Genomic DNA, 57,671 nt, shown 5'->3' with positions numbered 1-57,671 from the left:
TATTAAAGAATGTAAAACTAAAAATATAAATATTGTTGATTATTTTGATAGAGAAGAGCTAAAAATACTGAATGCAATTCCAACTACTGAAGGCGCTATTGCTATTGCTATTAATAACTTACCTATAACTATACATAATTCTAATACGCTAATATTAGGTTACGGTAGAATAGGTAAAATATTATCTAAAATCCTATATAGTTTTGGAGCCAATACAAATGTAGTTACACGTAATAAATCTGATATAGCTTGGATTAATGCAAATGGTTACAATGCTATAGATATTAAAAACTTAAATGAAAATCTATCAAATATAGATATTATATTTAATACTATTCCTAATACTATATTAAAAGAAAATCAATTAATTAAATTAAATAAAAATACTTTAATCATTGATATTGCATCCTATCCAGGTGGTATAGATTTTGAAAAAGCTAAAGAGTTAGATTTAAATGTTAAGTGGGCTTTAGGAATACCTGGAAAAGTGGCTCCAACTACTGCAGGAAAGATTATACATGATACTATTTACAATATTATTTCTGAAATGGAGGATTTCTAAATGTTATTAAAAAATAAAAAGATAGGTTTTGCAATCACAGGATCTTTTTGTAATTTTCAATATGTATTTCCACAAATAAAAAAATTATCAGAAGAAGGAGCAGATATATACCCAATTATTTCAAATTCAGTTGATATTTATGATACAAGGTTTGGTACTTCAAAAGAATGGAAAGAAAGACTTATAAATATTACAGGTAAGGAAATTATAAAAAATATAGTGGAGGCAGAACCAGTAGGACCAAAACTAGATTTAGATTTATTAATTGTTGCACCAGCTACAGGGAATACAGCAGCAAAAATTGCTAATGCAATAACTGATACTTCTGTTACAATGGCTGTAAAAGCACATTTAAGAAATAATAAACCTGTAGTACTATCTATAGCTACAAATGATGGATTAGGAGCTAATCTTAAGAACATTGGGCTTCTAATGAATACTAAAAATATATACTTTGTTCCATTTAGTCAAGATGCCCCTCTAAAAAAACCTAAATCATTAGTATCACATTTTGATAAGATTATACCTACTATTCAAGAAGCATTAAAAGGTAATCAAATACAGCCTATTTTATTATAAAAAATTTTAAAAAAGAATCTATTAATAGATTCTTTTTTATGTTGCAAATATTTTATAAAGATTATTAATATGATAATCTTTATTTTTATTTTCAACTATAAAAGTTATTTTTTCATTATCACATATAACTTGTAACTCTTCTTTGTCTACCTTATTATTATTTAAATAATCACATATATTTCTAGTTATTTCTTCCTTATATTCTTCATTGAATAATATAGATATAAAGTTTTTATTATCTTCATTTCTTACAGCAATACCTATGACTTTTTTCATCTTATTATCATTGTAATTAGTAATAAGTGTACCTAAATTATTTGAAAAAATTGAACAAACTCTAATAGGAATATTGTATTTTTCACCTATCATAACTGCTCTAGGATGAACTACACAAGCACCATTAGATGCTAGTTTATACATATTGTTATATGATATTTTTTCAATATATTTTGTGTTTTTTATCAGATTAGGATCTATAAAAGCTACTCCATCTACATCAGTAAATATATCAACTCTTTTAGCATTTAAATAAGCTCCTAAAGATACAGCAGTAGTATCGCTTCCACCTCTTCCTAAGGTTGCAATTTCATTGTTTTTAGTTTTACCTTGAAATCCAGCTACTACTACAACTTTATTTTTATTTAAATATTTTTCAATTTTAGTTGTATCTATATCAATAATTTTACTTTTTGTAAAATTGTTATCTGTTAATATACCTGCTTGATAACCTGTAAGCACTTCACAATCTATATTTTCAGTTTCTAGTAAATGACTAATAATTGAAGCAGATATTATTTCACCACATGACATAATTAAATCTTTTATTTTTGGATTAATATTTTTGTTTATCTTTTCTAATTGATTAATAAGTGTATCTGTAGCATATGGATCTCCTTTTCTACCAATAGCTGAAACTACTATAACTAATTTATTGTTATTACTAATACACTTTTTAACATGGGATAAGAAGCTTTTTTTGCTATATATATCCTTAAGTGAAGTTCCTCCATATTTTTGCACTATAATATTCATATAATCACTCCTAATATTTTAGAATTCTGTCTATTAGAAGTTCCGCAATTTGTATTGCATTAAGGGCTGCTCCTTTTCGTAAGTTATCTGAAACTACCCAAATGTTAAGTCCATTTTTAATAGTAAAGTCTTTTCTAATCCTTCCTACATATACATAATCTGTTTCTTCTACAGTAATTGGTATAGGATACAAATTATTTAAAGGATCATCTAAAACTTTAATTCCTTTAAACTTACTTAGTAGTTCTTTTACAGACTCTGGATCTATTTTTTTCTTAGTTTGAATATTTATAGATTCACAATGCCCTTTAATAACAGGAATACGAACTGCAGTTGCAGAAACTTCAATATTTTCATCTAATATTTTTTTTGTTTCATTAACCATTTTCATTTCCTCTTTTGTATATCCATTGTCTATAAAATCATCTATATGAGGTATAGCATTAAATGATATTTGATGTGGATATATAGAATTAGAAATATTATTCCCAGCTATATAATCCTTTACTTGGTCATTTAATTCATCAATTGCTTTTTTTCCAGAACCTGATACAGATTGATAAGTTGAAACTACTATACGCTTAATATTATAGATATCATGTATAGGTTTTAAAGCAACTAACATCTGTATTGTAGAACAATTTGGGTTTGCTATTATTCCTTTATGAAAATCTATATCATGAGGATTAATTTCAGGAATAATTAATGGTACTTCTTTATTCATCCTAAAGCAACTACTATTATCAATAACAATACATCCTTCATCAATTGCTATAGGAGCTAATTTCTCACTTATTTCCTTATCCACGCAAAAAAATGCAATATCTAGACCTTCAAATGCTCCTTTACAGGCCTCTTCTGTTACTAAATTTTCATCTTTAAACTTTATTTGAATTCCAGTTCCTTTTTCGCTTCCTAATAATTTTAATTTATTTATAGGAAAGTTTCTTTCTACAAGTAATTCCATAACCTTCTTACCTACTGCTCCTCTGGCGCCCACTATTGCTACATTAAATTTTTTCATTTTTTCCTCCTTATTTTAAATCTCAAGATATTAATATAATATTCAACTCTATGTAAAAAGGTTAAATACTATTGAAATAAGAACATATTTATAATTAATACATAAAATAAATAATATATCGATTCTTTATCAATTTAAAATACTGGACTGAAAGGAGATTTTAAATGAATTGGGGAAGATTTATTACAGCTATGGTTACACCATTTGATGAAAATTTAAATGTAAATTATGATATGGCAATATTGCTTGCTAAAAAATTAATTAAAGATGAAAATACATCATTGGTTATAACAGGTACAACAGGAGAAGCACCAACTCTTTCAGATGAAGAGAAGATTAAATTATACGAAAAAATAAAAGAGAATGTAAATGTTCCAATTATAGCAGGTGTTGGTACAAATTCTACTAAGAAAACTATTTATAATGCCAAACTAGCCAAAGATGCTGGAGTAGATGGATTATTAATTGTTACTCCATATTATAATAAACCAAATCAAGAGTCACTATATTCTCATTTTAAAAAAATATCTTCAGAAGTTGATCTACCTATAATGCTATATAATGTACCAGGTAGAACAGGTTGTAATATGTTACCTGAAACAGTAAAAAAACTATCTGAAATTGATAATATAGTTGCTTTAAAAGAGGCAAGTGGAAATATAAATCAAATATCTGAAATAATAAAAATTACTTCAGAAGATTTTAAAATTTATTCAGGAGATGATATTTCATTTCTTCCATCAATGTCTGTAGGGACATATGGAGTAGTAAGTGTTTCTTCACATATTGTTGGAGAAGAAATGAATGAGATGATAAACGCTTTTATTAACGGTGATGTTATTAAATCACAAAATATACATTTAAAACTGTTAAATATTTTCAAAAAATTATTTATAACAACAAATCCTATTCCAGTAAAAGCAGCATTAAATATGATAGGTATTAATGTAGGAGGAGTAAGATTACCATTAACTAATTTAGGAGAGCATGAAGAAATAATTATAAAACAAGAACTTGAAAATTTAAATATAATATAATTAAAACATAATAAAAAATAATGAATAAAATTTTATTCATTATTTTTTATTATGTTTTTTTCTTTTTCTGATAAATTTATTTTTTCTAATAAATCAGGTCTATTTTTATATGTTAGCTTTAAAGATTCATTTCTTCTCCACTCATCAACTTTCTTATGATTACCAGATAATAAGATATCTGGTACTTTCTTACCTTTAAATTCTCTAGGTCTAGTATATTGAGGTGCTTCTAATAACCCATTATAATGAGATTCATCTTTAAATGACTCTTCACTATTTAATACTCCAGGAATTAATCTTACAACGGAATCAATAACTGCCATTGCTGGTATCTCTCCACCAGTAAGTACATAATCCCCTATGGAAATTATATCAGTCACATAATTATCTATTATTCTATTATCTATACCTTCATAATGTCCACATAAAAAGATTAAATGTTCTTCTTTTGAAAAATCATTTGCTAAGCCTTGATTAAATACCTTTCCTTTAGGAGAAAGATATATAACTCTACTCTTATCCTCTTTAACACTTTGAATAGCTCTATATATAGGTTCTGGTTTCATTACCATACCTGGGCCTCCACCATAGGGATAATCATCTACTTTTTTGTGTTTATTTTTAGAAAAAGATCTTATATCAATATAATTTATATCTACTATATTGTTTTCTTTAGCCCTTCCAATAATACTCTCATCTAATACAGAAGTAAACATATTTGGAAATAAAGTTAATACATCTATTTTCATTCCAATAACCCCTCTATAGGATTTATAATAATCTTTTTATTTTCTAAATCAATTTCTTTGATAAATTCTTTTACTGCTGGTATAAGATATTCTTTATTCTTATTTTCACTTTTCACAACATATAGATCATTTGCACCAGGTGTTAAAACATCTTTTACAATACCTACTTCTAACCCTTCTAAAGTAAATACTTTTAAACCTTTTATTTGAAATATAAAATAACTATCCTCTTCTAAATCAACCAAATTTTCTTCAGAAATATATATATATTTCTCTTTAAATTTTAAAACATCATTAATATTAGAATACTCTTTTAGCTTTATTATAGGAAAGTTCTTTTTATAGCCTACTTTTTGTATATAATAAGAATCATCATCAATATATATTTCTTTTAAATCACTAAACCTTTTAGGATCATCAGTTAATGGTAAAACTTTTAATTCTCCTCTTATTCCATGAGTATTAATAATTTTTCCAACTTTTATATTTTTCATACTTCTAACCTCTCTTTCAGAAGTAAATATATTTATTTAAAAAAGAGATTAGTTAAACTAATCCCTTTATATAATCTCTACAACTACTCTTTTATTTTCTTTTATAGCAGCTGCTTTTACAACAGTTCTTATAGCTTTAGCTATTCTACCTTGTTTTCCAATTATTTTGCCCATATCATCTGGGGCTACCTTCACTTCAATAATAACTGATTGTGATCCTTCAACTTCATTTACTTCTACTGAATCTGGATCATCTACAAGTGATTTTGCAATCATTTCTACTAAATCTTTCACCTTTTCACCCCCTAAAAGCTATTATGCTTTTTTGGACTCTTCAAACTTGTCAAGAACACCATTGTTTTTGAAAAGACTATTTACAGTATCTGTTGGTCTCGCACCATTACTTAACCACTTAACTGCTTTTTCATCATCTATTTTAACTTCTTTAGGTTCTGAAATAGGATTATAATAACCAATTTCTTCAATAAATCTCCCATCTCTTGGAGAACGAGAATCAGCAACTACAATTCTATAGAAAGGTCTTTTTTTAGCTCCCATTCTTTTTAATCTTATTTTAACTGACATATATTTCACCTCCTTTAAAAGTTATATACTTTATTATTTGAAAAATGGCAAGTTCATACTTCCCCTTTTTTTCATGCTTTTTTCCATGCTAGAAAACTTCTTCATCATCTTTCTAGTTTCTTTGAATTGCTTTAACAGTCTATTTACATCTTGTATATTAGTTCCACTTCCATTTGCAATTCTTTTTCGTCTACTACCATTAATAATGGATGGGTCTGTTCTTTCATTTTTTGTCATTGACTTAATTATAGCTTCTATTTTAACTAATTCTTTATCATCTACATTTAAATTCTTCATTTGCTTCTTATTCATACCTGGAATCATTTCTAAAATTTGACTTAATGGTCCCATGTTTTTCATTTGCTCTAATTGATCTAAAAAGTCATCAAAAGTAAATTGCTGATTTCTTAATTTGCTTTCAAGTTCCATGGCTTTCTTTTGATCAATATTTGCTTGAGCCTTTTCTATAAGTGATAAAACATCTCCCATACCAAGAATTCGTGATGCCATTCTATCTGGATGAAATGGTTCTAAGTCATCTAACTTCTCACCCATACCAACAAATTTAAGAGGTTTACCAGTTACTGCTCTAATAGATAATGCTGCTCCTCCTCTTGCATCACCATCAAGTTTTGTAAGTACTACTCCATCAATATTTAACTTGTCGTTAAAGCTCTCAGCAACTGAAACTGCATCTTGTCCTGTCATTGCATCTACTACAAGTAATATTTCATTAGGATTTATATTTTCTTTTATATTTCCTAATTCATCCATTAATCCTTCATCTATGTGAAGACGTCCAGCTGTATCTATAATAACTAAATCATTTCCATTTTTATTTGCATGTTCTAATCCTGCTTTTGCTATATTTACTGGGTCTTGTTTATCTCCCATAGTAAAAACTGGGATTTTAGCTTGTTCACCAACAACTTGAAGTTGCTTTATTGCTGCAGGTCTATATATATCACAAGCTACTAATAATGGATTTTTACCTTTCTTTTTAAGTAAATTTCCTAATTTACCTGACAATGTTGTCTTACCAGCACCTTGAAGACCACAAAGCATTATTACAGTAGGAGGATTGTCAGCAAAATTTATTTTACTTTCTTTTTCTCCCATTAAATTTGTAAGTTCTTCATTTACAATTTTAATAACTTGTTGACCAGGAGTAAGACTTTCCATAACTTCATGTCCTACAGCTCTTTCTTTAACTTTGTTTACAAAATTCTTTACAACTTTAAAGTTAACATCTGCTTCGAGAAGTGCTAATTTTACTTCTCTCATTGCTGCTTTTACATCTTTTTCATTTAATTTTCCTTTTCCTTTTAATTTTCCAAGAGTTTTTTGAAGCTTTTCACCTAAACTTTCAAAAACCATTATTTCACCTCCTGAGTTACAAGTAATTGTTTAACAATACCATTTATATCTTCAAATATTTCTTTATTTTCACTATTTATGATATCTGAGTTGTTTTTTAGTTTATATAATAAATAATTTAATTCTTCTGCTTTTTTTCTATTAATCTCAAATCTTTTTACTAAACCTAATGTATCTTCATATTTATACAGTACAGACTCTGCTCTTTTTACTAAATCATATGCTCCCTGCCTACTAATTTCTAATTGTTCTCCAATTTCGGTCAATGTTAAATCATGTATATAATATAATTCAATTGCTTGAAATTGTCTAGAGCTTAAAAGTTTCCCATAAAAATCAAATAATAAACCTATCTCCACTATCTTTTCAAACATAAAATCAACCTTTTCATTAAAATAAACGAATACACCTGTAAAGTAATTAACTTGACAGATGTATTGTATAATATTTTTTTATATTTGTCAAACATTTAATCTGGAAAAATTGCATTTACAAAATTATCTCTATCAAACTCTTGTAAATCATTAATTCCTTCACCTACTCCAACAAGCTTTATAGGTACATTTAATTCAGATTGTACTGCAAAAATAACCCCACCTTTTGCAGTACCATCAAGTTTTGTAAGTGCTATCCCTGTAACATTACATGCTTCTTTAAAAACTTTTGCTTGCATAACTGCATTTTGTCCTGTTGTAGCATCAACTACAAGTAATATCTCTTTTGTGGCATCAGGATATTCTCTATTCACTATACGAACTATTTTATTTAATTCATTCATTAGATTTTTTTTGTTATGAAGCCTTCCAGCAGTATCACAAATTAAAATATCTGTCTTTCTTGCCTTAGCTGCTTGTATGCCATCAAAAATAACTGCTGCTGGATCAGATCCTTCTTTATGTGATATTAAATCAACATTAGATCTATTAGTCCATTCATTTAGTTGCTCTATTGCTGCTGCTCTAAATGTATCACCTGCTGCAATAAGAACTTTTTTTCCATTGTTCTTAAATTTATATGCTAATTTTCCAATTGTAGTAGTTTTACCTACTCCATTTACTCCTACAACTAATATTATAGAAGGTGAAGGCTCTATATTCAACTTAGAATCCCCTTCTACATCTTCTAGTCTTTCTTTTAATTCTTCTTTAAGTACATCTTTAACATCTGTAGCCTCAGTTAACTTTCTTTCTTTAACCTTATCTTTAACATTTTCTATTATGGTTTCAGTTGTTTCAAATCCAACATCTGCCATTATAAGCACTTCTTCAAGTTCCTCAAATAGTTCTTCATCAATTTTATGATAATGTTTAATTATATCATCTACTTTATCAGTTATGCCTTTTCTTGTTTTTTCTAACCCTTCTTTTAACCTACCCAAAAAACCCTTTTTCTCTTCTTGTAACTCTTCTTTTTCTTCTACTTTTTCTGATTCTTCTTTGTTTTTATTAAATAAATTATCAAACATATTTCTCCTCCTATTAACTTGCTTTTTCTTCTAATAACTCTGATAATTTCACTGATAATAATCTACTTATTCCATGTTCCTCCATAGTAACACCATATAATGAATCTACAGATTCCATAGTTCCTTTTCTATGAGTAATAACTATAAATTGAGTTTTCTCAGAAAATTCCCTTAGATATTCTGAAAACCTTATTACATTTGCATCATCTAAAGCTGCTTCTATTTCATCTAATACACAGAATGGAGTAGGTTTAAGCTTTAAAATTGCAAATAATAATGAAATAGCTGTAAGAGATTTTTCTCCTCCAGAAAGTAAATTTATATTTTGAAGTTTTTTACCTGGAGGTTGAGCAATTATTTCAATATCACTTTCTAAAATATTATCTTCGTCAACTAGATATATATCTGATTTTCCTCCTCCAAATAATTTTTCAAATATACTTTTAAAGTTTTTATTTATTACTTTAAATTTTTCTACAAATAATTCTTTCATTTTATCTTCCATATCTCTAATAACTTTTTCAAGATTTACTTTTGCTTCTTTTAAATCTTCTTTTTGAGTATTTAAAAACTCATATCTTTCAGATATTTCTTTATATTGTTCTATAGAATCCATATTTATATTACCTAATTTTTTTATCATTATCTTATAATTTTTTATCTCTTTTTGAACCTCAGTAACATTTTGTATTTCTTCTTTATATTCCAATGCCATTTGATAAGTTAATTCATATTCTTCCCATAATTTATTATTAAAGTTTTCTAAACTAGTTTCACACTTAGTCATTTTTACATCTATTTTATTAATACTTTTTTGTAAAGATGATATATTTTCATTCATTTTCTTTAGAGTTTCTTGTTCTTTGTAAAAATTATCAAGATATAATTTTTTTTGATTTTTAGACTCTACTAATATTGAATTCGACTTATTAAGCTTTTCTTTAAGCTCTATCCTTTTTTTATCTATATCATTTAATAATATTTCAGTATGTTTTATATCATCTTCCTTAGTTTTTATTTCTTTTTTTATGGTTTCATTTTTAGTTTTTAATGAATCAATCTCTAAATTTAATCTTTTCAAAGTATTAGAAATTTCTTTTTGTCTTTGTTCAAATGATGCTAATTCAATTTTAAGTTTAGTTATATCATCATTTAACTTTTTAACCTTTTCCTTTTTATCATTAAAATCTTTTAAATCAATTTCTACACCTTGTTTAGTAAAACTATTTTTAGATTCTAATTCTTTTATTATTTTTTTAGTTTCCATAATTGTATTTATAGAGTTCTGTTTTTCCAACTCTAAATTATTTAATTCTTTAGAAAATCTTTCTATTCTATATTCAATTTCATCCCTTTGTTCTTTTAAGTTTTCTTTTCTATTTTCCTTGCTATTTATATCTATCTTTAGATTATTTATATTTTCATTTAAATTATCTAATTTTTCTTCTTCTTTGTGTATCTGTTTTTTTAGATCAGAATACTTCTGAATAATTTCATTATATTTTTTCTCATTACTTTTTATATTATTTTTTAATTCCTCAATTTCTCTATCCCTACCTATTAAACTTGTAGAATTATTATTTTTGTAATCTCCTCCGGTCATTGAGCCACCAGGGTTTATTACATCTCCTTCTAACGTTACTATTTTATAGGAATTATTGCACATTCTTGATACATATATACCTACTTTTAAATTTTCTACAACTATAACTCGTCCCAATAAATATTCAAATATATTTGTATATTCTTCATCATAACTTATCAATTTGGAAGCTAAATCATATACTCCATCATGAGACAATATTTTTTTCATATCATTATTAATTTTTCTTGCTTTTATAGAATCCAGTGGTAGAAATGTTACTCTTCCTAATTTATTGTTTTTTAGATAATCAATAAATTTCTTAGCATCTTCTTTTGATTCTGTAACAACATTTTGTAATGAACCTCCTAATGCTATTTCAATTGCCTTTTCATATTTTTCTTGAGTAGTTATTAATTCTGCTACTACACCTTTTAATCCCTTTGAAAAAGATGAGTTCTTTTTGCAAGCTAATAAAATATTTTTTACGCCTTTATAATATCCATCATACCTTTCTTTTATATTATTAAGCATTTTAAGTCTTGATTTATTAGAATCAATTTTCAACTTTAAATCATTAATACGTTTTATATATTCATCCATATCTCTTTTGTTTTTTTCTTTATCTGTTAAAAGTTTATTTTTCTGATTTTCTAAATTCTTTATTTTTTTTCTGTATATTTCTAACTCTGATCCAATATTATCATTTTCTGTTATGATAGAATCCTTTTTTCTATCTAACTCTTCTTTTTCTTCCAATATACCTTTTATTCTTTTATCAATATTTTTAATAAAAGATTCTATCGTATTAATTTTACCTTTTTTCTCTGTTATATTATTTAAAATCTCTATAATATCAGTTTTCTTCTTTTCAATATTTTCCTCAGAAGATTTTATATAGGATTCATTTTGATTTAATAATCTATTTATTTCATCAGATTTTAATTTCAGAGAAGAAATATCTGTATTAATCTTTTCTTTTTCTTTTTTTAAATATAATAATTCATCTTGCTTTTCATCTGTTAATTCTATATTTTCTTCTAATTCTAAATCTAATCTTACAATATCTTTATTTAAAAATGAAATTTTTTCTTTCTTTATCTTAAAATCCGTTTCTTCTTTTTCTATATTTCTTTGAAGAGTCTGTTTCTGATTCTGAATATTTTCTATTTCATTATCTATTTCTTCAATTAGACTTTTTGCTTTTTCAAATTTTATTTCTATTTGTTTTCTATTTTCTTCATTCTCAGAATACTGATTTAATACTAATTCTTTTTGAGCTTTAAGGTGCTCTATTTCATCATTAAGCCTATTAATTTCTCTAACAAATAAATTAACCTCTAAAGATTTTAACTTTGATCTTAATTGCAAATACTCATTAGCCTTATCACTTTGATCTTTCAAAGAATCTATATTTGTTGAAAGTTCTTCTATAATATCATTTATTCTGATTAAATTATCATTGGTTTTGTCTAACTTTTTTTCTGATTCTTTCTTTCTTGACTTATACTTTACAATCCCAACTGCTTCCTCAATTAAATTTCTTCTATCTTCAGTTTTACTTGATAATATCTCTTCTATCTTACCTTGTCCTATTATAGAATAACCATCAGTTCCTACACCTGTATCCATAAATAATTCTTTAACATCTTTTAATCTACTTGATGTTTTGTTTATATAATATTCACTTTCTCCTGAACGATATACTCTTCTTGTAATACTTACGTCAGAATAATCAACTGGTATCTCGTTATTTTTGTTATCCAAAATAAGAGTTACTTCACTAAAACCTAATGCTTTCCTTTTAGATGTTCCAGAAAATATAACATCTTCCATTTTACTACCTCGTAATGACTTAGCACTTTGTTCTCCTAAGACCCATTTTATAGCATCAGATATATTGCTTTTTCCGCTACCATTAGGTCCTACAACGCCTGTTATTCCCTTTTCAAAATCAATTGTAGTTTTATCTGCAAATGATTTGAATCCTTGTAATTCTATTTTTTTTAAATACATATTATCTACCTCTTTATGAACAAATTATATTATGTTTACATAAATATTTTTTTATGAAATATTTTTCATCTAATAAATATTTTTCATATCCATCATTAATTTCTATTTTATTTACATTATTAGTTTCTATTATTTTTATATTATATTTCTTTTTTAGTTTCTTTAAATTTTCACCTTTATAACCTACAAATTGTGAAACACTTTTACTATTTAATTTTATAATTAAATTATTTGTATTAAATCTTTTTTCAATCAACATTAGTTTTATTATTTCTCCATATAATTTTGATTCAATAATTTGTCTTATTGATGGGTGTAAAGGACCAGCAACTACATCTTCTTCAAAGGATATATTTTTTGTAGGTTGAAGACCTATCCTTATTACTGGAATATCAAAATATTTAAAAAGCATTAAATAATCTTTTATATAATCTATAGTATCTTCAAGTGTAAATGGCTTATATATTTTTTTTATATATAAAGTTTCTAAATATGTTTGTCTTATTATTAAAGTAGGGTATATCCTTACAAAGTCTGGATTTAGTTCTATGAATTTTTTTACAGTATATAGTGATTTATTATATGTATCACCTACTAGTCCTACCATCATTTGTAGTCCTAGTTCAAATTCATTGGCTTTTATCATATCTACAGCTCTATAAACATCCTCGACAGTATGTCCTCTATTACTTGAATTAAGAACTTCTTTATCTAAAGATTGTACCCCTAACTCTATTATATCAACACCATAGGCTTTTAAATTTTCTATAATTTCTTTATCAATATAATCAGGTCTTGTAGATAATCTTATTTTATCTATTTTTCCCTCATCTTTATAATTTTTAGCAATATTTAAAAAAGATTGTTGTACTTTTAAATCCAATCCTGTAAAACTTCCTCCAAAAAATGCAATTTCTTTTAGTACACTATCACTTATAGTATTTAAATGTCCTTCTATAATATCAATTATTTGTTCAGAAGTTATTTCAGTATCTAATCCAGTTATTTTTCTCTGGTTACAAAAAACACAATCATGAGGGCATCCTCTATGAGGTATAAATATAGGTATTATATAATGATTTTTCATTTATTATTAACCTTTTTCAGAGCAAATTTAGCAGCATTTTGCTCAGCTTCTTTTTTGCTATTACCTTTTCCTGTTCCTAAAACCTTATTATTATTTGAAACTTCTACATAAAATTTTTTATTATGATCTGGCCCTTCCTCTTTTACCACATTGTATTTTATATTGCTATTTGAATCTTGTTGTATTATTTCCTGAAGTTCAGTCTTATAATCAAGAAGCATCTCTCCATTAACAGCATTTATTATAGTTTCAAGTAAATTATCTAATATAAATTTTTTTGAAGCTTTCATACCACCATCTAAGTATATTGCACCTATTACAGCTTCAAAAGCATCAGATAATATACTTATTCTAGTTCTTCCACCAGTAGCTTCTTCACCTTTTCCCAATAACATAAATTTTCCTAAGTTTAATTTTTTTGATCTCTCAGCTAATGAAGGTTCACATACTGTTAATGCTCTTATTTTTGTTAATTCGCCTTCAGGAAAGTTTTTATATTTATTAAAAATGTAATCACTTATAACTAAACCTAATACTGAATCACCTAAAAATTCTAATCTTTCATTATATAATATTTTTTTACTTTTAAATTCATTTGCATATGAGCTATGAGTCAATGCTTTATTTAATAATGTAATGTCACTAAACTCATAGTTTATTTTTTCTTGAAATTGCTTTAGTTTTTCTTTTCTTGTTTTTGACAAATCTTTCATGTAATCCCTCCAGTCTATTGATATACTTAAAATTATTTTAGAAAATTCTAAGATAATTTTAAGTATACCTATTATAGTTTACTATATTTCTCTAATATAATGCAAATAGAAGGTAGCATTCGCTACCTTCTATTTTTCATATTTTTTTAATAAAATTGTAGCATTATGTCCTCCAAACCCAAGTGAGTTTGATAGAGCATATTTTACTTCATAATTAATAGCTTTATTAGGAATATAATTCAAATCACATTCTTCATCTTTCTCAGTTAAATTTATAGTTGGTGGTATAATATTATTTTTTATTGCAAGTGATGATGCTATTGCTTCTATTCCACCTGCTGCACCAAGTAAGTGACCTGTCATAGATTTAGTTGAACTTATTTTTATATCATAAGCTTTATCACCAAATAAATTCTTAATTGCTAAAGTTTCAAACTTATCATTATAATGAGTTGAAGTTCCATGAGCATTAATATAATCAATTTCATCCTTATCAATATTAGCATCATTAATCGCAATTTCCATTGCCCTTCTTGCTCCGCTTCCATCTTCTAAAGGTGTTGTTATATGATTTGCATCACATGTAGAACCATACCCCACTATTTCTGCATATATATCTGCACCTCTATTTTGTGCATGTTCCAAAGTTTCTAATATTAATATAGCTGCTCCTTCTCCCATAACAAAACCATCTCTATTTTTATCAAATGGTCTACTAGCTTCTTTAGGATTATCATTATTAGTAGACAATGCTTTCATTGATGAAAATCCTGCTAAAGCTATGGGAGTAATAGATGCTTCAGTTCCACCACTTATTAAAATATCAGCATCTCCTCGTTCTAACGTCTTAAATGCATCCCCTAATGCGTTAGTAGAAGAAGCACATGCTGTTACAATAGTTTCATTAGGACCTTTCGCATCAAGAGCAATAGCTACTTGTCCTGCAGCCATATTTCCAATCATCATAGGTATAAAAAATGGACTTATTCTTTTAGGTCCTTTTTTAATTAACTTTTCATTCTGAGTTTCAAATGTTTCTATTCCACCTATTCCTGAACCTAAAATAACTCCAAATCTTTCCTTATCAATTTTATCTAAATTAATTTTAGAATCTTGAATTGCAATCTTAGATGCTGCAACAGCAAACTGAGAGTATCTATCCATTCTTTTTGCGTCCTTTTTGTCTATATAATTTACAGGATCAAAATCTTTAACTTCTGCAGCTATTTTAGTAGGGTAATCTTCAGTATCAAATTTTGTTATATAATCCACACCACTTTTACCATTAACTAATGATTCCCAAAAAGTATCTTTTCCAATACCAATAGGACTAATAACTCCAATTCCTGTTATAACTACTCTATTATTCATAATATTCCTCCCAAAAGAGTTCTAATATTAAGGCCCCGCTTTAACGGGACCTACATATTATTTGTTGTTATTTATATAATCTACTGCATCCTTTACCTTTGAAATCTTTTCAGCATCTTCATCAGGTATTTCTATATCAAACTCTTCTTCAATAGCCATAATTAACTCAACAACATCTAATGAATCTGCATCTAAATCCTCTTGAAAAGATGACTCCATTTTTATCTCGTCTTTTTCTACATCTAATTGTTCTGCAATAATATCTTTTAATTTTTCTAATACCATTAATTACACCCCCTTTCAATTATATTGATAATCCACCATCTACAACGATAGTTTGACCAGTAATATATTTTGATAAATCACTTGCTAAAAATAAAGCAGCATTTGCAACATCAGTTGCTTCTCCAAATGAATTTAAGGCTATACCTTTTAGATATTCATCTTTTATTTTTTCATTTAGTTTGTCAGTCATATCTGTTTTTATAAATCCAGGCGCTATAACATTTACCCTTATATTTTTTTTGCCTACTTCTTTTGCAATTGACTTACTAAAACCTATTATACCTGCTTTAGAAGCAGCATAATTTGATTGTCCAGCATTACCCATTATTCCAACAACTGAACTAATATTTATTATACTTCCATATTTCTGTTTTATCATTTTTCTTATGATAGACTTAGTAACGTTAAAAGTTCCTTTTAGATTAATTTCTAAACAATCATCCCACTCTTTCTCAGACATTCTCATAAGTAAATTATCTCTTGTAATACCAGCATTATTAATTAATATATCAATTTTATCAAATCTATCAAATGATTGCTTAATTAAGTTATTTGCATCATCAACATTTGAAATATCTGCTTTAATTGCAAAAGCTGTTCTACCCATTCTCTCTATTTCTTCTACTACTTCTAATGCTTTTGTTTCATTGTTAAAATAATTAATAATAACATTAGCACCATTTCTAGCTAGAGTAAGTGCTATCTCTTTACCAATACCACGAGAACCTCCTGTTATTATAACATTTTTATTATCAATTTTCATTTAAATCACTCCCTTTATTTCATACTAAATTATCTAAATCAGCCACCTTACTTATATTTTTTATATTAACTTTTATTTTTTTCTTTTTGGCTGTTTTCTTAATAAATGCTGAAAGTGATTTTGCAGGTCCAATCTCAATAAAGTTTGTCACACCATCATTTAACATCTTTTCTATTGATTGTTCCCAATAAACTGAGTTATACACCTGTTTAACTAATAAATCTTTTATATTGTTATCTCTAATATAATCAGCTGTCACATTTGATATTACATCTACCTTAGGTGATTCAACTAACACTTTCTCTAAATCTTTTTTTAACTTTTCACCTGCTGGTTTTAATAGTGAAGAATGAAAAGGTGCACTAACAGGTAATAATACTGCTTTTTTAGCTCCATATTCCTTTGCCATTTCTACAGCTTTTTCTATTATATCCTTTTCTCCTGTAATTACTATTTGCCCAGGGCAATTATAATTTGCAGCTTCTATAATGCCTTCACCCTTTAAGTCATTTATTAATTTTTCTGTATCTGAAATACTCATTCCAATTAGAGCTGCCATTTTACCTTTACCTTCAGGTACAGTTTCTTGCATATACTTTCCTCTTTTTTGTACTAACTTTACTGTATCTGAAAAATCTATAGCTCTTGCATATAAAAGTGCATTGTATTCACCTAAACTAAGTCCCGCAGTCACATCTGCTTTTAAACCTTTTTGCTCTAAAACTCTTAGTATTGCATAAGAAGTAGTTAATATTGCTGGTTGAGTTATCTCAGTAAGTGATAAATCTTCCATTGATCCATTAAAACATAATTCAATAATATCGAAATCTAATTCTTTATTTGCCATATCAAATACTTCTCTAGATACTTCAAAATTATCATAAAAATCTTTTCCCATACCTACATACTGCGAGCCTTGACCCGGAAAAACAAATGCGGTTTTCATAAATATTCACCTCTCGCTAAAATTTACATAATTTTTCTTTTACATCTTCAACTTCAGTTATTATATCCTCTATTATCTCTTTACAACTCTTTATATCTTTAATAAGACCACTACTTTGTCCTGCCATTACTGAACCTAAATCCACATCTCCATCAATAGCTGCTTTTTTAAGAGATCCTATTGTCAATTTATCAATTTCATCTTTATTTTCAATATCTTTTTCTAAATTAATTATTTTTCTTGAAAGTTTATTTTTTATTATCCTTACAGGATGTCCTGTTATTCTTCCAGTAACTATAGCATCTCTATCCTTAGAATTCACAATTTTTTCTTTGTATTGATCATGAGCAATACATTCATTAGAACATACAAATCTAGTTCCGATTTGTACACCTTCTGCTCCTAAAGATATAGCAGCCATAAATCCTCTACCATCTGCTATTCCTCCAGCTGCTATAACTGGTATATCTACATCATCTACAACTTGAGGTACTATGGCTAATGTAGTAAGTTCACCAATATGTCCTCCTGCTTCAGTCCCTTCAACAATTACAGCATCAGCACCTACTTTTTCCATCCTTTTTGCAAGTGCTACAGAGGGAACTACTGGAATAACTTTTGTTCCTACATTTTTTAATTTATCTATATACTTGCCTGGATTACCTGCTCCAGTAGTAACAACACTTATTTTCTCATCATATAACATTTCCATAATACTATCAGCATGTGGGGATAAAAGCATAACATTAACCCCAAATGGTTTATCTGTCATTTCTTTAGCTTTAAGTATTTCTTGTTTTACAACTTCTACTGGAGCAGCACCACAACCAATTACCCCAAGACCGCCAGCATTTGAGACAGCAGCTGCAAGTTCTGCAGTAGCTACCCAAGCCATCCCACCTTGTATAATCGGATATTTTACTCCTAATAATTTAACTAATCTATTTTCAAACATATAAACCTCCTAATATTTATGACGTCCATTTAAGAAGTGTAGCACCCCATGTTAATCCTCCACCAAAACCAACTAATATTACATTATCTCCATCCTTAATTGTATTGTTTCTTACAGCTTCATCTAATGCTACCGGTATAGAAGCAGATGACATATTACCATATTTATCTAAATTCATACATACCTTATCTTTATTAATTTTAAGCCTCTTTGAAGCTGATTCAATAATTCTCATATTAGCTTGATGAGGTATTAAGTGATCTATATCTGATATACTAAAACTTATATCATCCATTACTTTTTTTGAAGATTGTGCCATAGTCTTCACTGCAAATTTAAATACAGAATTGCCTTCCATTTTTATAAAATGCAATTTATTCTTTACAGTTTCTTCAGTAGACGGATTAAGTGAACCTCCTGCAGGTTGAGTTAAAAGTTCTCCTCCAGAACCATCTGCACCAATATCCATTGATAATATACCTTTACCTGAATCTACACTAGAAACAACTACTGCACCTGCACCATCTCCAAATAATACACAAGTATTTCTATCTTCCCAATCTACAATTTTACTTAAATTATCAGCACTAATTACCAATACGTTCTTGTAAAGTCCTGACTTAATAAATGCATATGCATTTGTTAAACCATAAATAAAACCAGTACATGCAGCCTCCAAATCAAATGCAGCCGCATTTTTAAGTCCTAATTGTTCTTGCACTATACAAGCTGTAGATGGAAAAGCCATATCCGGTGTAACAGTAGTTACTATTACCATATCTATATCTTGAGAATTTAGACCAGAGGAAGCTATAGCTCTTTCTGCTGCTATTTTTGCCATATAAGATGTTGATTTATCTTTTTCTAGAATTCTTCTTTCTCTTATACCAGTTCTAGTAGTTATCCATTCATCTGAAGTATCTACTATTTTTTCTAAGTCTTTATTAGTAACTATATTCTGAGGAACATAACTTCCAGTACCAATAATTCCAATGCCAAATTCTCTTTCCATTTTAATCCTCCATTTTCAATATCTCATTTTCTATAATTTCTACAACATTATTTTCAGTAAATATTTTAGCTTGTTTTATTGCATTTTTAAAAGCTTTAGAATCTGAACTTCCATGAGCTTTTATCACTCCACCTTTAACACCTAGTAATAACGCTCCACCATATTCACTATAATCTATTTGTTTTTTTAAACTTTTAAGCCCATCCTTTAATAAAAAAGCTCCTAATTTAGTTTTAATGTTTTTCATAAACTCTTTTTTTAAAGATGAGAAAATTGTAGAAGCTAATCCTTCTGTTAACTTTAGTATTGTATTTCCAACAAAACCATCACAAACTAAAACATCACAATAGCCTTTTGGTATATCCCTTACTTCAATATTTCCATAAAAATTTATATTGCTTTCAGCAAGTAATTTATAACTTTCTTTTGTTAGTTCATTACCTTTTTCTTGCTCTTCACCAATATTAACAAGACCTACAGTAGGATTTTTTCTACTTAAAACCTTATCAGCATAAATTGAACCCATTATAGCAAATTGTTCTAAATTTTTTGGTTTTGAATCTACATTTGCTCCTGCATCAATTAGTAATGACACTCCTTTTTCAGTAGGATATACAGGAGATAAAGCTGGTCTATCTATCCCTTTAATTCTTCCAACGATAAATAATCCTCCAGCAAGTAATGCACCTGTACTACCTGCAGAAACAACTGCATCTGCTTGTTTTTCCTTTACTAATTTTAATGCTTTAACCAAAGAAGAATCTTTTTTTCTTCTTATGGCCTTTACAGGTTTTTCAGTATTCTCTATAACTTCACTTGCATTTATGATGTCAATTTTATCTTTATCATAATTATATTTATCTAATTCTTTTTTTATCATATCTGAGTTGCCAACAAGAATAACTTTAACATCAAACTCATTTACTGCATCTACACTTCCCTTAACAGTCATACTAACACCTTTGTCGCCACCCATTGCATCAATTGCTATTTTCATATAAACACTCCTATTCCATAGATACTAAAATAAATTTTCCTCTAAAAACCTGCTTTTGAGATTCATATATAAATACATGAACAAAATATTTATTTGCCCTTTGTCTTACTACCTCAGCTTTGGCAATTAATTTACTACCAGATTTTACTGGTTCATTGTATTTAATATTTGCTACACCTGTAAGAGCTACTTCTGCATCTATTACAGCCATTGCTATAGACTCTGCTTGAGCAAATATATGATGTCCTCTTACAATATCAGTTTTTTCAAAAGCCATGTCTTTAGTTGTTTCAAGAATTGATATTCCAGTATTACCAAGCTCTAAATCAATAAGTTCACCTACTATTTCTTTACCTCCAATAGATCTAACTTTTGTATGATTTTTTTCAGCTACATTCTTTACTCTTTCCCTAAGCTCTGGAATCCCAAGTTCCAATCTATCAAGTCTTATGGTTTGAATGCTTACATTAAAAACTTCAGTTAACTCTTCATCAGTCCAAAAAGGATCTTCAATTAATTTTTCTTTTAATTCTTTTTGCCTCTCCTTCTTTGGTTTACGCTTTTTCAATACTATCACCTCAAGTTACGACTTGAAATTAGTACCTGTTACTAATAGTAAGTATATATTAATAAACTATTTTTTTCAAGTATTAATTTCAATTATTTTTTATTTTTAACACTTATTATTATGACTTCATCTTAGTATATTATAACAAATTTATCTGATAGCTTACAATTCTATTTATCTTTATTAAAAAGATATATAAAAAAGGTAGATACATATGTATCCACCTTTTGATTAATTTACTTCTTTAACCTCTTTATTTTTGTAATATCCACAAGCAGAGCATACTCTATGTGGTAATTTTGGCTCATGGCATTGAGGACATTCCATCAAATTAGGTCTTGTAGCCTTAGAATTTGATGCTCTTCTCATATCTCTTTTTGATTTTGATGTTTTACGCTTTGGTACTGCCATTAAAAACACCTCCTTATTTATCCATTAATCTTTTCAGTTTAGCCAACCGAGGATCAATATTGTCATCTTCACAATTACAATCACCCTTGTTTAAGTCCTTTCCACATTGAGGACATATACCTTTGCATTCATTATCACAAATAGTTTTCATAGGTAAAGATAGCAATATAGAAGATATAATAGGTTCATTTAAATTTAATATATTACCTTTTTCTAAAATTAATTCATCTTCTGATGAGTTTTCTTGATCATTTTCATATACTATTTTATAATCAAGCATAGCATCTTCATTTTTAGTAATATTTTTTAAACATCTAGCACAACTAGTTGTATATTCAAAAGAAACCTTAGCCTGTAGATATATACCGTCGTCTGTATTAAATATTCCTCCATTAACTTCTACAGGTTTATTAAATTTAATATGGTTACCCTCAGTCTTAATCTCATTAATTTCAAATGTATCATCTAATTCAATCTGATAATCGCTTCCGTTTATAAGATTAGATAGGTTAACTTTCATTTTATTCACCTCTTATTATGACCAACCCTAATTATATTAATTTATAATAACTTTGTCAAGTTATTATGTTTACAGATTTAAATGTTAAACTAAAGATTTTGTATCTCTTGCTATCATAAGTTCTTCATTTGTTGGTACAAGAAGAATTTTAACTTTACTTTCTTTTTTATTTAATTCTGTCTCTTTACCTCTAACATTATTATTAGATTTATCTATATCTATTCCTATGAATTCTAATCCTTTACAAATTTCTTGTCTAGTTTCAGATGAGTTTTCACCTAGTCCAGCAGTAAATACTAATACATCTATTCCATCCATTATAGCAGAATATGCACCTATATATTTCTTAACTCTCATATTAAACTTTTCAAGTGCTAATTGCGCTCTATGATTCCCTTCACTAGCTGCACCTTCAATGTCTCTAAAGTCACTACTTACACCTGATATTCCTAATACTCCAGACTTTTTATTTAGCATTGTATTAACTTCATCAATAGTCATATTCTCTTTTTCCATTAAATATACTATTATAGCTGGATCTATATCTCCACTTCTAGTTCCCATAGCAAGACCTTCTAGTGGAGTGAATCCCATACTAGTTTCAATTGACTTACCATTTTTTACAGCAGCAACACTTGCACCATTTCCTAAATGACAAGTAACAATTTTTAAATCTTTAATATCTTTTCCTAACATATCTGCTGCTCTATTTGCTACATATTTATGTGATGTTCCATGAAAACCATATCTTCTTATTCCATATTTTTCATACATCTCATAAGGAATAGGATAGATATAAGATGATTCAGGCATAGTTTGATGGAATGCTGTATCAAACACTGCAACCATAGGTGTATTTGGCATTAATTCCTGACAAGCTTTTATTCCCATAATATTTGGTGGATTATGTAATGGCGCAAGCTCTGAACATTCTTCAATTGCTTTTAACACATTATCATCTATTATTACAGACTCTGAGAATTTTTCTCCTCCATGAACTACTCTATGACCTACTGCATTTATTTCATCCATAGAACTTATAGCTCCATGGTCTGAATCTACTAAAGCATTTAAAACAATCTCTATTGCTTTTTTATGATCACTCATAGGCTTTTCAATTAATACTTCTTCTTTTCCTGTAGGTTTATGCTTAACTCTTGCTCCTTCAATTCCAATTCTTTCAGCTAATCCCTTAGCAAGAACTTCTTCATTTGACATATCTATTAATTGATATTTAAGTGAAGAACTACCACAATTAATTACTAATACTTTCATATTCATCCTCCTAAAAAACTTTTTATATTCTAATGTTATTATAAAACATTTAAAAAATCAACTAGATATAAATTATAATTTGTATATCAAGCTTAATAACTATTATAATATAAAATAAGACTTAATCAAATATATTTTAATGAAAAAATCAAATTATTATACCTGTATTGATTAAAATAAATATAATAAAGGAGAAAAAAATGAAAATTGTTGGTCTTGTTACTGAATATAACCCTTTTCATAATGGTCATAAATACCATCTAGAACAATCTAAATTAGAAACAAACTGTAACTATAGTGTAGCTGTGATGAGTGGGAATTTTGTCCAAAGAGGAGAGCCTGCTATATGTGATAAATGGACTCGAGCTAAGATGGCAGTAGATGCTGGTGTTGATTTAGTATTAGAGTTACCTACTTTATACTCTACTATGAGTGCTGAATATTTCTCATATGGTGCTGTTAAATTATTAGATTCTTTAAACGTTATAGATTATATATCCTTTGGAAGTGAGACAAATGATTTAGAATCTCTTATAAAAATTTCAAAAATATTAGGATCTGAACCTAAAGATTTTAAATATCACTTAAAAAAACATTTAAATAAAGGGATGTCTTTTCCTAAAGCAAGAAGTGAAGCTTTAAAAAATATCTTTAATGATTATAAAATTGATAATATAATAAATAATCCTAACAATATATTAGCAATAGAATATATAAAATCATTAATAACCTTAAATAGCACAATAAAACCTCACTCAATTAAAAGAATAATTTCAGATTATAATGAAATTACTCTAACTGGAAATATATCGAGTGCTACTGCAATAAGAAGATCTTTAATTTCTGAAGGTATTTCCGATAAGGAAACATCTTATTCTTTACCTATTCATAGTAAAAAACATATATCAAAATACTTAGCAAATTATAGTTCTTTTAATCAATTGATTAACTTTAATGATATTCTAATATATAAGTTAAGAACTATAGATAAGGATTACTTGAAAGAATTTATAGATATAGAAATTGGTCTTGAAAATAGAATAATAGAAGCTGCAAATAAATTTGATAATATAATAGATATAATAAAAAATATTAAAACTAAAAGATATACTTATACTAGAATCCAAAGAATTTTAATTCATATACTATTAGATATCAATTATAAAAAAGATCAATTTTATAATTTTCCACTTTATATTCATGTTTTAGGATCTAATAAAAAAGGTTTTGAAATACTGAAAAATATAAAATCTAATTCAAATTTACCTATAATAAATAAAGTAGCTGACTTCAAAAAAAATAATCTAAATAAAATGTTTGATTTAGATATAAAGGCATCAAATATATATTTTATAGGAGTAAACAATAAAACAAATATAAAAAATAATTTTGATTTTTATATTTCTCCTTATATTAGAACATAATTATGTATCAAATTAAATATAATTAAATAGATGTAAAATGGAGGTCGCTTATGAACTATTTATTCTATTTAATTATATTTTTTATTTTATATATTATAATTAAAAAAAAATATTTATTTAGATTTAAAAATTTATTATATCCATTTATATTTATTGTTCTTATAATATTAATAGTATTGTATCCTAAAAATTCCATAGATGCCGCATTAAGAGGAATAGATGTTTGGTTTTTTACTGTACTACCTTCTCTTCTACCTTTTTTTATAATTTCTGAAATAACTATTCAATTAGGATTTGTGAATTTTATAGGAACATTAATTAGTCCTTTAATGCGTCCCTTATTTAATATTCCAGGTGAGGGAGCTTTTGTATTTGCAATGAGTATAACTTCTGGATATCCAGTAGGAGCTAAATTAATCTCTAAATTAAGATTAGAAAATAAAATTTCTCAAATAGAAGCACAAAGACTTGCTTCTTTCGCTTCTACTTCTGGACCTCTCTTTATAATAGGAGCCGTTTCTATAGGTATGTTTAATAATGAGAGATTAGGATTTCTTTTAATATTATCTCATTATCTTGGATCTATTACATTAGGTTTAATATTTAGATTCTTTAAATATAATGTTAAGGGACACCAAATAAGTATAGATTATAAAAAGAATTTAAAACATTCTTATAATAATCTTTTAAAAGATAAAAATATTGGGAATATTATGTCTGATGCAATGCAAGATGCAATGAATACAATACTAATAATTGGTGGCTTCATTATTTTTTATTCAGTAGTTATAGAATCATTAAATTCACTTAATATTGTTTATTATATTATGAAGTCATTAGAAAATATAGGTGTTTTTATTGAAGAAAATATAATTAAGGGATTTTTATTTGGAATTATAGAAATAACTAATGGTGCTAAAATTCTTTCACAATCAATAGAAAGCAACAGCTTACATATTTATGTTCTAGTTAGTATATTAATAGGATGGAGTGGAATATCTATTCATAGTCAAGCTTTAAGTTTTTTTTCTAAAATAGATATAAATAACAAAATATATATTTTTTCTAAATTAATGCATGGTTTACTTGCTGGAGCTTTTACACTGATTCTTTATAACCCTATAATGACTAAATCAATAAGTGTTTTTAATTATTCTTATAAAATTAAAAACAGTTCAAATTACTTTAGAAATTTTTTTGACCATATATATATATCATTTAAAATAATTCTATTCATACTTTTTCTATTAACTATATCTTCACTTATATCATCTATACTTTATAATATATATAAAGCCATACTAAAAGGACCTAAATAGGTCCTTACATTTCATTTAATTCATTTCTATTTTCATCAACTGTCTTAAGCAACTCTTCTAATTGACTTTGTACAGTTTTTAATAATTCATCAGCGTATTCTCTGCCACCTAATCTTATATCTTTAGCATTACTTTGTGCCTTTTGAATAATTTCATCTGCTCTTAACTGGGCTCTTTTAGTTATTTCATCTCTTTCAACCATTTCTTCTATATGTAATCTTGCTTCTTGTATTACTGTATCTGCCTCCTTTTGTGCTTCAGCAAGTATTCTTTGTCTTTCTTCTCTAATCCATTCTGCTTGTTTTATTTCATCTGGTAATTTAGATCTTATTTCATTAAGAACGTCTAAAATTTCATGCTTGTCCACCATGATTTTACCTGATAATGGTATACTGGAACTTTCTTCTAATATCTCTTCAATTTCATTTAATAATTTTAATAAATCCATTATATATCACCTTTCAACTTTTTATTTAGATTATATTCTACTATTTCTGGAACTAATTTACTTACATCTCCATTAAATTTAGCTATTTCCTTTACTACAGAAGAACTTAAAAAAGAGTATTTACTACTTGTCATTAAAAAGAAGGTTTCTAATTCTTCATCTAACATAGTATTAGTAAGAGCCATTTGAAACTCATACTCAAAATCAGAAAGTGCTCTTAGCCCTTTTAAAATAATTGAAACATCCTTACTTTTAGCATAATCTATAAGTAATCCAGCAAAGCTATCTATTTCTACATTTTCAATATCTTTAGTTGTATTTTTTAATAACTCAACTCTCTCTTCAACATTAAACAATGAATTTTTTGAAGGGTTATTTAAAACTGTTACTATTATTTTATCAAACTTTTTACTTGCCCTTTTTATAATATCTAAATGTCCATTAGTTACTGGATCAAAACTACCTGGATATATTACTGTCATAATTATGCCTCCTGTATTTTAAAGAAAGATATGGATGTTTCTCCATAATTTCTTATATTTATATTATATTTTTCATTAAAAATATTAAGATTTAAATCTTTTTCATGTTCAGCTATTATTACTCCATCTTCAGTTAATAAATCATATTTTTCTATAAGTTTTATACTTTCAATAATTAAATTTTTTTTATATGGAGGATCTAAAAATATATAATGAAACTTAATATTTTTATCTCTAAAAAGATTAAGAGCATTATTATAATTCATTTTATAGATCTCTGATTTATTTTTAAAATTAGTTTTTTCTAGATTTTCTATTATAGTCTTATAACTATTAATTTCATTATCTATAAAAAAGCATTTTTCTGCTCCTCTACTTAAAAATTCTATACCAATTGATCCACTTCCAGCAAACAAATCTAATACAATATCATCTGAATATACATTTATTATATTAAATAATGTTTCTTTCATTTTATCTGTAGTTGGTCTAGTATTAGTTCCTTTTGGAGCTTTTAATTTATGTCCTTTAGCAGTTCCTGTTATAACTCTCAAAATCAAACCTCCAATATTACTTTATTTCTAATTTAGCTTTACTTTATTTTAGCATATAAATTAAATTGATACAAAGTAAATTTAAAATAGAATAATTTTATTGAAAAAGGTTAAAATAAATAGGTATTAAATATTATTTCCATTTCAAAATACTTTCAACTATGATTATATTTTTCATCTATCTTATCATAAATTAAAAGAAAGATTTTTTCTTTCTTTTAATTTATTTTTTTATTTTTATCAATTAAAAGAGATATCATTCAACTTTTCAGATATAAGTTTATAAACCTTATTTTTTATTTTTATATTTTTAGTTAATTCTAGTTTTGGATCTTCTTTTAATATATCTTGTGAAACTTTTTGTGCAATTTTCAAAATTTTAATATCTGTAAATATATTTGCTAATTTAAATTCTGGAATACCATGCTGTCTTACTCCAAAAAATTCACCAGGGCCCCTTAATTCTAAATCTTTTTCAGAAATTATAAAACCATTAGAAGTCTTTTCCATAATCCTCATTCTTTCTCTTGCAATTTTATTTTTACCTTTATTTATTAATATACAATATGACTTATATTCTCCTCTACCAACTCTACCTCTTAATTGATGAAGTTGAGCAAGTCCAAATCTTTCAGAATTTATTACAATCATAATATTTGCATTAGCAACATTTACCCCAACCTCGATTACGGTGGTAGATATTAATATTTGTATAATATTCTCTTTAAACTGTTTCATTATTTCATCTTTTTCTTTAGGTTTCATTTTACCATGAAGTAAACCTATTTTATATCTATCTCCATATAACATTTTTAATTCTTCATATGTTTCAGTCGCAGATTTAACATCTAAGTTTTCAGATTCTTCTACTAAGGGACATACAATATACGCTTGTCTTCCTTTAGCTATTTGCTTTTCTAAAAATTCAAATGCTCTATTTTTTTTATCATCACTTACTGAATAAGTATCAATTTTCTTTCTTCCAGGAGGCAACTCATCTATTATGGATATATCTAAATCTCCATATAATATCATTGCTAATGTTCTAGGAATTGGAGTTGCACTCATTACTAACACATCAGGAGTAATTCCTTTTTCTGTTAATTTAGCCCTTTGTCTTACACCAAATCTATGTTGTTCATCAGTAATTGCAAGACCTAATTTCTTGAAGTTAACGCTATCTTGAATTAGAGCATGGGTACCTACTAATATATCTATCTCACCATTTTCAACCATTTGTAATATCTTCTCTTTTTTCTTTTGAGTTAAACTTCCAACTAACAACTCACAATTCACATCAAAGCTATGTAGCAACTTATTAATTTCTTCATAATGTTGAGTAGCTAATATTTCAGTCGGTGCCATCATAACTGATTGATAACCAGAGGTTTTAGCTTTTAAGATAGAAAGTATTGCAATTATTGTTTTACCTGAGCCTACATCTCCTTGAACTAATCTATTCATTATTTTATCTGATTCCATATCATTTTTTATCTCTTCAAAAACTTTTAATTGTGCATTGGTCAACTTAAAAGGTAATGAATTTAAAAAATCATTGCTTTTATCTTCTTTAGTAAACACTATTCCTTTATTATTTTCATTCAATCTTGACTTAACAAAAAATAATCCTAATTGTAAAATAAGGAATTCTTCAAATACTATACGATATTTAGAAGCCTTATATTTTTCTCTATCTTCTGGAAAATGTATATTTTTAATAGCTTCTCCAATAGAAATTAAGTTTAAATTTTTTCTCATATCTAAAGTGAAGATTTCATCTATATTATCTAATTGAGTTTGTAATGATATTTTAATTAATTTTATAATTTCATTATTCCTTAACTTATTTGTTAAAGGGTATATTGGCATTATACTATTTAAATTATTACTATCACTTAAATTAGAATATATAGGATTTTGAATTTGCACATTGCCATATGATATATCTACTCTACCATTTACTTTAATCTTATCTCCTATTTTAAAAACCTTATTTATATATGGCTTATTAAAAAAAACCATATAGCAAATCCCAGTTTCATCTTTTATAGGTATTTTTGTTATAGTAATATTTTTTCTAGGTCTTAATGTAATAGAGGAACCTGAAACTGCTACTTCTAAAGTAACTTTTTCTTTATTAATTAAATCTTTAATTTTTTTGGTCTTCCTTCTATCATCATACTCACGGGGAAAATAATAAATTAAATCATTTATAGTATAAATACCTAATTTATTCAATTTTTCAGCTCTCTTTGGACCTACTCCTTTTAAATATTGTATAGAACTGTCCAAACTCATATTATCACCTCTAAACTATAAAATAAAACTTAGTAATATACAATTTTAATGTATTAAATAAATCATAATAAAAAGAGATAGAAAACTATCTCCTTTTATTCAACAGATACCAAATAATAGTATAAAGGTTGACCTCCATATATAGTTTCAATATCTACACCATTAAACTCAGTTTGAAGTTTTTCAGCTAAATTATTTGCTTTATCCTCATCTATTTCTTCACCATAGAACAGAGAAATTATATCATTATCTTCTGTTACCATTTCCTTTAACAAATCAATAGTAACTTGATCTATGTCTTTACCAACGGTTTTAATATCACCATCAGATATGCCCATTATATCATCTTTTTTTATTTCTTTATCATTTATATTTGTATCTCTTACTGCATAAGTTACTTGACCAGTTTTCACATTATTTATAATTTCTTTCATATTTTCTAAATTATCATTTAAACCTATTTCTTCATCAAATACAAGTAATGCAGAAATTCCTTGAGGAATAGTTTTAGTAGGTAATACTTCTATATTTCTTTCACTTAATTCCTTTGCTTGATTTGCAGCTAATATAATATTACTATTATTAGGTAGTATTATAATGTTTTCTCCATCCACTTTATCAATAGCAGATAATATATCTTCTGTACTTGGATTCATAGTTTGTCCACCTGTTATAACATGGTCTACATTTAAATCTTCAAATACATTTTTAATGCCTTCTCCCATTGAAATTGCTATAAAACTATATTTTTTCATTTCTTTATCTTTTCCACTTACAACTCTATTTTCATGTTGATATCGCATATTATCAATCTTAATGTCTATTAATTCACCATTTTTTAAAGCTTCTTCTAAAACTTCTCCAGGATTATTTGTATGGATGTGAACTTTAATCATTTCATCAGAACCTACAACTAACATTGAATCTCCATATTTAGATATATAGTTTCTAAATTCATTAGGTTCTATGTCTGTCTTCTTGATTATAAATTCAGTACAATATCCGAACTTTATCTCAGTATCATTATCATGAGCCTCATGAATTTGAATTTCCTTTTTTTCAAATTCTTCATTACTCAATTCTACTATTTTACCTGATATAGCTTCTAGAGCACCTTTTAATATATATATAAGTCCTTTTCCTCCCGCATCAACTACTCCTGCTTTTTTAAGAACATCTAACATCTCTGGAGTTCTTCTTAGTGCATCTTCTCCAGCTAGTATTACTTGTTCTAAAAATGATATTATGTCTTCTTCTTTTCCTATTAGTTCTTCAGCTTTTTCAGAAGATTCTCTAGCAACTGTCAAAATAGTACCTTCTATAGGTTTCATAACAGCCTTATATGCCGTTTCAGTTGCATGTTTAAATGCATTAGCTAAAATAGGTACATCTATTTTTTCTTTGCCTCTAAGCCCTTTACTAAACCCTCTGAGTAATTGTGATAATATAACCCCAGAGTTTCCACGTGCCCCCATCAAAGAACCACTTGAAGCCGCTTTTGCTATTTCATCTATTGTATTTGCATTATTATTTCTTATATGTTTTATTGCTGATTGCATGGTAAGCGACATATTAGTTCCTGTATCACCATCTGGCACAGGGAAAACATTTAATTCATTTACTACCTCTTTATTTTTATCTAATTTATTAGCAGCATTAACAAAGGCTTTTTTAGCAATCGTGCTGTCTAAATATTCAATTTTCAAAATTACTTCCTCCTAACTCTACTTTTGAACTCTAACACTTTGAACATGGATATTTACTTTATCTACTTTCATGCCAGTTAAGCTTTCTATGTTATATTTCACTTTATCAATAATATTGTTTGCTACAACTGAAATCTTAATTCCAAATTGTACTACTATATATAAGTCAATTATTAATTTATCGTCATCAGAATATACTTTTACACCTTTAGTTAAATGTTCACGTCTTAATAATTCGACCAATCCATCCTTAGCATTTTTAATTGCCATACCTACAAGCCCATAGCACTCCATAGCTGACATACCAGCAACAGAAGCTAATACATTATCATCGATATTAATAGTACCATATTGATTATTAATTTTTCCAGGCATCTTTTAGCCTCCTTTTATACTTTACTATATATATATTTTACATTATTATTCTACAATCTTCAACTTGACATTAAGTTAAAAATGAAATTTTAAAACTTTGTATTGCAATACTTATTATATTTGTGTTAAAATATTGATGTTTAGTAAATGGCTTCTTGAACCATTAGAAGTTAGGAGGTGTTTTATAAATGGCTAAATACTGTGAAGTATGTGGAAAAGGTAAAGTAAGTGGAAATAATGTAACATTCTCTAAGCATCACACAAAGAGAACTTGGAGTCCGAATATTAGAAAAGTTAAAGCAATAGTAGACGGTACACCTAAAAGAATAAATGTATGTACTAGATGTTTAAGATCTGATAAAGTACAAAGAGCATTATAATACATGATGGCTTCCTGAGGAAGCCATTTTCTATTATAAAAATTTTACTTTACCACATTCTAAAAAATGACCATCCAAGAATTAAACACAATACCCCTAATATTAAAAGCCAAATAGCTACAGGTACTACTTGAATAATAATTATCATACCCATAACACCTAAAACAATACCTATTATTTTATTATATTTATTCCTATGACAATGATATTTTTTCATAAATTTTCTCATAATATAACCCTCCTATAAGGATGTTATATTACAGTATATTAATCTTATTGTTATTTAGTTACAAATAGAAAATTTAATCATTGGATAATATAACTAGGCCTTTACCAGATTTAATCTTAATACTTGCTTTATCTTTTTTAATCTCATTACTTATACCAAGTGTAGATGATTTTTTTATATATAAATTATCAGATTCATATTCAAAACCTTTAAGTTCTACTCCCTCTAAGTCATCAAATATTGGTAATAATGATACATATTCATATTTTCCACTATCTATTATAATTTCATCTTTTATAGGTATTATTTCATTATTGTTATCTATCAACTTCACATTAATATTTTTATCTAAAATATGAAATAGCAACATAATATTAGACAAAGAATGATCCATTCTAGTTCCAAGGGCTCCTATTATAATTATTTCTTTGGGATTATTTTCCATCGCTAAGTCAATGGAAAGTTCTAAATCCGACTTATCTTTTATTGGAGAAAATTCACATATATTCACTTTTTTTCTTTTATAAAAATCTAATATATTTTTTTCTAATGTGTCAAAATCTCCAACTAACATATCAGGCATTACATCTAAATCATATAAATATTTACCTGCTCCATCTGCTGCAATAATAATATCACATTCATTTATAATTGATTTAGCAATATCTTCTTTTATGAATTTTCCTCCACCTATTACAAGAATTCTAATAATAAACACCTCTATTCTTAAAAAGACTCTTAGTTAAGAGTCTTTTTGTATCAATTTTTGTTTATATTTTTTAGTTTCTAATTCAATATCTTCTGCTTTAAATATGCCAGATCCAACTACAAATATATTCGCTCCCCAGCTTTTAAGTTCTTCTATATTGTCTAATTTAACGCCACCATCAACTTGTATATCAATATCTAAATTATTTTCGTCTATAATAGCTCTTAGCTCCATAACTTTTTCTTTCATTTCTTTTATAAGACCTTGTCCACCAAAGCCTGGGTTTACAGTCATTATTAAAATCATATCTATATCATTTAATAAATGCTTTATTGTTTCAATAGGAGTTGCTGGATTCAAAGAAACTCCTGCTTTTAATCCTAATGATTTAATTTGAGTAATTGTCCTATGAAGATGAATAGATGCTTCTTGATGTACAGTTATTATATCGGCTCCAGCATCTTTAAAGTCTTCAATAAACCTTTCTGGTTTTTCAATCATAAGATGTACATCAAAAGTTTTTTTTGTTATCTTTCTCAATTTTTTAATAACAGGAGCTCCAAAAGTTATATTTGGCACAAATAATCCATCCATTACATCTAAATGAATATAATCAGCTCCACCTTCAACAGTTTTAAGTATATCTTCTTTAATATTACTAAAATCTGCCGAAAGTATTGATGGTGAAATTTTATACATATTAATACCTCCTAGATTTTTTTATCTCAGATAAAAAGGATAAATAATTTTCATATCTTTCTTTACTTATTTTACCCTCTTTAACAGATTTTTTAACATTACACCCTGGTTCTTTATTATGTTTACAATCATTAAATTTACAGTATAAACTTTCCTTATTAATTTCAGGAAAAAAAATTTCTAAGTTTTCTTCTTTTATAAAGCTTAAGTCCAAAGAACTAAACCCAGGAGTATCAACTACAAAGCCTCCAAAACTAAGTTCAAGTAGGCTTGAGCTTCTTGTAGTATGTTTTCCTCTTTTAGTTTTAGCACTTATATCTCCTGTTTGTAATTTCAAATCAGGTTCTATCTCATTTAAAAGAGAAGATTTTCCTACTCCTGAAGGACCAGCAAAGACGGAAATACTATATTTTAATATTTCCTTTAAATCATTTATTCCTTCTTTCGATTTTGTACTAGTCTTTATTATTTTATATCCAGTATTTTCATAGATTTTACTAATGGATTCTAAAACGTCATCAGAAATTAAATCAATTTTATTAAAAACTATAATTGCATTTAATTTTTCCTTTTCTGATAAAATAAGAAATCTATCTAATAACCATAAATTAGGTTTAGGGTTTTTTAGAGAAAATACTATAATTGATTGGTTTACATTTGCAACTGGTGGTCTTATTAATTCTGTATTTCTTGATTTAATTTCCATTATATATCCTGTATTATCAATGTCATTTAAATCAATTAAAACATTATCTCCAACTAAAGGCTTTATTTTTTCTTTTCTAAATAGTCCTCTAGCTTTACATTCAAAAATTCCTTTATCTGTATCTACATAATATAATCCACCAATTCCTTTAATTATTATACCTTCTATCATTTAATTCCCCCTAGAATGTCTCTTCTTTAGTAATAGCTTCTTTGCCATCATAATATACTATTATAGTTGTTTTCCCTTGAGAAGTAATATCTACACTAAACTTTTTTTCTGATGTATTTAAAGTAGAATCATAAACCTTTTCTCTTTGTTGTCCTTTAATTTTAAATACTTCAACTTTAACATCTTTATCCTCATCACTCTCAGGAAGTTTAAATTCAAATTTCTTTGTAATATCTTTAGACTCTGGCTCAGGTTCTTTTCCTTTACTTATTACAATATCTACTTTAGTTTGTTCTTCTACTTCTTCACCAGAATTATAACTTTGTTCAAAAACTATTCCTTCTGGTACATCTTCATTAAATTTATAATCAATTTTCCCTAGTTGTAAATTATATGCTCTCAAACTATTTTTAGCAGAATCTACATTTGAACCAATAAGTGCAGGAACTGTAGTCGTTTTTGTTTCAGGTCCTTTACTCACTACATAATTTACTTTAGTTTCTTTACCTACTTCTTCGCCTGGTTCTGGTGATTGACTAATAACTATATTTATAGGCAAATCACTAAATTCTTGAGTTACTTCACCCTCTTCTAAATCTGCATCATTTAATAAAATTCTAGCATTATTAGAATATTGTCCTGTGATTTTGGGAACTGTGACAGTTTCTATACCTTTACTCAGAACAACTTCTACTGTACTACCTTCTACGACTTTTCTACCTTCGCCTTTACTTTGTTCTATTACTACTCCTTCTTCATATTCATTACTAAACTCCTCTTTAGAAACTATCAATTCAATTCCTTTTTCTTCAGCCTCTAATTTAGCTTCTTCTAATGTCTTACCTACAAAGTTAGGTACAGATATTTCATCATTATTAAGTATTCCACTAAGAAAAAAGAAACCTGCCAATGCTCCAGCAGTAATTAAAAATGCTAGTAAAACGGCTAACAATGCTATACCTTTTTTCTTTTTAGGCTTTTTATTTTTTTTAGTTTTTTTAGGTTTATCACTATTGGTATTTTTTTCTCTTCTAGTAGTTTTAATATTATTTTCTTTTAATGTATCTTCATCTATAGAAGGTAATACTTGAGTTGCATTTTCTTCAAAGTCTTTAAATACAATAACATCTGAGTTTATATTTGATTTTGCTAGCTTTATGTCATCTAACATTTCCGTAACATTATCATACCGTAAAGCTTTATCTTTTTGAGTAGCTTTTCTTATTATTTTATCAATATTTATAGGTATAGTATCATCAATTTCACGAGGAGATTTTATTTCATCCTGAATATGCTTAAGAGCTACAGAAATTGGACTTTCACCATCAAAAGGTAATCTACCTGTTATCATTTCATACATAACTATACCTAAAGAATAAATATCTGATTTTGCATCAGTATATACGCCTTTGGCTTGTTCAGGAGAAGAATAATGAACTGAACCAATTACACTATTAGTTTGAGTTATAGTAGAACTAGTTACAGCACGAGCTATTCCAAAATCTGTTACTTTTATTTGATTTTCTTCTGTTATCATGATATTTTGTGGTTTTATATCCCTGTGTATAATATTATTTTTATGTGCATGCTCTAATGCTTTAGCTATTTGAATAGTAATATTCAATGTTTTTTTAGGGTCAATTTTATTATTATCTTTAATATATTGTTTTAGTGTCTTTCCATTTATATATTCCATTACTATATAATAAATATCATCCTCTTTACCTACATCATAAATATTTACAATGTTAGGATGTGATAAACTTGCTGCTGCTTGAGATTCTCTATTAAATTTATCTATAAATGCTTTATCATTTACAAATTCTTGTCTCAAAACTTTTATTGCAACAAATCTGTTCAGGAGTTTGCACTTTGCCTTATATACTAAAGCCATGCCTCCTCCACCAATTTTTTCAACAATTTCATATCTATTACCTAAAATTTTTCCAATCATATTCTCTCCCCTTATTATTTAACAAACTTTATTATAACAGCCGTAGAATTATCATAACCACCATTCTTATTAGCAATATTTACAAGTGTTTCACAAACTTCTTGAATTTCACTAGAATTATTAATAATTTCTTTTATTTCATATTCATTTATCATATTAGTTAAGCCATCAGTACAAAAGAGTATTACATCATTTTTTTCTAAACAATAGCTAAAAATATCAATATCTGCATTTTTATCAGTCCCAAGTGCTCTAGTAATTATATTTTTTTGAGGATGATTTATAGCTTCTTCCTTTGTTATGCTACCTTTTTTTAACAGTTCAGCTACAAGTGAATGATCTTCAGTTATTTTTTTTAGAGTATCACCACGTAAAATATATGCTCTACTATCACCAATATGGCCAATATAGAGTATATCATTTATAATAGCTCCCATAGTTACTGTAGTACCCATACCCTTGTATTCTTTATTTTTTTTAGCAGTATTATAAATCTCTTCATTACTCAGTTCAAGTGTCTTTCTTATGAACTTTTTTATATTATATTTTTCTTCCATAACTCTATTAAGATAAATATCAACATTATTTTTAATAACTTCAACAGTTATACTACTAGCTATTTCTCCACCATTGTGTCCACCCATACCATCTGCAACAGCAAAAACTGGAAGAGAATTATTGTAGTTTATATAGTAGGAATCTTGATTTGATTTTCTAACTTTTCCTACATCTGTACAAGCACCATACTTCATAAAAATCCCCCTAATCAAGATTTAATATATCATTTCTTAGTTGACCACAAGCAGCATTAATATCAGAACCCATTTCTCGTCTAATAGTTGCTTTTACCCCTTTTTTAGTTAATAACTTTAAGAAGCGTTCTGCATAGTTTGAAGTTTCTAAATTACTTTCTTTTATAGGATTTAGTGGAATAATATTAACATGTGCAAGCATTCCACTTAATAAGTCCAAAAGTTTATTTGCATCAATTTCTTTATCATTTATATCTTTAATCAAAGTATATTCAAATGTAACTCTTCTATTAGTCTTTTTTATATAATATTTACTAGCATCTATAACTTCATCAATACTATATTTATTAGCTATAGGCATTATTTTCTTTCTATCTTCATCAAATGCAGAATGGAGTGATATAGATAATGTTATAGGTATATTTTCTTCTGATAATTTATAAATTTGTTCTACCAATCCACAAGTTGATAATGTTAAACTTCTCATACTTAAATTTAGACCATCTTTATTATTAATAATTTTCATGAAATCAATTACATTATCATAATTATCTAGTGGTTCACCTGTCCCCATAAGAACAATATTGCTAATTTCGTCAGAAATATCTTTTTTAATTTTATAAACTTGATCTAATATTTCAGACACACTTAAATTTCTTATTAGTCCTTGCTTAGTAGAAGCGCAAAATTCACATCCCATTTTACACCCTACTTGAGTAGATAAACACAGTGAATTTCCATGTTTATACTTCATTCTTACACTTTCAATTATATTTCCATCTTCTAAAACAAACAAGTATTTTATAGTGTTATCAATATTAGATTTAAACTTTTTAAATATATTTATATTTCCAATATAATATTCTTTTGACATTTTTTCTTTTAATTTTTTAGAAAAAACTGTTATTTCATCTATATTGTTTACATTTTTTTCATGTATCCACTTAAATAATTGCATTGCTCTAAATTTTTTTTCATTTAAAGTATTCATTATACTCTCTAACTCACTTAAATTTAAAGACTTTAAATCTATTTTTTCCAAATATATTCTCCTATCTTTATATTAATTTGAAAATATTATATCATATTTAATATTATTTATCTTATACGTTTTATTTTTGCAATAAAAAAACCATCAGTTCCATGAATATTAGGTAATAAAGTTATATGTCCTTCTTCTAATATAGATTTACCTTCAAAATATAACTTATCAATTTTTTCTAATTTGTAATTTATATTATCTTTTAAAAATTTATTAATCACGTGAGTATTTTCTTTTTTAGATATGGTACATGTGCTATATATTAGTATACCATCTTTTTTTAAATATTTTGAAGCTACTTTAAGAATATTCAATTGAATATTTGACAAATCATCTATATCTTCTTTACTTTTATTCCATCTTATATCTGGCTTTCTTCTTAAAAGCCCTAATCCAGAACAAGGTGCATCTACCAAACAATAATCCATAGAACCTTGAATTCTTTTATCAAATTTAAGTGCATCGAAATTTTCAGTATTAATTATATCTATTCCAAGTCTTTTAGAATTTTGTTTAATAAGATTTAATTTATGTTTAAATATATCTCTAGATAATATTGACCCTTTGTTATTCATTAATTCAGCAATATGAGTAGATTTACCTCCAGGTGCGCTACAAACATCAATCACATTACTTCCCTCTTTAGGATTCATTATTTGAGCTACAAGTTGAGAAGATTCATCTTGTATTGTAAAAAAACCTTTTTTAAATTCTTCTAAACCTGTTATATTCTTAGGTTTATGAACTACTAGTCCATCCTTAGAATATTTAGTTCTTTCTGTTTTTATATTATAGTCCATAAATTTATTCATTAAACTCTCTCTATCAATTTTTAATCTATTTACCCTTATTATTAATGGAGGTTTCTCATTATTGAAACTTAGTAATTTTTCAGTAAAATCTTCATTATAATCATCAATAAAATGTTTCACCATCCACTTTGGATGAGAGTATTTAATAGAAAGATAATCTACTAGTTTTGTTGATTTATCAGGTAAAAACTCTTTGTTTTTATTTCTGGATATATTCCGTAAGATTCCATTGACAAATCCTGAAAGTCTTTTCTTATTTTTATTCTTTGTAATTTTAACTGCTTCATTACAAACAGCACTATCAGGTATATTTTTCATGAAATAAATTTGATAAACTCCCGTTCTTAATATTTGTAATATAATATTATCAATTTTATTTATTTTCGTATTAGAAAATTGTGAAATTATATTATCAATATAAAGTTTATTTTCTAATACACCATACACTAACTCTCTAACAAAATTTTGTTCTCTTATATCCTCTAATAATTTAACTTTTTTATTTATTTCAATATTTGAATATGCTTTTTCATTTTCAATCAATTCAAGAATTTCAATTGCTATCTTTCTAGCGTTATTTTTCATGAAAACCTCCAATAATTATTATACTTTAAAAAAAGGGGTTAATCCCCTTTTTAAAATTTTATTCACCTATAAAAAATTTTATAGCCTCTTCTAGTTTATCTATACTTACTCTTGTATCTATACAGGGACCATTAGGTCTATCATTAAGCACACCTAATACTGGTAATCCTTTCATATCACTTATACCACTAGATAAATCCCTCTCACAAGCTACTGCTACTATAGCTTTAGGCTTTATATCCATAATCCATTTTCTAGCTAATGTTCCTCCCGTAGCAACTACAACATTAATATCATATTTTTCTTTTAATCTAAGTATTTCATCTACATCACATTTACCGCATTTTCTGCAATTATTTATATCATTAGTTATTTTAAATTGACATTTAGAGTTTTGAATACAATGTGGTAATAATATTAATAAATTTTCTTTTTTTATTTTTATGTTTTTTGTTTTAATAAGCAAATTATTTATATTAGTATACATTAATCTAATTTTATTTTTATCTACCTTTGTAACTTTTGCTGTAAATATTAATAGTGGATAAAAAAATGATATAGAATAGTATAGAATTTTTGCTTGAATATTACTTAAATTATTATTTTGAAATAATTTTTTTGATAATATTATTATGGTTAATATACTAATTAATATAAATGTAAATATTGAACCAAAAATTAACATTGATATTTTCACTAAAGTAATATTTTCACTAAATCCAATCCATAATGATAGAATTAATATAAATAATGTTGCTAACATTATATATGAAAGTACTTTTATATAACTCTTTTCTTCATTCAAAGTATCACATCCAACTTACTCACCTAGTATAGTTCCAACTTCTATTTCATTTCCTTTAATATATTCACTTACTTTTATTTTTTTCTTTCCTGGAAATTGAACTTCTTTTATTATAATAGTACCATTTCTTACTTTTACAAATATACCATCATTATTCACATCAGTTATTTGTCCTGACTTCCCACTATATAGTTTTTCATCAATATCAACTTTATAGATTTTAAACTTCTTTCCTTTATAATAACTATAACTGCCTGGAAATGGATTTGTTCCTCTTACTAGATTTTTTATTTTTTCTTTGGTTTCAGTCCAATCTATTTTCCCAATTGTCTTATCCATCTTAGGAGCATATGACGATAAATTATCATCTTGAGGTATTGGTTTTAAATCTTCAATTTTTTCTAATGTTTCTACTATCAAATCTGCTCCCATATTCATTAAATTATCATGAAGTTCTCCTACAGTTAATTCATCATCTATTATAAGTTTTTCTTTTAAAAGCATATCTCCTGTATCTAGTCCTTTTTCCATAATCATAGTTGTAACTCCAGTCTCTTTCTCCCCATTAATTATAGCCCAATTAATAGGAGCTGCTCCTCTATACTTAGGTAAAAGTGAAGTATGAACATTTATACAACCATATTTAGGTATGCTTAATATTTCTTCTTTTAGTATCTGTCCATATGCAACAACTACTATTACATCTGGGTTTAGTTTCTTTATCTTTTCTATAGATTCTAAACTGTTTACATTCTTTGGTTGAAAAACTTCTAAATCTAATTTATTGGCTTTATTTTTAACTGGAGTAGGTAATATCTTTTTTCCTCTACCTTTTCTTTTATCAGGTTGAGTTATTACCAAATCTATAGAATGATTTTCATTATATAATTTTTCAAGTGCTGGCACAGCCAAATCTGGTGTACCCATAAATATTATATTCATTTTTATTCCTCTTCTTTTTCTAATTTATCAATATATAGTATTCCATCTAAATGATCAATCTCATGACATAATGCACGAGCAAGCAATTCTTCCGCTTCAACTATTACTTCTTTTCCCTCTTCATTTTGATACTTAACCTTTACCTTTTCAGGTCTTTTAACCTTCCCTGATTCATCAGGTATACTAAGACATCCTTCAATATCTATTACCTCTCCTTGTTCATGCACTATTTCTGGATTTATTATTTTCATAGGCCCTTCACCTATATCTATAACTATAGCTCTTTTCAAAATACCAACTTGTGGTGCAGCAAGACCTATTCCTTCTTCTTTGTACATAGTTTCTACCATATCATCTAATAATGTTAAAACTCTATCATCTATTTTTTCAATTTTTCTTGCTTTCTTTCTTAATATTGGATCTCCTACAAATCTTAATTGTCTTATTGCCATTTTTATTCCTCCTAATTAATTACATTATTGAATTTGGATTTATATCTATACTTATTTTTATTTTATCTATTGGTATATTATATTTATTTTTTATACATACCCAGTAAATTATATTTTTTATCACCTTTAATTCTCCATCACTTGCCTTTATAATCATCTGCCATCTATATTTATTCTTAATCTTAGGGATAGGTGAAGGCATTGGTTTTGATATATTATTCGATACATCAAAATCCTTATTTTTGTATCTTATATTTTTTATTATAGCATCTGAGATATGTTTTGTAATACTCTCTAATTCTCTTACATCTAATCCAGAAAACACTATTGAAATTATATTTACAAAAGGAGGATAATTAAATATTTTTCTTAATTTTATCTCCTCTTTATAAAAACCTATATAATCATGACTTCTAGCATATATTATACTATAGTGATTTGGGTCATAGGTTTGAACAACTACGTTACCTTTTCTCTCACCTCTACCAGATCTTCCTGCAACTTGAGTAAGTAATTGGAATGTACGCTCAGAAGCTCTATAATCAGGTAAGTTTAAAGTTAGGTCAGCTGCTATTACCCCAACCAATAAAACATTTGGGAAATCAAGCCCTTTAGAAATCATCTGTGTTCCTATTAAAATATCTATTTCTCTATTTTTAAATCTATTTAATATTTCTTCATGACTATTCTTTTTACTAGTGGTGTCAATGTCCATTCTTTCTACATTTATATTTTCAAATGTTTTCTTAACCATCTCTTCTACTTTTTGTGTTCCAATACCAAAATACCTTATATACTTACTTTCACACTTAGGACATACTTCAACTGGTTTTTTTGCAAAACCACAATAATGACATTTTAACCAATTTTTCTTTTTATGAAAAGTCAAGGAAACATCACAACTTGGACATTTTTCAACATAACCACATTCTCTACATGATATAAACGTTGAAAATCCTCTTCTATTTAAAAATAAGATTATTTGCCTTTCATCCTTTAAATTAGTTATTATATCATTATATAGTCTAGTACTAAAAATTGTTTTGTTTCCATTTTCTAATTCTTCTCTCATATCTATAACATCTACATTAGGCATCTCTTGTTTATTTGCTCTTTTATTCATTTGAAGCAACTCATATTTGCCCATTTCAGCCAAATAATAAGTATTTATAGATGGTGTAGCTGAACCTAATACAAGTATTGCACTTTCTAATTCAGATCTTTTTTCTGCTACTTTTATAGTATCATATTTTGGATTAATACTAGATTTGTAACTATTTTCATGCTCCTCATCTATTATTATTATACCAAGATTTTTAAAAGGTGCAAATATTGCAGATCTAGCTCCAATTACAATATCAACCTTACCTTCTTTTATTTTTCTCCATTCATCATATCTTTCTCCTAAAGATAATCCACTGTGTAAAACTGCAACATTGTTATCAAATCTACTTACAAATCTCTCTACAGTTTGTGGAGTTAAAGAAATCTCTGGTATTAATACTATTGCCTGCTTTTGTTTCTTAATTACATTTTCTATAAGCTGTATATAAACCTCCGTTTTACCACTTCCTGTTACACCATGTATCAAAAACTTATTGCTTTTTTCACTACTTATAGATTTATTTATTATATTATAGCATTTAGTTTGCTCTTTATTTAATTCCATATTTTCAGTTTTTTTATAGTTTTTATCTAAAACTTGTCTTGGGCTTTCTTTATCTATAATAGATATTAAATTTTTAGATTCTAATGCTCTAATTGTACTATAAGAGGAACCTACTAAATTAGTTAAATCTTTTAATTTTATTTCTTTATAATCTTTTAGAAATAAAATTACTTGCCTTTGTTTTTTTGCTAATTTATTTAACCTATTTAATATCTTAGGAATATCTAAATTTTTAAATAGTTTCACAACAACTTTTTCATATTTTTTGTTTATATCCTGTTCAATTTTATTTTCTACTTTTATAATACCTTTTGATTTTAATGATTTCACACTTGAATTGATATTACTTATTTTAAGTACTTTCTTTAATTCTTCAAATTCTATACCATTATTATCAAATAAAAATTTTATAATTTTATTTTGATTTTTAGATTTAATATTTGTTATGTTTATATTTTCATCAACAAGATAAATATATTGTTTTACTTTTTTAGTTATACCTGTAGGCATTATAGTTTTAAAAACTTCAATATATTGAGCTAAATACTCTCTTCGCATCCACAAACCCAATTCTATAAGACTAGAAGAAAGAATAGGTTCCTTATCAACAACTTCTACAATATCTTTCAATTTATTTTTATTGAAATCTATATTGCTTTTTATCTTTATTACTAGTCCTTGTAATAACATATTACCAATCCCAAAAGGCACGATAACTCTCATACCAATCTTTAAATCATCTTGAATTTCTATTGGTATTCTGTAAGTATAGAGGATATCTGTCTCAGTACTATTATTATCTACTATTATTTCTGCATACAAATCCAATCATATCAGCCTTTCACATTATTATATATATAGTATAACAGATTATAGCTAAAAAATTGAAGCTAAAACTAGCTTCAATTTTAATTAATATTATCTAATATTATATTTGCTAAATCTTCTTTTCTCATCAAAGGATATTCATCTTTAGAACCATCATTTTTAAACAATATAACCTTATTATTATCTGATTTAAACCCTGATTCTTTTTTAGATATGTCATTTGCAACAATCATATCTAAATTTTTCTTTTTTAGTTTCTCTAAAGCATATTTTTCTAAATCATTAGATTCAGCGGCAAAACCTATAATCTTCTGTTCTTTTTTTATTTCACCACATTTTTTTAAAATGTCTGGATTCCTAACAAATTTTATATCCAAATCTTCATTAGATTTTTTTAATTTACTATCACTATATTTAACTGGTCTATAATCAGAAGGAGCAGCTGATTTTATTAATATGTCACTGTCATTAAAGTATTTTAGTACTTGTTCATACATTTCTTCAGTAGACATAATATCTATCACTTTCACATTTTTAGGCTTATCTAAATGTGTAGGACCACTAATAAGAACAACATCTGCACCTCTTTTTTCTGCCATTTCTGCTATTTTATATCCCATTTTACCACTAGAGTGATTAGTAAGATACCTTACTGGATCTATAGACTCAATAGTTGGTCCTGCTGTAACAAGAATTTTTTTACCAAGTAAATCTTTATTTAAATTCAAATACTCTTCAACATATTGTACTATTTGTTGAGGATCAGCAAGTTTACCTGGACCAATATCTCCACAAGCAAGTCTGCCTTCACCTGGAGAAATAAACTCATATCCTAATTTCTTTAACTTCTCCATGTTTTCTTGAAAAATAGGATTTAAATACATACCTGTATTCATAGCTGGTGCGAATATGACTTTAGCCTTTGTAGCCATAATAGTAGTTGATAGCATATCATCTGCTATTCCATTTGCAACTTTTCCAATTATATTAGCTGTTGCTGGAGCTACTAAAAACACATCTGCTTTTTGTGCCAAACTGATATGTTCTATATCCCATTGTTGTGGTTCTTTAAACATACTTTCTGTGACAGGATTTTGACTCATAGATGAAAAAGTTAAAGGAGATACAAATTTTGTAGCTGAATTTGTCATTATTACATCTACATTAGCTTTCAATTTTCTTAATCTACTTACAATATCACAAGCTTTATATACAGCTATTCCACCTGTAACACCTAACACAACATTTTTACCGTCTAACAATCTCATCACCTCTATTTTATTCTTTAGTAAGTTCCTTCATATCATCAGATCTAGTATATGTGATTTTATCTTCTGCAAGTTCATGAAGTGCTATACTAACTGGTTTATTAGTAGTTATATCAATATATGGTTTATTACCATCAACTAATTGCCTTGCTCTCTTTGAAACTAATAACACTAAAGTGTATCTACTATCAACTTTTTCTAAAATATCATTTACCGATGGATATAACATTTTAAGCCTCCTCTATATTTTTTATTAAATGTATTTGTCTATTAACTTTACATTTTTCTGCTTTAATTATGGAGTTAATATTATCAACTGCAGAATCAACAGTATCATTTAATACACCATAATCATATTTAAATACATACTTTAATTCTTTATATGCTGCATCTAACCTTTTTATCATTGCTTCTTTTGTTTCTGTTGCCCTTTTTTCTATTCTATTTTTAAGTTCTTCCATTGATGGAGGCAGTATAAATATAAAAACTCCATCAGGATATATTTCCTTTATAGAAAGTGCACCTTGAATATCAATTTCTAACAATACATCTCTACCTTCCTCTAACATGTCAAATACATATTCTTTTGGTGTACCATAATAATTATTATATACCTCTGCATGCTCTAGAAATTCATTATTTAAAAGCATATCTTGAAATTTGTCTTTAGATATAAAAAAGTAATTAGTACCATCTACCTCTCCTTTTCGTGGTTCCCTTGTAGTGGCAGAAATAGATAAATTTAAATCTAATTCCTTTAATAATTCTTTACATATTGTTCCCTTTCCAGCACCAGATGGGCCAGAGATAACAACTAATAATCCTTTAGACATGTAATTCTCCTTTCAAACTTAGTCATCTTTTTCTTTGTTTACTTCTAATCTATGTGATATAGTTTCTGGTTGAATTGCTGATAATATTACATGTTCGCTATCTGTTATAATAACAGATCTTGTTCTTCTACCATGTGTAGCATCTATTAACATACTTCTTTCTCTCGCATCTTGTATTATCCTCTTTATCGGAGCGGATTCCGATCCTACAATTGCAACTATTCTATTACCTGAAACAATATTCCCAAAACCAATACTAATTAATTTTAAACTCAAATAAATCGCTCCTATCTACTCAATATTCTGAACCTGTTCTCTTATTTTTTCTAATTCACTTTTTATTTCAACAACATGTTTAGTTATTTCAATATCTCCCACCTTTGAACCCATTGTATTTGCTTCTCTATTCATCTCTTGAATTAAAAAATCTAATTTACGACCTATAGCATCATCTAAGCTTAAAGTTTCTATTAATTGTATTATGTGACTATCTAACCTAACAATTTCTTCTGTTATATTAGCCTTATCAGCAAAATATGCAACTTCATTAGCAAGTTTAGATTCATCTACTTCAACAGAGTTATCTAACAAATCATTTATTCTATTTTCTAATTTCGATTTATATTCTTCTACAACTAAAGGTGATCTTTCTTCAATTTTTAAGTTTAAATTTTTTATATAATCAAGCCTTTTTTTAATATCTTGTGCTAGTTTATCTCCTTCTTCACATCTCATAGAATAGATATCTTTAACGCTATCTTCAACTGCTACAGATAATACATTCCAAATAACATCTTCAGATTCTTCTTTTTTCTCTACATTTATTATATCAGGATATTTTGTTATGCTTTCTATTTTTATAGAGTCATCTAAGTTTAACTCTTGATTTAATAAACTTAAAGCTTCTTTGTAGGATTTTGCTAAATCTAAATTTACATTGACTTCTAACTGTGTCTCTCCTATGTTTTCTAGATTTATGTATACTTCTACTCTACCTCTTTTTATTTTTTTCTTAATAATAGTTTTTATCTTTTCTTCTAAATAAGATAAGTGTCTAGGCATTCTTATGATAATATCATTATATCTATGATTTACAGATTTTATCTCAACATTAAATTGTCTACTTTCATCTTTATTTTCGCCTCTTCCAAACCCAGTCATACTTTTAACCATCAATTTTACCTCCTAAATATTATAATCAATTTTAACATAAAATAGTCTAAAGTCAATTATTATAGTTCTTTATATTAAAAATTATATAAAAGTTTTAAAATCCCTTTTAATTGTTACGAAATATTAATTTTTATTTGTTGTTTATCTATTTTTTTGTATGTTTAAACTTTATGATATAATAAAAATTAAATTAGATTTATGGAGGAGTAAATATGTCATTAGATGGAATCACATTAAGAAGTTTAGTATACGAACTTCAAGATACACTTATTAATGGAAAAATAAATAAAGTTTATCAGCCTGAAACTGATGAATTATTAATGGATATAAGAAATAATGGAATAACAAAAAAATTAATCGTTTCTGCAAGTAGTAATAATCCTAGAATTCATTTTACTGATGATACTAAAAAAAATCCACAATCTCCACCTATGTTTTGTATGCTTTTAAGAAAACATATTCAAGGAGGAAGGATTTTATCCATAGAACAATATGGTTTTGAACGTGTTATAAAAATCTTAATATCATCATATGATGAGCTAGGTGATTTAACAGAGAAAGAGCTTATAGTTGAGATTATGGGTAGACACAGCAATATAATATTATTAGATAAAAATAATAACAAGATAATTGATTCAATAAAAAGGGTTACCCCTGATATAAGTAGTGTTAGACAAGTTTTACCAGGATTAAAATATAGCTCTGTTCCTTCTCAAAATAAAATAAGCCCTCTTGATTTAGAAAAAAATAACTTTTTATTATTCATGAAAGATATTAATAGTTCAAAAGTATTATATAAATCCCTTTATGAAAATTTTATAGGAATAAGTCCTCTTATTGCTAAAGAAATTTGTAAAAAAGCTGATATTTATGAAAATTTAAATATAAAAGAATTAAAAGAAAATGATATAAAAAAAATATATTTATCATTTAAGAGCATTATTGATTATATCCTTGATGGAAGCTCATCTCCCACAATAGTATATAATGAATTTAAAACTAAAATATTAGGATTTTCTAGTTATGATTTAACTCAGTTTGATAATTCTATAAAACAAAAATTTAATACAGTCAATGAAATGTTAGATAATTTATACAAAACAAAAGATAAATTAGATAGAATCAAGCAAAAATCTTTATCCTTAAAAAAACGTATAAAAACTAGATTGGATAGAGATAAAAACAAATTATCAAAACAAAAAGATGAATTATTAAATGCTAAAAATAGAGAAAAATATAAAATAGCTGGTGAACTAATTACTGCCAATATATATAGAATAGAAAAAGGTATGGATAGAATAGAAGTTTTAGACTATTACAATGATAATCAAAAAATAACTATAAAATTAAATCCAAATCTAACACCTTCTGAGAATGCTCAAAAAAAATTTAAAAGATATAATAAACTAAAAAATGCCTTTATTGAAGTATCAAATCAAATAAAACAAACCGAATCTGAAATTAATTATTTAGAGAATATTTTATTAAGTATTGAAAATGCATCTGATTTAGATGATTTAGAAGAAATCAGAGAAGAGTTGATTGAAGAAAATTATATTAAAAATAGAAAAAAATATAAAAATAAAAAGAAAAGTAAATTTAAAAGTAAACCTATGCACTTTTTATCAAGTGATGGGTATGATATTTATGTAGGTAAAAATAATAAACAAAATGATTATTTAACATTAAAATTCTCTGATAAAAATGATTTCTGGTTTCATACAAAAGATATACCTGGATCCCATGTCATAGTAAGAAAAAAAGGAAAAGAAATTCCTGAAAATACTATTTATGAAGCTTCATTACTTGCAGCTTATAACAGTAAAGCTAAAATGTCTAGTAATGTTCCTGTAGATTATACAGAAAGAAAAAATGTTAAAAAGCCAAATGGGGCAAAACCTGGAATGGTTATATATGAAAATAACAATACTATTTATGTAACTCCAACAGAGAAAGAAATGAGTAAAATAAATAAGATAAATTAAAGGCACATCATATGATGTGCCTTTAATTTAATTTGTTTCCTGTGGTAATACTTTATTAATTACTATACCAACTATTGCTGCAAGACTTAATCCTACTATTTGAATACTATTAGTAATTGGTATCCCAATCAAACCAGTAAATGCCTTTGTACCATCTGCAAGAAATAATCCTTGTTTTACTTTTAATATTTCTGTTCCTATACCAATAACAAGAATAAGTGATGCTATTATTAAGTTTCTATTACTAGAAAAGTCAACTTCTGCTGTTGTTAATGTTCTTATACCTACACTGGAAATCATTCCAAAGAGAATAAGACTAACTCCACCCATAACTGGTACTGGAATAGTTTGAAGTAATGCTCCTACTTTTCCAATAAAACTTATTGATATTGCTATAATTGCTGATATTCTTAAAATAGAAGGATCATAGTTTTTTGTTACTGCAAGTACTGAAGTATTTTCACCATAAGTAGTATTTGCAGGTCCACCTATAAATCCTGAAAATAATGTAGCAAGTCCATCACCTATTAAAGTTCTATGAAGACCAGGGTCATTTAAAAAATTTTTACCTACTACTGCTCCATTTGTAGTAATATCTCCTATATGTTCCATAAAAACAGCTAAAACTATTGGAGCAATTATAGCTATAGCTTCAAGACTAAACTTAGGTAATGTAAACTCTGGAACGCTTATAAAAGCCGCCTCAGTAACTGGTGTAAAATCAACTATATTTAACATAACTGATAAAACATAACCTACTATAACTCCACAAAGTATAGGTACTACTTTAAACATGCCTTTACCAAACACTGACACTATTATTACAGTAGAAACTACAACTAAAGATACTAACCAGTTATTTGAAGCCATTTCTATAGCTGTAGGACTCATTATAAGACCAATTACTATAACCATAGGACCAGTAACTATTGGTGGGAAAAAAGTCTTTATCTTTTCTACTCCAAATAATTTTATAAGACCAGCAAAAATAATATATAAAAATCCAGCAACCATTATACCACCTTGAGCATATCTTAAATCACCAAATCTCGCTGATACTACACCTATAACGGGTATAAATGCAAAACTAGAACCTAAAAATACAGGAACTTTACCTTTTGTAACTAAATGAAATATTAATGTACCCATTCCTGCACAAAATAAAGCTACTCCTGGATTAAGTCCTGTAATCATAGGTACCAAAACCGTAGCACCAAACATTGCTATTACATGCTGTATACTTAATATCCCTTTTTTAAATACCTTATCCATCTTAAGATTTCGTTCTTTACTTGCGTTAACATTTTTTACCATAGTCTCTTCAGACATAAAATTACCTCCTTTATTTTAGGAGGGAGAAAATTCTCCCTTTCTAGTATCACAGTACTAGATTAAAAGTTATACAATTATTCTTTTATTGTAACTTCATCACTACCATCTGTCTCTTTAAAATTAACATTTATTATTTCATTCTTTGATGTAGGAACATTTTTACCTACAAAGTCAGGCCTTATTGGTAATTCTCTATGACCTCTATCTATTAATACGGCTAACTGTATTTTTTTGGGCCTACCATTATCTACAATAGCATCAAGTGCAGCTCTTACAGTTCTTCCTGTATATAATACATCATCTATTAAAACAATAATTTTATTAGATATATCAGTTGAAATTTGAGAACTCTTAATTAATGGTTTATCTGCTACTTCTGACAAGTCATCTCTATATAAAGATATATCAAGCTCTTCAACTTTTACTGTTTTACCTTCTATAGTTTTAATTTTTTCTGCTATTCTTTTAGCAAAAGGAACCCCTCTTGTCTTTATTCCTACTAATACTACATTTTCTATACCTTTGTTTTTTTCAATTATTTCATGTGATATTCTCGTAGTAGCTCTATTTATAGCTTTTTCATCTAAAATTACAGCTTTTGTTTTAATATAATCACCTCCATATAATAAAAACTCCTCATCACTGATAAGGAGTTTTTAAAATTCTAAGATTTTCGTCCCTTACCAGCATCTCGTGCAGATTTAAAGGTCTTTATTCATATTTTTTCAATTATAACATATTTAATATAGATTGTCTACTATTTATCTCTTATGATTCTAAGTAAATTAGAAAAATCTTCAGGTAATTCAGATTCAAATTCTAAATATTCCCCACTTCTAGGATGTATAAACCCAATTATTTTAGCATGTAGTAACTGGCCTTCCAAATTAAACTTTTGCTTTTTTATACCATAGACTTTATCTCCTACAACAGGATGTTTTATATATTTCATATGAACTCTTATTTGATGAGTTCTGCCAGTCTCTAGTTTAGCTTCAATTAAAGTATAATCTTTGAATCTTTCAATAACTTTAAAATGAGTAACAGCATGCTTGCTATTTTCTTCAGTCACACACATTTTTTTTCTATCTTTTGGATTTCTTCCAATAGGTGCATTTATTATTCCTTTATCTTCTTTTATATTTCCTTCTACTAAGGCAATATATCGTCTATTGATAGTGTGTTTCTTTAATTGCTCTGCTAAACTTAGATGAGCTAAATTAGTTTTAGCTATCATCAATAGGCCTGTAGTATCTTTATCAATTCTATGCACTATACCTGGTCTTATATTTCCATTTATATTTGATAGTGTATCTAAATGATATAATAATGCATTGACTAATGTAGAATTATAATTACCAGGGGCAGGATGAACTACCATACCTCTTGGCTTATAAACTATAGCAACATCATAATCTTCATATATAATATCAATGTTTATATTTTCTGGTATTAATTCAAGTTTCTTTTCTTCAGGCAATTCAATATATACTTTATCTCCTTCACTTACTATATACTTTGATTTTATTAATTCATTATTTACTTTGATTTTATTTTTCTTAATAAGTTTCTGAATATATGATCTTGAAAAATCATCTAATTCATCAGCTAAGTATACATCTATTCTTTCATTAGCATCATCTTCAACATTAATTTCAATATCCATTAAATCACTCTTTTCCCTTTTCTTCATAATTATCTGTCATCACTAATATAACTAACAATATAGTTCCTATAACTATAAAGCTATCTGCTATGTTAAACACTGGAAAATCATAAACATCTCCAAAATTAACATCTATAAAATCAATAACATAGCCAACTCTAAGTCTATCAATAAAATTTCCAATAGCCCCACCAAGAATCATAACTAAACTATAGTTCATTATTTTAGTATTATTATATTTATATATATATAATATAATACCAAATACAATAATTATAGTAATTATTAAAAAGAATGTTCTTTGAGAATTCATTATTCCAAAAGCAGCACCATAGTTTCTTACATAATTTAATTGTAGAAAATTTTCAATTAATACAATGGGAGCTTCTCCTTCTAAATTAACCACAGAAAAATACTTTGTTAGTTGGTCTAATATAATAATTAAAATAGGTATTATGTACATTTACTTCCTCCTCAAATAGTCTATAATTATAATTCTAATAGATATTAATAATAATTACAATAAAAACAATAAAATAAGAGCAATTAAGCTCTTATTCTTTTTGATCATCTGGTATATCTTCCCTATGTTCTCCCGGCATTTGTCCTTCATAAAATTCTTCTGAAATACTTTCAATATCTTCAACAGATCCTTTATCATTATCATCAAATACACCATTATAATCACCAGTAGAATTTGATGGATCATTTTCTATCCTATTAAATTGTTCTACTTTTTGTATTATGTCTTCACCATCAGTACCTACATAATCTTTATCATCTTTGTTCATCCTTCGTAAAATATTACTAAGATATTCTTGTTCTTTAGTATCAGTCATACCTATAACTTCATCTATTTTTTCTCTATGATTTTTGCAAGTCACTGTATAAGGTATTATATCTAATCTTTCTTCTTCTATTTCTTTTCCACAAACTATACAATTACCAAAATTTCCTTCATTAATATTTTTTAAAGCAATATTAATTTTAGTCATAATATTTTTTTGATTATCAGATAATTTAATATTATGCTCTTGCATAAATAACTCTGTTCCAATATCAGCAGGATGATTATCATAAGCAGATATTTCACCACTAGCATTTGTAATAGAGCCATCAAAATTGTCTTTTATACCTTTTATTGTTTGTTTTATATCCTCTCTTTCCTTTAATAACATACTTTTATATTTATCAACTTTATTTTTATCCATAAATATCCTCCTTATTTTTTTACCTATACTACTATCATACCCATAAAAAAATCCTCACTATCTATATAATGAGGATTTTTAAAATTATTTATTCTTTTATGTGAAGTAAGTTAAGTATAAATAAAAATATAAAAGATTATTTTTCTCATATTTTGCATTATAAAAATGAGAAAGTAGCAAGAAAAAAAATAATAAATAGTCGGTATTTTTAATTTCCATATGACACCTCTCAATAATTCATACTATTTTATACTATTATCATATGAATTATATTAGATTTAGTTATTATTATTTAAAAATACCTGTTTATATATTCTTGATACAGCTATAAACTTTTTTTGTAGTATCCATAAGCTTCTCAAATTCTCTAAAGTCAATAGATTGTTTCCCATCTGATAGAGCTTCATCAGGATTAAAGTGAACCTCTACCATTATTCCATCTGCTTTTACAGAAGCAGCCGCTTGTGACATAGGTCTAACTAATTCTCTAACTCCTGTTCCATGACTTGGGTCTACTATTATAGGTAATTTTGTAAGAGTCTTAATAATTGGTACAGCAGTTATATCTAATGTATTCCTGGTAAAGTTATCAAATGTTCTTATCCCTCTCTCACAAAGAATAATATTGTCATTACCTTCCAAAGCTATATATTCTGCAGCCATTAACCATTCCTCTATAGTTGCATTCATACCTCTTTTTAACATTACAGGTTTGGATACTTTTCCCACTTCTTTCAATAATGAATAGTTTTGCATATTTCTAGATCCAATTTGTATTATATCAATAAATTCCAAAGACTTTTCTACATCTCTAGGATCTAATATTTCTGAAACAACTTTTAAATTGTATCTCTCACCACATTCTTTTAAATATTTTAAACCTTCAAAACCTAAGCCTTGAAAAGAATATGGTGATGTTCTAGGTTTAAATGCACCACCTCTAAGGATTTTAACTCCTTTCTCAGCTAGAAATAAAGATACTTTTTCAATTTGTTCTCTACTTTCTATTGAACAAGGACCAGCTATAATGTTGAACTCTCCATCTCCTATTTTAATTCCATTACCTAGATCTATTATTTTATCTTTTCCATCTTTTCTACCGATATATCTTAATTTCATTCTAATTCCTCCATACTTACTGCTTATAACTCTTTAAAATCCTTTTTAATATTCCAAATGATCTCTCACTAGCTAAATCAACAAACTCATTAAAATTATCATTTGCTGAACCATCAGCCTTATCTGAGATTGATCTTATAATTAAAAAAGGTTTGTTATTTATATAAGCAGTATGTCCAATTGCAGCTCCTTCCATCTCTACACAATATGCATCAAAATTATCCCATAACCTTTTTTTAATTTCTTTTGATGATACAAAAATATCTCCTGATACTATTCTGCCTTTATATACACTTCCATATTCTAATTCTTTCTCAGAAGAATTTATAGCCAATTCTATTAAATATTTATCAGCATTAAATGCTAATACTTCTAATCTAGGGATTTGTCCTAAAGGATATCCAAAGCTTGTTGCATCAAAATCATGTTCTAAAACATCTGTTGATACAACTATATCTCCTATTTCTATTTCTTCTTTTACTCCTCCAGCAACTCCTGTATTTATTATGATATCAACTTCATATTCACTAATTAATAGCTGAGTTATAATTGCTGCATTTACTTTTCCTATGCCGCACCTTACTAATACTATTTTTTTACCCTCAAATACCCCTTTATAAAAAGTAGTTTTAGCTTTAACAGACTTTTTTTCTATTTCCATTTCATTTTTTATTTTTTCAATTTCTTCATCCATTGCACCTATAATTCCAAATATCATTTTAACAGCTCCTTACCCTTTATTTTTAACAATAAAAAAGGGGTTTCCCCCTTATTCTTCAATCATTATATTTTCTTCTACAAAAAGTTCTTCTGACATTTCTAACTGTGATTTAAGTAATGTTTTAAATTTCATTTTAAAGAGAAGCATTTCTTTTTTTACTTCTTCATATTCTTGCTTTATATTCATAACTTCTTTATTTGCATTATCTATTATTTCTCGTGACTTTCTTTCAGCTTCTTCTATTATATTGTCACTTTTTTCTTTAGCTGTATAATTCACTTCTTCAGCAGTTTTTTGAGCAACTACCAATGTCTTTTGTAATGTATCTTCCATACTATTATAGTATTTTACCTTATCATTTAAAGCAGACATCTTATCTTTTAATTCTATATTCTCTTTATGTAATCTTTCATAATCAGAAATTATTTCATCTAAAAATGTTTCAACTTCTTTTATATTATATCCCCTAACGCCTTTGTTAAATTCCTTATTTTGAATGTCAAGTGGTGTTAACATTTTTATGCCTCCTTATTATATGTATTTATATATTAGTATTCTTAATTTTCCTTTCTTACTTTCACCTAATATATCTTCAAACTTAACTCTACCTTTTTTTCTAACAGATATTAACTCCCCACCATTTAGATTATAAGATATATTATCTATCGGTTTAAAATCAACTTTAACTTTACCAGATTTAATCATGTTTGAGCTATCTTTTCTTGACAAATTAAAAATTGAACTAACTATTACATCCAAACGAAGCGAAGAAACTGTTGTATATATTTTTTTATGTTTTTTTTCATATTCTATAATATCTTGCTTGCATATTTCTTTAATTGTAACAGACTGGGTTCCAATTTTTTCTAAATTTAAAATTATGTAATCTTTTAATTCAGGAGATATTATTATCTGTGCATATTCATCTGAAATAATAATATCTCCAATTTTTTCTCTTTTAATTCCAAGTCCCATAAAAGAACCTAATATATCTTTATGACTTATTTTAGAAAAATCATAATTACTAGTAATTTCTAAAACGGATATTATATCATTAAATTTAGTATAACTTAGATATTCGGGATATAAAATTATCATTTTTCTTTCTGCATTATCATAGCCGCCTTCTTCATGATAACTTATATCCATAAATCTATTTAATATAGAATAAGAAAGTTTTCTTTGATATGGATTCAAAAAATCAGTTGATATAATATTTTTGTCTCGCATAACAATTTCTATGTTATCTAATAATTTCCTCAAATTAATGATTTCATTTTTATCATCTATATGTTCCAAATATTTCTTTTTGTCATCAATCATATTTGCTCCTATATTAATAACCTAATAATAAAGGTTCCAACTATATCCAAAGCTAAAAAAGCTAATAAAGGAGAAAAATCAAACATTCCAGTACTTACTCCTAATTTACTTATAAGCACTCTAAAAGGATATAAAATCGGCTCTGTTATTCTATAAATTGAATTTAACAAAGGATTTCTTAAATCTCTTATTATTAAACTAAGAAAAATCCTTGCTATTACTAAAATCTTAAGTACCTGTATAAACATTCTTACTGCCCTAATTAACACATAATTATCTATCACTAAATCCACC

Annotated in this window: 63 protein-coding genes (1 of these 63 running past the window's edge); 7 read left to right on the top strand and 56 right to left on the bottom strand. The window is 26.7% G+C overall.

All coding sequences use genetic code 11. The features are described from left to right. Together dpsA and E0D94_RS08170 are read left to right on the top strand one after the other, a co-directional pair. Nucleotides 1-562, top strand: the 3' portion of a protein-coding gene (gene dpsA, locus E0D94_RS08175; RefSeq protein WP_130806926.1) for a dipicolinate synthase subunit DpsA. The gene continues 311 nt to the left of window position 1, outside the view; only the last 562 of its 873 coding nucleotides appear in the window; its start codon lies off the left edge, out of view; the stop codon is at nt 560-562. After that, a complete protein-coding gene (locus E0D94_RS08170) occupies nt 563-1,141 on the top strand; it encodes a dipicolinate synthase subunit B (protein WP_130806923.1) in 579 nt (192 codons plus the stop codon). Between the two features lie 36 nt (nt 1,142-1,177). Here the strand turns inward: E0D94_RS08170 and E0D94_RS08165 are convergent, their stop codons facing one another. Both E0D94_RS08165 and E0D94_RS08160 read right to left on the bottom strand, forming a co-directional pair. After that, nucleotides 1,178-2,173, bottom strand: a complete 996-nt coding sequence (locus tag E0D94_RS08165; protein WP_130806921.1) for an aspartate kinase — start codon at nt 2,171-2,173, stop codon at nt 1,178-1,180. 10 nt (nt 2,174-2,183) lie between these two features. Further along, entirely contained in the window at nt 2,184-3,197 is a 1,014-nt protein-coding gene (locus tag E0D94_RS08160) for an aspartate-semialdehyde dehydrogenase (protein WP_130806919.1), read from the bottom strand. A 164-nt stretch (nt 3,198-3,361) separates the two neighbouring features. Here E0D94_RS08160 and dapA point away from each other — a divergent pair, with 164 nt between their 5' ends. Beyond that, nucleotides 3,362-4,234 carry a 4-hydroxy-tetrahydrodipicolinate synthase gene (gene dapA / locus E0D94_RS08155; protein ID WP_130806917.1) on the top strand — a complete coding sequence of 291 codons (873 nt, stop codon included), beginning with the start codon at nt 3,362-3,364 and terminating at the stop codon, nt 4,232-4,234. 32 nt (nt 4,235-4,266) lie between these two features. Here the strand turns inward: dapA and trmD are convergent, their stop codons facing one another. From trmD to E0D94_RS08050, 21 genes are all read right to left on the bottom strand, one after another. Further along, nucleotides 4,267-4,983: a tRNA (guanosine(37)-N1)-methyltransferase TrmD gene (gene trmD, locus E0D94_RS08150; protein ID WP_130806915.1), complete on the bottom strand. Its 717-nt coding sequence runs from the start codon at nt 4,981-4,983 to the stop codon at nt 4,267-4,269. Beyond that, nucleotides 4,980-5,477, bottom strand: a complete 498-nt coding sequence (gene rimM, locus E0D94_RS08145) for a ribosome maturation factor RimM (protein WP_130806913.1) — start codon at nt 5,475-5,477, stop codon at nt 4,980-4,982. The genes trmD and rimM overlap by 4 nt, the downstream gene beginning before the upstream one ends. Nucleotides 5,478-5,543: 66 nt before the next feature. Further along, nucleotides 5,544-5,771, bottom strand: a complete 228-nt coding sequence (locus E0D94_RS08140; protein ID WP_130806911.1) for a KH domain-containing protein — start codon at nt 5,769-5,771, stop codon at nt 5,544-5,546. A 21-nt stretch (nt 5,772-5,792) separates the two neighbouring features. Continuing rightward, nucleotides 5,793-6,062 carry a 30S ribosomal protein S16 gene (gene rpsP / locus E0D94_RS08135; protein WP_130806909.1) on the bottom strand — a complete coding sequence of 90 codons (270 nt, stop codon included), beginning with the start codon at nt 6,060-6,062 and terminating at the stop codon, nt 5,793-5,795. Nucleotides 6,063-6,095: 33 nt separating this feature from the next. Continuing rightward, complete coding sequence (gene ffh / locus E0D94_RS08130) at nt 6,096-7,439, bottom strand: signal recognition particle protein (RefSeq protein ID WP_130806907.1); 1,344 nt, start codon at nt 7,437-7,439, stop codon at nt 6,096-6,098. Next, a complete protein-coding gene (gene ylxM, locus E0D94_RS08125) occupies nt 7,439-7,813 on the bottom strand; it encodes a YlxM family DNA-binding protein (protein WP_130806905.1) in 375 nt (124 codons plus the stop codon). Before ylxM ends, ffh begins: the two co-directional genes overlap by 1 nt. Before the next feature lie 95 nt (nt 7,814-7,908). Further along, nucleotides 7,909-8,904: a signal recognition particle-docking protein FtsY gene (gene ftsY, locus E0D94_RS08120; protein ID WP_130806903.1), complete on the bottom strand. Its 996-nt coding sequence runs from the start codon at nt 8,902-8,904 to the stop codon at nt 7,909-7,911. 13 nt (nt 8,905-8,917) lie between these two features. Next, nucleotides 8,918-12,502: a chromosome segregation protein SMC gene (gene smc, locus E0D94_RS08115; RefSeq protein ID WP_130806901.1), complete on the bottom strand. Its 3,585-nt coding sequence runs from the start codon at nt 12,500-12,502 to the stop codon at nt 8,918-8,920. 13 nt (nt 12,503-12,515) lie between these two features. Continuing rightward, entirely contained in the window at nt 12,516-13,589 is a 1,074-nt protein-coding gene (locus E0D94_RS08110; RefSeq protein WP_130806899.1) for an elongator complex protein 3, read from the bottom strand. Next, on the bottom strand, nt 13,586-14,302 hold the full coding sequence (rnc, locus tag E0D94_RS08105; protein WP_130806897.1) for a ribonuclease III: 717 nt from the start codon (nt 14,300-14,302) through the stop codon (nt 13,586-13,588). The genes E0D94_RS08110 and rnc overlap by 4 nt, the downstream gene beginning before the upstream one ends. Nucleotides 14,303-14,431: 129 nt before the next feature. Further along, nucleotides 14,432-15,673, bottom strand: a complete 1,242-nt coding sequence (fabF, locus tag E0D94_RS08100) for a beta-ketoacyl-ACP synthase II (protein WP_130806895.1) — start codon at nt 15,671-15,673, stop codon at nt 14,432-14,434. A 57-nt stretch (nt 15,674-15,730) separates the two neighbouring features. Further along, a complete protein-coding gene (gene acpP / locus E0D94_RS08095) occupies nt 15,731-15,958 on the bottom strand; it encodes an acyl carrier protein (protein ID WP_130806893.1) in 228 nt (75 codons plus the stop codon). A 19-nt stretch (nt 15,959-15,977) separates the two neighbouring features. Further along, nucleotides 15,978-16,721, bottom strand: a complete 744-nt coding sequence (gene fabG, locus E0D94_RS08090; protein WP_130806891.1) for a 3-oxoacyl-[acyl-carrier-protein] reductase — start codon at nt 16,719-16,721, stop codon at nt 15,978-15,980. 19 nt (nt 16,722-16,740) lie between these two features. Beyond that, a complete protein-coding gene (fabD, locus tag E0D94_RS08085) occupies nt 16,741-17,667 on the bottom strand; it encodes an ACP S-malonyltransferase (protein WP_130806889.1) in 927 nt (308 codons plus the stop codon). A 16-nt stretch (nt 17,668-17,683) separates the two neighbouring features. Continuing rightward, nucleotides 17,684-18,622, bottom strand: a complete 939-nt coding sequence (gene fabK / locus E0D94_RS08080; protein ID WP_130806887.1) for an enoyl-[acyl-carrier-protein] reductase FabK — start codon at nt 18,620-18,622, stop codon at nt 17,684-17,686. A 16-nt stretch (nt 18,623-18,638) separates the two neighbouring features. Continuing rightward, nucleotides 18,639-19,634, bottom strand: coding sequence for a beta-ketoacyl-ACP synthase III (locus tag E0D94_RS08075; RefSeq protein WP_130806885.1), 996 nt, complete (start codon nt 19,632-19,634; stop codon nt 18,639-18,641). A 1-nt stretch (nt 19,635) separates the two neighbouring features. Beyond that, nucleotides 19,636-20,631, bottom strand: coding sequence for a phosphate acyltransferase PlsX (plsX, locus tag E0D94_RS08070; RefSeq protein WP_130806883.1), 996 nt, complete (start codon nt 20,629-20,631; stop codon nt 19,636-19,638). 10 nt (nt 20,632-20,641) lie between these two features. Beyond that, a complete protein-coding gene (gene fapR / locus E0D94_RS08065) occupies nt 20,642-21,199 on the bottom strand; it encodes a transcription factor FapR (protein WP_130806881.1) in 558 nt (185 codons plus the stop codon). Nucleotides 21,200-21,430: 231 nt separating this feature from the next. After that, nucleotides 21,431-21,610: a 50S ribosomal protein L32 gene (gene rpmF, locus E0D94_RS08060; protein ID WP_130806878.1), complete on the bottom strand. Its 180-nt coding sequence runs from the start codon at nt 21,608-21,610 to the stop codon at nt 21,431-21,433. Between the two features lie 13 nt (nt 21,611-21,623). Further along, entirely contained in the window at nt 21,624-22,130 is a 507-nt protein-coding gene (locus E0D94_RS08055; protein WP_130806876.1) for a YceD family protein, read from the bottom strand. Nucleotides 22,131-22,214: 84 nt separating this feature from the next. Further along, complete coding sequence (locus E0D94_RS08050) at nt 22,215-23,405, bottom strand: acetate kinase (protein WP_130806873.1); 1,191 nt, start codon at nt 23,403-23,405, stop codon at nt 22,215-22,217. 200 nt (nt 23,406-23,605) lie between these two features. On the opposite strand from E0D94_RS08050, the gene E0D94_RS08045 reads away from it, so the two are divergent. Then, a complete protein-coding gene (locus E0D94_RS08045) occupies nt 23,606-24,829 on the top strand; it encodes a nucleotidyltransferase (protein WP_130806871.1) in 1,224 nt (407 codons plus the stop codon). Between the two features lie 50 nt (nt 24,830-24,879). After that, nucleotides 24,880-26,148 carry a sporulation integral membrane protein YlbJ gene (gene ylbJ, locus E0D94_RS08040; protein ID WP_130806869.1) on the top strand — a complete coding sequence of 423 codons (1,269 nt, stop codon included), beginning with the start codon at nt 24,880-24,882 and terminating at the stop codon, nt 26,146-26,148. Nucleotides 26,149-26,152: 4 nt separating this feature from the next. On the opposite strand, the gene E0D94_RS08035 is transcribed toward ylbJ, so the two are convergent. From E0D94_RS08035 to E0D94_RS08010, 6 genes are all read right to left on the bottom strand, one after another. Next, a complete protein-coding gene (locus tag E0D94_RS08035; protein WP_130806868.1) occupies nt 26,153-26,596 on the bottom strand; it encodes an ATP synthase subunit B family protein in 444 nt (147 codons plus the stop codon). Continuing rightward, complete coding sequence (gene coaD / locus E0D94_RS08030) at nt 26,596-27,078, bottom strand: pantetheine-phosphate adenylyltransferase (protein ID WP_130806866.1); 483 nt, start codon at nt 27,076-27,078, stop codon at nt 26,596-26,598. The genes E0D94_RS08035 and coaD overlap by 1 nt, the downstream gene beginning before the upstream one ends. 2 nt (nt 27,079-27,080) lie before the next feature. Further along, entirely contained in the window at nt 27,081-27,632 is a 552-nt protein-coding gene (rsmD, locus tag E0D94_RS08025; RefSeq protein WP_130806864.1) for a 16S rRNA (guanine(966)-N(2))-methyltransferase RsmD, read from the bottom strand. Nucleotides 27,633-27,872: 240 nt separating this feature from the next. Beyond that, on the bottom strand, nt 27,873-29,930 hold the full coding sequence (gene recG, locus E0D94_RS08020; protein ID WP_130806862.1) for an ATP-dependent DNA helicase RecG: 2,058 nt from the start codon (nt 29,928-29,930) through the stop codon (nt 27,873-27,875). Between the two features lie 95 nt (nt 29,931-30,025). Beyond that, nucleotides 30,026-31,636 (bottom strand): DAK2 domain-containing protein, encoded by a 1,611-nt coding sequence (locus E0D94_RS08015; RefSeq protein ID WP_130806860.1) that lies wholly within the window; start codon nt 31,634-31,636, stop codon nt 30,026-30,028. 18 nt (nt 31,637-31,654) lie between these two features. Next, complete coding sequence (locus E0D94_RS08010; RefSeq protein ID WP_130806858.1) at nt 31,655-32,011, bottom strand: Asp23/Gls24 family envelope stress response protein; 357 nt, start codon at nt 32,009-32,011, stop codon at nt 31,655-31,657. Between the two features lie 188 nt (nt 32,012-32,199). Here E0D94_RS08010 and rpmB point away from each other — a divergent pair, with 188 nt between their 5' ends. Next, entirely contained in the window at nt 32,200-32,391 is a 192-nt protein-coding gene (gene rpmB / locus E0D94_RS08005) for a 50S ribosomal protein L28 (protein WP_130806854.1), read from the top strand. Nucleotides 32,392-32,440: 49 nt separating this feature from the next. Here the strand turns inward: rpmB and E0D94_RS08000 are convergent, their stop codons facing one another. From E0D94_RS08000 to E0D94_RS07920, 17 genes are all read right to left on the bottom strand, one after another. After that, complete coding sequence (locus tag E0D94_RS08000; RefSeq protein WP_130806852.1) at nt 32,441-32,620, bottom strand: hypothetical protein; 180 nt, start codon at nt 32,618-32,620, stop codon at nt 32,441-32,443. Between the two features lie 73 nt (nt 32,621-32,693). Continuing rightward, nucleotides 32,694-33,338 carry a thiamine diphosphokinase gene (locus E0D94_RS07995; protein WP_165442905.1) on the bottom strand — a complete coding sequence of 215 codons (645 nt, stop codon included), beginning with the start codon at nt 33,336-33,338 and terminating at the stop codon, nt 32,694-32,696. Nucleotides 33,339-33,362: 24 nt separating this feature from the next. Next, entirely contained in the window at nt 33,363-34,028 is a 666-nt protein-coding gene (rpe, locus tag E0D94_RS07990; RefSeq protein ID WP_130806848.1) for a ribulose-phosphate 3-epimerase, read from the bottom strand. Nucleotide 34,029: 1 nt separating this feature from the next. Then, nucleotides 34,030-34,905 carry a ribosome small subunit-dependent GTPase A gene (gene rsgA / locus E0D94_RS07985; RefSeq protein WP_130806846.1) on the bottom strand — a complete coding sequence of 292 codons (876 nt, stop codon included), beginning with the start codon at nt 34,903-34,905 and terminating at the stop codon, nt 34,030-34,032. Between the two features lie 10 nt (nt 34,906-34,915). Continuing rightward, nucleotides 34,916-36,859, bottom strand: coding sequence for a Stk1 family PASTA domain-containing Ser/Thr kinase (pknB, locus tag E0D94_RS07980; RefSeq protein WP_130806844.1), 1,944 nt, complete (start codon nt 36,857-36,859; stop codon nt 34,916-34,918). Between the two features lie 14 nt (nt 36,860-36,873). Next, nucleotides 36,874-37,611 (bottom strand): Stp1/IreP family PP2C-type Ser/Thr phosphatase, encoded by a 738-nt coding sequence (locus E0D94_RS07975; protein ID WP_130806843.1) that lies wholly within the window; start codon nt 37,609-37,611, stop codon nt 36,874-36,876. A 10-nt stretch (nt 37,612-37,621) separates the two neighbouring features. Continuing rightward, a complete protein-coding gene (gene rlmN / locus E0D94_RS07970) occupies nt 37,622-38,653 on the bottom strand; it encodes a dual-specificity RNA methyltransferase RlmN (protein ID WP_130806841.1) in 1,032 nt (343 codons plus the stop codon). A 56-nt stretch (nt 38,654-38,709) separates the two neighbouring features. After that, nucleotides 38,710-40,050, bottom strand: a complete 1,341-nt coding sequence (gene rsmB / locus E0D94_RS07965; protein ID WP_130806839.1) for a 16S rRNA (cytosine(967)-C(5))-methyltransferase RsmB — start codon at nt 40,048-40,050, stop codon at nt 38,710-38,712. 58 nt (nt 40,051-40,108) lie between these two features. Next, on the bottom strand, nt 40,109-40,855 hold the full coding sequence (locus E0D94_RS07960) for a DUF116 domain-containing protein (RefSeq protein ID WP_130806837.1): 747 nt from the start codon (nt 40,853-40,855) through the stop codon (nt 40,109-40,111). 15 nt (nt 40,856-40,870) lie between these two features. Beyond that, the gene (fmt, locus tag E0D94_RS07955; RefSeq protein ID WP_130806835.1) at nt 40,871-41,797 is read right to left on the bottom strand and encodes a methionyl-tRNA formyltransferase; all 927 of its coding nucleotides are present in this window, start codon (nt 41,795-41,797) and stop codon (nt 40,871-40,873) included. Between the two features lie 2 nt (nt 41,798-41,799). After that, nucleotides 41,800-42,249: a peptide deformylase gene (gene def / locus E0D94_RS07950; protein ID WP_130806833.1), complete on the bottom strand. Its 450-nt coding sequence runs from the start codon at nt 42,247-42,249 to the stop codon at nt 41,800-41,802. A 19-nt stretch (nt 42,250-42,268) separates the two neighbouring features. Continuing rightward, nucleotides 42,269-44,746 carry a primosomal protein N' gene (priA, locus tag E0D94_RS07945; RefSeq protein ID WP_207289676.1) on the bottom strand — a complete coding sequence of 826 codons (2,478 nt, stop codon included), beginning with the start codon at nt 44,744-44,746 and terminating at the stop codon, nt 42,269-42,271. Nucleotides 44,747-44,826: 80 nt separating this feature from the next. Continuing rightward, the gene (gene coaBC / locus E0D94_RS07940; RefSeq protein WP_130806831.1) at nt 44,827-46,008 is read right to left on the bottom strand and encodes a bifunctional phosphopantothenoylcysteine decarboxylase/phosphopantothenate--cysteine ligase CoaBC; all 1,182 of its coding nucleotides are present in this window, start codon (nt 46,006-46,008) and stop codon (nt 44,827-44,829) included. Nucleotides 46,009-46,024: 16 nt separating this feature from the next. Continuing rightward, nucleotides 46,025-46,243: a DNA-directed RNA polymerase subunit omega gene (gene rpoZ / locus E0D94_RS07935; protein WP_130806829.1), complete on the bottom strand. Its 219-nt coding sequence runs from the start codon at nt 46,241-46,243 to the stop codon at nt 46,025-46,027. Nucleotide 46,244: 1 nt separating this feature from the next. Beyond that, nucleotides 46,245-46,847: a guanylate kinase gene (gene gmk, locus E0D94_RS07930; protein ID WP_130806828.1), complete on the bottom strand. Its 603-nt coding sequence runs from the start codon at nt 46,845-46,847 to the stop codon at nt 46,245-46,247. 18 nt (nt 46,848-46,865) lie between these two features. Further along, nucleotides 46,866-47,123: an extracellular matrix/biofilm regulator RemA gene (gene remA, locus E0D94_RS07925; RefSeq protein ID WP_130806827.1), complete on the bottom strand. Its 258-nt coding sequence runs from the start codon at nt 47,121-47,123 to the stop codon at nt 46,866-46,868. Between the two features lie 15 nt (nt 47,124-47,138). Beyond that, nucleotides 47,139-48,020, bottom strand: coding sequence for a YicC/YloC family endoribonuclease (locus E0D94_RS07920; protein WP_130806826.1), 882 nt, complete (start codon nt 48,018-48,020; stop codon nt 47,139-47,141). A gap of 212 nt (nt 48,021-48,232) precedes the next feature. Between E0D94_RS07920 and E0D94_RS07915 the strand changes: the two genes are divergently transcribed. Then, nucleotides 48,233-50,005, top strand: coding sequence for an Rqc2 family fibronectin-binding protein (locus E0D94_RS07915; protein ID WP_130806824.1), 1,773 nt, complete (start codon nt 48,233-48,235; stop codon nt 50,003-50,005). Nucleotides 50,006-50,032: 27 nt separating this feature from the next. Here E0D94_RS07915 and E0D94_RS07910 read toward each other — a convergent pair whose 3' ends face one another. From E0D94_RS07910 to E0D94_RS07865, 10 genes are all read right to left on the bottom strand, one after another. Next, nucleotides 50,033-51,334 carry a uracil-xanthine permease family protein gene (locus E0D94_RS07910; protein ID WP_130806822.1) on the bottom strand — a complete coding sequence of 434 codons (1,302 nt, stop codon included), beginning with the start codon at nt 51,332-51,334 and terminating at the stop codon, nt 50,033-50,035. Between the two features lie 77 nt (nt 51,335-51,411). After that, the gene (gene pyrR / locus E0D94_RS07905; protein ID WP_130806820.1) at nt 51,412-51,945 is read right to left on the bottom strand and encodes a bifunctional pyr operon transcriptional regulator/uracil phosphoribosyltransferase PyrR; all 534 of its coding nucleotides are present in this window, start codon (nt 51,943-51,945) and stop codon (nt 51,412-51,414) included. Between the two features lie 149 nt (nt 51,946-52,094). Then, nucleotides 52,095-53,003 (bottom strand): RluA family pseudouridine synthase, encoded by a 909-nt coding sequence (locus E0D94_RS07900; protein WP_130806818.1) that lies wholly within the window; start codon nt 53,001-53,003, stop codon nt 52,095-52,097. 4 nt (nt 53,004-53,007) lie between these two features. Then, a complete protein-coding gene (gene lspA, locus E0D94_RS07895; protein ID WP_130806816.1) occupies nt 53,008-53,466 on the bottom strand; it encodes a signal peptidase II in 459 nt (152 codons plus the stop codon). Between the two features lie 91 nt (nt 53,467-53,557). Continuing rightward, complete coding sequence (locus E0D94_RS07890; protein ID WP_130806814.1) at nt 53,558-54,214, bottom strand: TraR/DksA C4-type zinc finger protein; 657 nt, start codon at nt 54,212-54,214, stop codon at nt 53,558-53,560. A gap of 306 nt (nt 54,215-54,520) precedes the next feature. After that, nucleotides 54,521-55,333, bottom strand: coding sequence for a bifunctional 3-deoxy-7-phosphoheptulonate synthase/chorismate mutase (locus tag E0D94_RS07885; RefSeq protein WP_130806812.1), 813 nt, complete (start codon nt 55,331-55,333; stop codon nt 54,521-54,523). Nucleotides 55,334-55,349: 16 nt separating this feature from the next. Beyond that, a complete protein-coding gene (locus tag E0D94_RS07880) occupies nt 55,350-56,051 on the bottom strand; it encodes a 5'-methylthioadenosine/adenosylhomocysteine nucleosidase (RefSeq protein ID WP_130806810.1) in 702 nt (233 codons plus the stop codon). A 51-nt stretch (nt 56,052-56,102) separates the two neighbouring features. Further along, nucleotides 56,103-56,570: a DivIVA domain-containing protein gene (locus tag E0D94_RS07875; protein ID WP_130806809.1), complete on the bottom strand. Its 468-nt coding sequence runs from the start codon at nt 56,568-56,570 to the stop codon at nt 56,103-56,105. Nucleotides 56,571-56,585: 15 nt separating this feature from the next. Next, nucleotides 56,586-57,377 carry a YlmH family RNA-binding protein gene (locus E0D94_RS07870; protein ID WP_130806808.1) on the bottom strand — a complete coding sequence of 264 codons (792 nt, stop codon included), beginning with the start codon at nt 57,375-57,377 and terminating at the stop codon, nt 56,586-56,588. Between the two features lie 8 nt (nt 57,378-57,385). Continuing rightward, on the bottom strand, nt 57,386-57,661 hold the full coding sequence (locus E0D94_RS07865) for a YggT family protein (protein WP_130806807.1): 276 nt from the start codon (nt 57,659-57,661) through the stop codon (nt 57,386-57,388). Nucleotides 57,662-57,671 lie beyond the last annotated feature (10 nt).

The organism is Senegalia massiliensis, assembly GCF_900626135.1.
Classification (GTDB): Bacteria; Bacillota; Clostridia; order Tissierellales; family SIT17; genus Anaeromonas; species Anaeromonas massiliensis.
This window is presented reverse-complemented; position numbering and strand designations above follow the sequence as displayed.

What these genes read in the sequence shown, in the direction of transcription:
- pknB (WP_130806844.1), bottom strand. Translation starts at nt 36,859, where the DNA reads ATGATTGGAAAAATTTTAGGTAATAGATATGAAATTGTTGAAAAAATT.
- E0D94_RS08055 (WP_130806876.1), bottom strand. Translation starts at nt 22,130, where the DNA reads ATGAAAGTTAACCTATCTAATCTTATAAACGGAAGCGATTATCAGATT.
- E0D94_RS08050 (WP_130806873.1), bottom strand. Translation starts at nt 23,405, where the DNA reads ATGAAAGTATTAGTAATTAATTGTGGTAGTTCTTCACTTAAATATCAA.
- E0D94_RS08045 (WP_130806871.1), top strand. Translation starts at nt 23,606, where the DNA reads ATGAAAATTGTTGGTCTTGTTACTGAATATAACCCTTTTCATAATGGT.
- E0D94_RS07880 (WP_130806810.1), bottom strand. Translation starts at nt 56,051, where the DNA reads ATGATATTTGGAATTATAGGTGCAATGGATGAAGAAATTGAAAAAATA.
- E0D94_RS07900 (WP_130806818.1), bottom strand. Translation starts at nt 53,003, where the DNA reads ATGGATATTGAAATTAATGTTGAAGATGATGCTAATGAAAGAATAGAT.
- E0D94_RS08160 (WP_130806919.1), bottom strand. Translation starts at nt 3,197, where the DNA reads ATGAAAAAATTTAATGTAGCAATAGTGGGCGCCAGAGGAGCAGTAGGT.
- rsmB (WP_130806839.1), bottom strand. Translation starts at nt 40,050, where the DNA reads ATGAAAAATAACGCTAGAAAGATAGCAATTGAAATTCTTGAATTGATT.
- E0D94_RS07875 (WP_130806809.1), bottom strand. Translation starts at nt 56,570, where the DNA reads ATGTTAACACCACTTGACATTCAAAATAAGGAATTTAACAAAGGCGTT.
- E0D94_RS08110 (WP_130806899.1), bottom strand. Translation starts at nt 13,589, where the DNA reads ATGAAAAATCATTATATAATACCTATATTTATACCTCATAGAGGATGC.
- fabF (WP_130806895.1), bottom strand. Translation starts at nt 15,673, where the DNA reads ATGAATAATAGAGTAGTTATAACAGGAATTGGAGTTATTAGTCCTATT.
- lspA (WP_130806816.1), bottom strand. Translation starts at nt 53,466, where the DNA reads ATGTACATAATACCTATTTTAATTATTATATTAGACCAACTAACAAAG.
- E0D94_RS07890 (WP_130806814.1), bottom strand. Translation starts at nt 54,214, where the DNA reads ATGGATAAAAATAAAGTTGATAAATATAAAAGTATGTTATTAAAGGAA.
- E0D94_RS07870 (WP_130806808.1), bottom strand. Translation starts at nt 57,377, where the DNA reads ATGATTGATGACAAAAAGAAATATTTGGAACATATAGATGATAAAAAT.
- E0D94_RS08000 (WP_130806852.1), bottom strand. Translation starts at nt 32,620, where the DNA reads ATGAGAAAATTTATGAAAAAATATCATTGTCATAGGAATAAATATAAT.
- E0D94_RS08170 (WP_130806923.1), top strand. Translation starts at nt 563, where the DNA reads ATGTTATTAAAAAATAAAAAGATAGGTTTTGCAATCACAGGATCTTTT.
- E0D94_RS08165 (WP_130806921.1), bottom strand. Translation starts at nt 2,173, where the DNA reads ATGAATATTATAGTGCAAAAATATGGAGGAACTTCACTTAAGGATATA.
- E0D94_RS08075 (WP_130806885.1), bottom strand. Translation starts at nt 19,634, where the DNA reads ATGGAAAGAGAATTTGGCATTGGAATTATTGGTACTGGAAGTTATGTT.
- def (WP_130806833.1), bottom strand. Translation starts at nt 42,249, where the DNA reads ATGGCAATAAGACAATTAAGATTTGTAGGAGATCCAATATTAAGAAAG.
- ftsY (WP_130806903.1), bottom strand. Translation starts at nt 8,904, where the DNA reads ATGTTTGATAATTTATTTAATAAAAACAAAGAAGAATCAGAAAAAGTA.
- rpmB (WP_130806854.1), top strand. Translation starts at nt 32,200, where the DNA reads ATGGCTAAATACTGTGAAGTATGTGGAAAAGGTAAAGTAAGTGGAAAT.
- gmk (WP_130806828.1), bottom strand. Translation starts at nt 46,847, where the DNA reads ATGTCTAAAGGATTATTAGTTGTTATCTCTGGCCCATCTGGTGCTGGA.
- recG (WP_130806862.1), bottom strand. Translation starts at nt 29,930, where the DNA reads ATGAGTTTGGACAGTTCTATACAATATTTAAAAGGAGTAGGTCCAAAG.
- plsX (WP_130806883.1), bottom strand. Translation starts at nt 20,631, where the DNA reads ATGAAAATAGCAATTGATGCAATGGGTGGCGACAAAGGTGTTAGTATG.
- rsgA (WP_130806846.1), bottom strand. Translation starts at nt 34,905, where the DNA reads ATGATAGAAGGTATAATAATTAAAGGAATTGGTGGATTATATTATGTA.
- trmD (WP_130806915.1), bottom strand. Translation starts at nt 4,983, where the DNA reads ATGAAAATAGATGTATTAACTTTATTTCCAAATATGTTTACTTCTGTA.
- E0D94_RS08010 (WP_130806858.1), bottom strand. Translation starts at nt 32,011, where the DNA reads ATGCCTGGAAAAATTAATAATCAATATGGTACTATTAATATCGATGAT.
- fmt (WP_130806835.1), bottom strand. Translation starts at nt 41,797, where the DNA reads ATGAATATAATATTTATGGGTACACCAGATTTGGCTGTGCCAGCACTT.
- ffh (WP_130806907.1), bottom strand. Translation starts at nt 7,439, where the DNA reads ATGGTTTTTGAAAGTTTAGGTGAAAAGCTTCAAAAAACTCTTGGAAAA.
- E0D94_RS07975 (WP_130806843.1), bottom strand. Translation starts at nt 37,611, where the DNA reads ATGAAGTATGGTGCTTGTACAGATGTAGGAAAAGTTAGAAAATCAAAT.
- ylbJ (WP_130806869.1), top strand. Translation starts at nt 24,880, where the DNA reads ATGAACTATTTATTCTATTTAATTATATTTTTTATTTTATATATTATA.
- rpoZ (WP_130806829.1), bottom strand. Translation starts at nt 46,243, where the DNA reads ATGTTATATCCATCGGTAAATGATATTTTAGAAAAAGTTGATAGTAGA.
- coaD (WP_130806866.1), bottom strand. Translation starts at nt 27,078, where the DNA reads ATGACAGTAATATATCCAGGTAGTTTTGATCCAGTAACTAATGGACAT.
- dapA (WP_130806917.1), top strand. Translation starts at nt 3,362, where the DNA reads ATGAATTGGGGAAGATTTATTACAGCTATGGTTACACCATTTGATGAA.
- rpmF (WP_130806878.1), bottom strand. Translation starts at nt 21,610, where the DNA reads ATGGCAGTACCAAAGCGTAAAACATCAAAATCAAAAAGAGATATGAGA.
- rpsP (WP_130806909.1), bottom strand. Translation starts at nt 6,062, where the DNA reads ATGTCAGTTAAAATAAGATTAAAAAGAATGGGAGCTAAAAAAAGACCT.
- E0D94_RS07885 (WP_130806812.1), bottom strand. Translation starts at nt 55,333, where the DNA reads ATGAAATTAAGATATATCGGTAGAAAAGATGGAAAAGATAAAATAATA.
- fabK (WP_130806887.1), bottom strand. Translation starts at nt 18,622, where the DNA reads ATGTTTGAAAATAGATTAGTTAAATTATTAGGAGTAAAATATCCGATT.
- E0D94_RS08035 (WP_130806868.1), bottom strand. Translation starts at nt 26,596, where the DNA reads ATGGATTTATTAAAATTATTAAATGAAATTGAAGAGATATTAGAAGAA.
- rimM (WP_130806913.1), bottom strand. Translation starts at nt 5,477, where the DNA reads ATGAAAAATATAAAAGTTGGAAAAATTATTAATACTCATGGAATAAGA.
- acpP (WP_130806893.1), bottom strand. Translation starts at nt 15,958, where the DNA reads ATGGTATTAGAAAAATTAAAAGATATTATTGCAGAACAATTAGATGTA.
- E0D94_RS07910 (WP_130806822.1), bottom strand. Translation starts at nt 51,334, where the DNA reads ATGTCTGAAGAGACTATGGTAAAAAATGTTAACGCAAGTAAAGAACGA.
- rpe (WP_130806848.1), bottom strand. Translation starts at nt 34,028, where the DNA reads ATGTATAAAATTTCACCATCAATACTTTCGGCAGATTTTAGTAATATT.
- ylxM (WP_130806905.1), bottom strand. Translation starts at nt 7,813, where the DNA reads ATGTTTGAAAAGATAGTGGAGATAGGTTTATTATTTGATTTTTATGGG.
- fabD (WP_130806889.1), bottom strand. Translation starts at nt 17,667, where the DNA reads ATGAAAACCGCATTTGTTTTTCCGGGTCAAGGCTCGCAGTATGTAGGT.
- E0D94_RS07915 (WP_130806824.1), top strand. Translation starts at nt 48,233, where the DNA reads ATGTCATTAGATGGAATCACATTAAGAAGTTTAGTATACGAACTTCAA.
- fabG (WP_130806891.1), bottom strand. Translation starts at nt 16,721, where the DNA reads ATGAAAATTGATAATAAAAATGTTATAATAACAGGAGGTTCTCGTGGT.
- smc (WP_130806901.1), bottom strand. Translation starts at nt 12,502, where the DNA reads ATGTATTTAAAAAAAATAGAATTACAAGGATTCAAATCATTTGCAGAT.
- E0D94_RS07920 (WP_130806826.1), bottom strand. Translation starts at nt 48,020, where the DNA reads ATGGTTAAAAGTATGACTGGGTTTGGAAGAGGCGAAAATAAAGATGAA.
- rnc (WP_130806897.1), bottom strand. Translation starts at nt 14,302, where the DNA reads ATGAAAGATTTGTCAAAAACAAGAAAAGAAAAACTAAAGCAATTTCAA.